The sequence below is a fragment of the Pseudomonas sp. PB103 genome (genome assembly GCF_009764635.1).
Classification (GTDB): domain Bacteria; phylum Pseudomonadota; class Gammaproteobacteria; order Pseudomonadales; family Pseudomonadaceae; genus Aquipseudomonas.
Genome location: NZ_RWIL01000048.1, coordinates 1 through 54,915, shown reverse-complemented (window position 1 = coordinate 54,915; position 54,915 = coordinate 1). Strand labels below are relative to the sequence as shown.

The 54,915-nt window shown below is 58.6% G+C and carries 57 protein-coding genes, 2 tRNA genes and 2 pseudogenes (1 of these 61 only partly in view); 27 read left to right on the top strand and 34 right to left on the bottom strand.

What is annotated here, in order from left to right; all coding sequences use genetic code 11:
• Nucleotides 1–508, bottom strand: the beginning of a protein-coding gene (locus EJA70_RS08750; RefSeq protein ID WP_158830493.1) for a TonB-dependent siderophore receptor. It extends 1,592 nt beyond the left edge of the window; 508 of the gene's 2,100 nt are visible here — the first part of the coding sequence; its start codon is at nt 506–508; its stop codon lies off the left edge, out of view.
• Nucleotides 509–771: 263 nt separating this feature from the next.
• Here EJA70_RS08750 and EJA70_RS08745 point away from each other — a divergent pair, with 263 nt between their 5' ends.
• From EJA70_RS08745 to EJA70_RS08720, 6 genes are all read left to right on the top strand, one after another.
• On the top strand, nt 772–1,440 hold the full coding sequence (locus EJA70_RS08745) for a DsbA family protein (protein ID WP_158830492.1): 669 nt from the start codon (nt 772–774) through the stop codon (nt 1,438–1,440).
• 295 nt (nt 1,441–1,735) lie between these two features.
• Nucleotides 1,736–3,040, top strand: coding sequence for an OprD family porin (locus EJA70_RS08740; RefSeq protein ID WP_158830491.1), 1,305 nt, complete (start codon nt 1,736–1,738; stop codon nt 3,038–3,040).
• A 231-nt stretch (nt 3,041–3,271) separates the two neighbouring features.
• Nucleotides 3,272–4,018, top strand: coding sequence for a 2OG-Fe dioxygenase family protein (locus EJA70_RS08735; protein ID WP_008080516.1), 747 nt, complete (start codon nt 3,272–3,274; stop codon nt 4,016–4,018).
• 79 nt (nt 4,019–4,097) lie between these two features.
• Complete coding sequence (locus tag EJA70_RS08730) at nt 4,098–4,475, top strand: GNAT family N-acetyltransferase (protein ID WP_008080517.1); 378 nt, start codon at nt 4,098–4,100, stop codon at nt 4,473–4,475.
• Nucleotides 4,472–5,188, top strand: a complete 717-nt coding sequence (locus EJA70_RS08725; RefSeq protein WP_008080518.1) for an AzlC family ABC transporter permease — start codon at nt 4,472–4,474, stop codon at nt 5,186–5,188. Before EJA70_RS08730 ends, EJA70_RS08725 begins: the two co-directional genes overlap by 4 nt.
• Entirely contained in the window at nt 5,167–5,484 is a 318-nt protein-coding gene (locus EJA70_RS08720) for an AzlD domain-containing protein (protein ID WP_007952614.1), read from the top strand. Before EJA70_RS08725 ends, EJA70_RS08720 begins: the two co-directional genes overlap by 22 nt.
• Here EJA70_RS08720 and EJA70_RS08715 read toward each other — a convergent pair.
• Entirely contained in the window at nt 5,401–6,327 is a 927-nt protein-coding gene (locus EJA70_RS08715; RefSeq protein ID WP_008080520.1) for a LysR family transcriptional regulator, read from the bottom strand. The genes EJA70_RS08720 and EJA70_RS08715 overlap by 84 nt on opposite strands.
• Nucleotides 6,328–6,691: 364 nt before the next feature.
• On the opposite strand from EJA70_RS08715, the gene EJA70_RS08710 reads away from it, so the two are divergent.
• From EJA70_RS08710 to EJA70_RS08700, 3 genes are all read left to right on the top strand, one after another.
• A complete protein-coding gene (locus EJA70_RS08710; RefSeq protein ID WP_158830490.1) occupies nt 6,692–6,904 on the top strand; it encodes a hypothetical protein in 213 nt (70 codons plus the stop codon).
• 282 nt (nt 6,905–7,186) lie between these two features.
• Nucleotides 7,187–7,594, top strand: a complete 408-nt coding sequence (locus EJA70_RS08705) for an MbcA/ParS/Xre antitoxin family protein (protein WP_158830489.1) — start codon at nt 7,187–7,189, stop codon at nt 7,592–7,594.
• An 11-nt stretch (nt 7,595–7,605) separates the two neighbouring features.
• The gene (locus EJA70_RS08700) at nt 7,606–8,271 is read left to right on the top strand and encodes an RES family NAD+ phosphorylase (protein WP_158830488.1); all 666 of its coding nucleotides are present in this window, start codon (nt 7,606–7,608) and stop codon (nt 8,269–8,271) included.
• Nucleotides 8,272–8,314: 43 nt separating this feature from the next.
• Here the strand turns inward: EJA70_RS08700 and EJA70_RS08695 are convergent, their stop codons facing one another.
• A complete protein-coding gene (locus EJA70_RS08695) occupies nt 8,315–8,596 on the bottom strand; it encodes a DUF3077 domain-containing protein (RefSeq protein ID WP_158830487.1) in 282 nt (93 codons plus the stop codon).
• A 472-nt stretch (nt 8,597–9,068) separates the two neighbouring features.
• Here EJA70_RS08695 and EJA70_RS08690 point away from each other — a divergent pair.
• Nucleotides 9,069–9,179: pseudogene (locus tag EJA70_RS08690) on the top strand (transcriptional regulator); the annotation flags it as partial.
• A gap of 324 nt (nt 9,180–9,503) precedes the next feature.
• On the opposite strand, the gene EJA70_RS08685 reads toward EJA70_RS08690, so the two are convergent.
• The 7 genes from EJA70_RS08685 to EJA70_RS08655 form a co-directional block, all read right to left on the bottom strand.
• Nucleotides 9,504–9,579: transfer RNA gene (locus tag EJA70_RS08685), tRNA-Thr, on the bottom strand.
• Nucleotides 9,580–9,654: 75 nt separating this feature from the next.
• Nucleotides 9,655–10,491 (bottom strand): FkbM family methyltransferase, encoded by an 837-nt coding sequence (locus tag EJA70_RS08680; protein ID WP_158830486.1) that lies wholly within the window; start codon nt 10,489–10,491, stop codon nt 9,655–9,657.
• A 345-nt stretch (nt 10,492–10,836) separates the two neighbouring features.
• Nucleotides 10,837–12,072: a methyltransferase gene (locus tag EJA70_RS08675; RefSeq protein WP_158830485.1), complete on the bottom strand. Its 1,236-nt coding sequence runs from the start codon at nt 12,070–12,072 to the stop codon at nt 10,837–10,839.
• Nucleotides 12,053–12,742 carry an ABC transporter permease gene (locus EJA70_RS08670; RefSeq protein WP_064388941.1) on the bottom strand — a complete coding sequence of 230 codons (690 nt, stop codon included), beginning with the start codon at nt 12,740–12,742 and terminating at the stop codon, nt 12,053–12,055. The genes EJA70_RS08675 and EJA70_RS08670 overlap by 20 nt, the downstream gene beginning before the upstream one ends.
• Entirely contained in the window at nt 12,742–13,434 is a 693-nt protein-coding gene (locus EJA70_RS08665; protein ID WP_007909165.1) for an ABC transporter permease, read from the bottom strand. Before EJA70_RS08665 ends, EJA70_RS08670 begins: the two co-directional genes overlap by 1 nt.
• A gap of 78 nt (nt 13,435–13,512) precedes the next feature.
• A complete protein-coding gene (locus EJA70_RS08660) occupies nt 13,513–14,262 on the bottom strand; it encodes an ABC transporter substrate-binding protein (RefSeq protein WP_008080539.1) in 750 nt (249 codons plus the stop codon).
• 13 nt (nt 14,263–14,275) lie between these two features.
• Nucleotides 14,276–15,049 carry an ABC transporter ATP-binding protein gene (locus EJA70_RS08655; RefSeq protein ID WP_158830484.1) on the bottom strand — a complete coding sequence of 258 codons (774 nt, stop codon included), beginning with the start codon at nt 15,047–15,049 and terminating at the stop codon, nt 14,276–14,278.
• Between the two features lie 554 nt (nt 15,050–15,603).
• On the opposite strand from EJA70_RS08655, the gene gabP reads away from it, so the two are divergent.
• Entirely contained in the window at nt 15,604–16,995 is a 1,392-nt protein-coding gene (gene gabP / locus EJA70_RS08650; RefSeq protein WP_008080541.1) for a GABA permease, read from the top strand.
• Nucleotides 16,996–17,065: 70 nt separating this feature from the next.
• Here gabP and vapC read toward each other — a convergent pair whose 3' ends face one another.
• The 6 genes from vapC to EJA70_RS08620 all read right to left on the bottom strand — a co-directional run bounded on the left by vapC (nt 17,066) and on the right by EJA70_RS08620 (nt 20,868).
• A complete protein-coding gene (vapC, locus tag EJA70_RS08645; protein WP_158830483.1) occupies nt 17,066–17,473 on the bottom strand; it encodes a tRNA(fMet)-specific endonuclease VapC in 408 nt (135 codons plus the stop codon).
• Nucleotides 17,473–17,703, bottom strand: coding sequence for a type II toxin-antitoxin system VapB family antitoxin (gene vapB / locus EJA70_RS08640; protein WP_158830482.1), 231 nt, complete (start codon nt 17,701–17,703; stop codon nt 17,473–17,475). The genes vapC and vapB overlap by 1 nt, the downstream gene beginning before the upstream one ends.
• 163 nt (nt 17,704–17,866) lie before the next feature.
• Nucleotides 17,867–18,319, bottom strand: a complete 453-nt coding sequence (locus tag EJA70_RS08635) for a hypothetical protein (RefSeq protein WP_158830481.1) — start codon at nt 18,317–18,319, stop codon at nt 17,867–17,869.
• 6 nt (nt 18,320–18,325) lie between these two features.
• Entirely contained in the window at nt 18,326–18,739 is a 414-nt protein-coding gene (locus EJA70_RS08630) for a hypothetical protein (RefSeq protein WP_008080543.1), read from the bottom strand.
• Between the two features lie 28 nt (nt 18,740–18,767).
• A complete protein-coding gene (locus EJA70_RS08625; RefSeq protein WP_158830480.1) occupies nt 18,768–19,742 on the bottom strand; it encodes an alpha/beta fold hydrolase in 975 nt (324 codons plus the stop codon).
• A gap of 67 nt (nt 19,743–19,809) precedes the next feature.
• Entirely contained in the window at nt 19,810–20,868 is a 1,059-nt protein-coding gene (locus tag EJA70_RS08620) for a YhcG family protein (protein ID WP_158830479.1), read from the bottom strand.
• 258 nt (nt 20,869–21,126) lie between these two features.
• On the opposite strand from EJA70_RS08620, the gene EJA70_RS08615 reads away from it, so the two are divergent.
• Complete coding sequence (locus tag EJA70_RS08615) at nt 21,127–21,576, top strand: carboxypeptidase regulatory-like domain-containing protein (protein ID WP_158830478.1); 450 nt, start codon at nt 21,127–21,129, stop codon at nt 21,574–21,576.
• 74 nt (nt 21,577–21,650) lie between these two features.
• Nucleotides 21,651–21,941: a YceK/YidQ family lipoprotein gene (locus EJA70_RS08610; RefSeq protein WP_158830477.1), complete on the top strand. Its 291-nt coding sequence runs from the start codon at nt 21,651–21,653 to the stop codon at nt 21,939–21,941.
• Here the strand turns inward: EJA70_RS08610 and EJA70_RS08605 are convergent.
• The 6 genes and pseudogenes from EJA70_RS08605 to EJA70_RS08580 form a co-directional block, all read right to left on the bottom strand.
• Nucleotides 21,938–22,291, bottom strand: a complete 354-nt coding sequence (locus EJA70_RS08605; protein ID WP_008080548.1) for a hypothetical protein — start codon at nt 22,289–22,291, stop codon at nt 21,938–21,940. The genes EJA70_RS08610 and EJA70_RS08605 overlap by 4 nt on opposite strands.
• 112 nt (nt 22,292–22,403) lie before the next feature.
• Nucleotides 22,404–22,479: transfer RNA gene (locus EJA70_RS08600), tRNA-Phe, on the bottom strand.
• A gap of 103 nt (nt 22,480–22,582) precedes the next feature.
• Complete coding sequence (locus EJA70_RS08595; RefSeq protein ID WP_008080549.1) at nt 22,583–22,855, bottom strand: oxidative damage protection protein; 273 nt, start codon at nt 22,853–22,855, stop codon at nt 22,583–22,585.
• A complete protein-coding gene (gene mutY / locus EJA70_RS08590) occupies nt 22,852–23,919 on the bottom strand; it encodes an A/G-specific adenine glycosylase (protein WP_158830476.1) in 1,068 nt (355 codons plus the stop codon). Before mutY ends, EJA70_RS08595 begins: the two co-directional genes overlap by 4 nt.
• A complete protein-coding gene (locus EJA70_RS08585) occupies nt 23,916–26,141 on the bottom strand; it encodes an AsmA family protein (protein WP_158830475.1) in 2,226 nt (741 codons plus the stop codon). Before EJA70_RS08585 ends, mutY begins: the two co-directional genes overlap by 4 nt.
• Before the next feature lie 78 nt (nt 26,142–26,219).
• Nucleotides 26,220–26,360: pseudogene (locus tag EJA70_RS08580) on the bottom strand (aspartate 1-decarboxylase autocleavage activator PanM); the annotation flags it as partial.
• Between the two features lie 307 nt (nt 26,361–26,667).
• Between EJA70_RS08580 and EJA70_RS08575 the strand changes: the two are divergent.
• The 7 genes from EJA70_RS08575 to EJA70_RS08545 all read left to right on the top strand — a co-directional run bounded on the left by EJA70_RS08575 (nt 26,668) and on the right by EJA70_RS08545 (nt 32,640).
• Complete coding sequence (locus EJA70_RS08575) at nt 26,668–28,332, top strand: OFA family MFS transporter (RefSeq protein ID WP_008080552.1); 1,665 nt, start codon at nt 26,668–26,670, stop codon at nt 28,330–28,332.
• A 263-nt stretch (nt 28,333–28,595) separates the two neighbouring features.
• Nucleotides 28,596–29,189, top strand: coding sequence for an imidazoleglycerol-phosphate dehydratase HisB (hisB, locus tag EJA70_RS08570; RefSeq protein WP_007909204.1), 594 nt, complete (start codon nt 28,596–28,598; stop codon nt 29,187–29,189).
• Nucleotides 29,189–29,827 carry an imidazole glycerol phosphate synthase subunit HisH gene (gene hisH, locus EJA70_RS08565; RefSeq protein ID WP_007909206.1) on the top strand — a complete coding sequence of 213 codons (639 nt, stop codon included), beginning with the start codon at nt 29,189–29,191 and terminating at the stop codon, nt 29,825–29,827. The genes hisB and hisH overlap by 1 nt, the downstream gene beginning before the upstream one ends.
• Nucleotides 29,828–30,088, top strand: coding sequence for a DUF2164 domain-containing protein (locus EJA70_RS08560; protein WP_064117035.1), 261 nt, complete (start codon nt 29,828–29,830; stop codon nt 30,086–30,088).
• A gap of 101 nt (nt 30,089–30,189) precedes the next feature.
• Nucleotides 30,190–30,939 (top strand): 1-(5-phosphoribosyl)-5-[(5-phosphoribosylamino)methylideneamino]imidazole-4-carboxamide isomerase, encoded by a 750-nt coding sequence (gene hisA, locus EJA70_RS08555; RefSeq protein ID WP_158830474.1) that lies wholly within the window; start codon nt 30,190–30,192, stop codon nt 30,937–30,939.
• 92 nt (nt 30,940–31,031) lie between these two features.
• Nucleotides 31,032–31,802, top strand: a complete 771-nt coding sequence (gene hisF, locus EJA70_RS08550; protein WP_158830473.1) for an imidazole glycerol phosphate synthase subunit HisF — start codon at nt 31,032–31,034, stop codon at nt 31,800–31,802.
• Between the two features lie 82 nt (nt 31,803–31,884).
• Nucleotides 31,885–32,640, top strand: a complete 756-nt coding sequence (locus EJA70_RS08545) for an ABC transporter substrate-binding protein (protein ID WP_158830472.1) — start codon at nt 31,885–31,887, stop codon at nt 32,638–32,640.
• An 84-nt stretch (nt 32,641–32,724) separates the two neighbouring features.
• Here the strand turns inward: EJA70_RS08545 and EJA70_RS08540 are convergent, their stop codons facing one another.
• The 4 genes from EJA70_RS08540 to gpmI form a co-directional block, all read right to left on the bottom strand.
• On the bottom strand, nt 32,725–33,501 hold the full coding sequence (locus EJA70_RS08540; RefSeq protein WP_158830471.1) for a divergent polysaccharide deacetylase family protein: 777 nt from the start codon (nt 33,499–33,501) through the stop codon (nt 32,725–32,727).
• Nucleotides 33,502–33,503: 2 nt separating this feature from the next.
• Nucleotides 33,504–34,823: a S41 family peptidase gene (locus tag EJA70_RS08535; RefSeq protein WP_008080557.1), complete on the bottom strand. Its 1,320-nt coding sequence runs from the start codon at nt 34,821–34,823 to the stop codon at nt 33,504–33,506.
• 31 nt (nt 34,824–34,854) lie between these two features.
• Nucleotides 34,855–36,141 carry a murein hydrolase activator EnvC gene (locus EJA70_RS08530; protein WP_158830470.1) on the bottom strand — a complete coding sequence of 429 codons (1,287 nt, stop codon included), beginning with the start codon at nt 36,139–36,141 and terminating at the stop codon, nt 34,855–34,857.
• A gap of 253 nt (nt 36,142–36,394) precedes the next feature.
• A complete protein-coding gene (gene gpmI, locus EJA70_RS08525; RefSeq protein ID WP_158830469.1) occupies nt 36,395–37,924 on the bottom strand; it encodes a 2,3-bisphosphoglycerate-independent phosphoglycerate mutase in 1,530 nt (509 codons plus the stop codon).
• Between the two features lie 153 nt (nt 37,925–38,077).
• On the opposite strand from gpmI, the gene EJA70_RS08520 reads away from it, so the two are divergent.
• From EJA70_RS08520 to secB, 3 genes are read left to right on the top strand one after another with little or no spacing between them, the layout of a single operon-like run.
• A complete protein-coding gene (locus EJA70_RS08520) occupies nt 38,078–38,491 on the top strand; it encodes a rhodanese-like domain-containing protein (RefSeq protein ID WP_008080560.1) in 414 nt (137 codons plus the stop codon).
• A 1-nt stretch (nt 38,492) separates the two neighbouring features.
• Nucleotides 38,493–38,747, top strand: a complete 255-nt coding sequence (gene grxC, locus EJA70_RS08515) for a glutaredoxin 3 (RefSeq protein ID WP_008080561.1) — start codon at nt 38,493–38,495, stop codon at nt 38,745–38,747.
• Nucleotides 38,748–38,804: 57 nt separating this feature from the next.
• Nucleotides 38,805–39,290 carry a protein-export chaperone SecB gene (gene secB / locus EJA70_RS08510; RefSeq protein ID WP_008080562.1) on the top strand — a complete coding sequence of 162 codons (486 nt, stop codon included), beginning with the start codon at nt 38,805–38,807 and terminating at the stop codon, nt 39,288–39,290.
• Nucleotides 39,291–39,455: 165 nt separating this feature from the next.
• Here secB and EJA70_RS08505 read toward each other — a convergent pair whose 3' ends face one another.
• The gene (locus EJA70_RS08505; protein WP_008080563.1) at nt 39,456–39,911 is read right to left on the bottom strand and encodes a tRNA (cytidine(34)-2'-O)-methyltransferase; all 456 of its coding nucleotides are present in this window, start codon (nt 39,909–39,911) and stop codon (nt 39,456–39,458) included.
• Here EJA70_RS08505 and EJA70_RS08500 point away from each other — a divergent pair.
• On the top strand, nt 39,910–40,350 hold the full coding sequence (locus EJA70_RS08500) for a hypothetical protein (RefSeq protein WP_158830468.1): 441 nt from the start codon (nt 39,910–39,912) through the stop codon (nt 40,348–40,350). The genes EJA70_RS08505 and EJA70_RS08500 overlap by 2 nt on opposite strands.
• A 505-nt stretch (nt 40,351–40,855) precedes the next feature.
• Here the strand turns inward: EJA70_RS08500 and ntrC are convergent.
• The 6 genes from ntrC to glnA all read right to left on the bottom strand — a co-directional run bounded on the left by ntrC (nt 40,856) and on the right by glnA (nt 47,718).
• Nucleotides 40,856–42,292, bottom strand: a complete 1,437-nt coding sequence (gene ntrC, locus EJA70_RS08495) for a nitrogen regulation protein NR(I) (RefSeq protein ID WP_008080565.1) — start codon at nt 42,290–42,292, stop codon at nt 40,856–40,858.
• A complete protein-coding gene (gene glnL, locus EJA70_RS08490) occupies nt 42,289–43,374 on the bottom strand; it encodes a nitrogen regulation protein NR(II) (RefSeq protein WP_008080566.1) in 1,086 nt (361 codons plus the stop codon). The genes ntrC and glnL overlap by 4 nt, the downstream gene beginning before the upstream one ends.
• Before the next feature lie 231 nt (nt 43,375–43,605).
• Nucleotides 43,606–44,229: a DUF4124 domain-containing protein gene (locus EJA70_RS08485; RefSeq protein WP_158830467.1), complete on the bottom strand. Its 624-nt coding sequence runs from the start codon at nt 44,227–44,229 to the stop codon at nt 43,606–43,608.
• Nucleotides 44,226–44,738: a DUF4124 domain-containing protein gene (locus tag EJA70_RS08480; RefSeq protein ID WP_158830466.1), complete on the bottom strand. Its 513-nt coding sequence runs from the start codon at nt 44,736–44,738 to the stop codon at nt 44,226–44,228. The genes EJA70_RS08485 and EJA70_RS08480 overlap by 4 nt, the downstream gene beginning before the upstream one ends.
• 100 nt (nt 44,739–44,838) lie before the next feature.
• Nucleotides 44,839–46,182 (bottom strand): hypothetical protein, encoded by a 1,344-nt coding sequence (locus tag EJA70_RS08475; protein WP_256677648.1) that lies wholly within the window; start codon nt 46,180–46,182, stop codon nt 44,839–44,841.
• 129 nt (nt 46,183–46,311) lie between these two features.
• Nucleotides 46,312–47,718 (bottom strand): type I glutamate--ammonia ligase, encoded by a 1,407-nt coding sequence (glnA, locus tag EJA70_RS08470; RefSeq protein ID WP_008080570.1) that lies wholly within the window; start codon nt 47,716–47,718, stop codon nt 46,312–46,314.
• 328 nt (nt 47,719–48,046) lie between these two features.
• On the opposite strand from glnA, the gene thiI reads away from it, so the two are divergent.
• Together thiI and typA are read left to right on the top strand one after the other, a co-directional pair.
• Nucleotides 48,047–49,501, top strand: coding sequence for a tRNA uracil 4-sulfurtransferase ThiI (gene thiI / locus EJA70_RS08465; protein WP_008080571.1), 1,455 nt, complete (start codon nt 48,047–48,049; stop codon nt 49,499–49,501).
• A 139-nt stretch (nt 49,502–49,640) separates the two neighbouring features.
• The gene (gene typA, locus EJA70_RS08460; RefSeq protein ID WP_008080572.1) at nt 49,641–51,461 is read left to right on the top strand and encodes a translational GTPase TypA; all 1,821 of its coding nucleotides are present in this window, start codon (nt 49,641–49,643) and stop codon (nt 51,459–51,461) included.
• A gap of 219 nt (nt 51,462–51,680) precedes the next feature.
• On the opposite strand, the gene EJA70_RS08455 is transcribed toward typA, so the two are convergent.
• Entirely contained in the window at nt 51,681–52,118 is a 438-nt protein-coding gene (locus tag EJA70_RS08455) for a YkgJ family cysteine cluster protein (protein WP_038359983.1), read from the bottom strand.
• Nucleotides 52,119–52,378: 260 nt separating this feature from the next.
• On the opposite strand from EJA70_RS08455, the gene EJA70_RS08450 reads away from it, so the two are divergent.
• The gene (locus tag EJA70_RS08450; protein ID WP_158830464.1) at nt 52,379–54,829 is read left to right on the top strand and encodes a glycogen/starch/alpha-glucan phosphorylase; all 2,451 of its coding nucleotides are present in this window, start codon (nt 52,379–52,381) and stop codon (nt 54,827–54,829) included.
• Nucleotides 54,830–54,915: the final 86 nt, after the last annotated feature.

Here is a 54,915-nt window from a genome sequence, read left to right as displayed (position 1 = left end):
TCGAGCGACGGCCGGCTTCCGGCGTCTTGCTGACGCGGTTGACGATCCCGCCCTGACTGCCACGGCCGTACAACACGGCGGCCGGCCCCTTGAGCACTTCGACGCGCTCGATATTGTGCAGGTCGCGCTTGTATTGGCTGTCGTCGCGGATGCCGTCCAGATAGAAGTCGTTGCTGGCGTCGAAGCCACGGATGCGCAGGCTGTCGAAGCGGGTGTCGGCGCTGCTGCTGACGTTGGGCATGCCGCTCAGAGCGTCGGCGATATCGTTGGTGCCGTAGTCGGCGACGTTCGACGTCTTGATCGAGTCAATGGCCTGCGGCACATAACGTACCGGCGTCGAAGTGCGGGTCGCGGTGTTGCTGACTTTTACCCGTGGATCATCGGTTTCGGTTTCGGCAGCGCTGATCGATGTCTCGGGCAATGTTGTAGGAGCAGCGTAGGAAAAACCGGCAGACAGCAGGGCAGAAAGGCCAACGCTGTAGGACGTAAGGCGAAAGGGGGCAGGCATTGAAGAAAACATCCGTAGGATTTTTAGGCTGTAGCGTGTAGGGGTGCGGATGATAATGCTTGCTATTTACTTCCGTTAATTATTCTTGAGAAGTTCCCCTGTGTGATTGTTTCAATTTGTGTCGATGTTGATACAAGCTGGCCGAGCAGACCATTCGCCCGATCCACGAAACAGACTGAAAGTCGTTTCGAGGTTTTTCCGTTTCGGCTGGAGGCATAGTCTCCCGGCATCAATTTTTGCCTGTTGGCTGCCGGAGATGACTGATGATCCTTCACTACATTTACGACCCGTTGTGCGGCTGGTGTTACGGCGCCAAACCGTTGGTGCAGGCTGCGCAAAACGTGCTGCCAGTGGTTGCGCATGCCGGCGGGATGATGAGCGGCGCCAATCGCCAGCGTGTTTCGCCGCAGCTGCGCAATTACGTAATTCCCCACGACCGCCGTATCGCCGAATTCTCCGGGCAGCCATTTGGCGAGACGTATTTCGAAGGTTTGCTGCGAGATCATTCGGCCGTCTTCGACTCGACGCCGCCGATTGCTGCGGTCATGGCGGCCGAATCCATCGACGGTGGCGGTGTGCAGATGCTTGGTCGATTGCAGACTGCGCACTATGTGGAAGGGCGGCGAATTGCCGATTCAACAGTGCTGCTGGAATTGGCGGTCGAGAGGGGTTATGCACAGGAGGACTTCCACATTGCCTTTGAATCCGTCGACACCGAGGCGCACATAAAAGCCAGTCGCCAGTTGCTGGCACAACTGGGCGGCCAGGGTTTTCCTACGTTCGCCCTGGAGCAAGACGGGCAATTCAAACTAGTCGACATCAGTCCCTGGCTGGGAAAGCCGCAACCTTTCGCGGACTGGCTGAAACAATCGATCAGCGTCGATGAGGCCGGTGCGACCGCTGCGCTTTGCGGGCTCGAAGGATGCGCTTGAGGGCACTGTATTCACTGGTTGCAGGCATTTCCGTGCAAGGAGTCAGCGCAAAATTTACGTTTCTTAGACGATTTTCGCCTATTTAAAGACGATTCTTGAAATTGACACATAGTTCAGGGCGCGGCTACGATTCCGCCCAACGCCTGTGGCCAACCGCCATGACTCAAAATAATAAGAAGGCCCGCCACGGTATTGTCGTGGGCGGGTCTTTTTGTTTCGGGATGAAAAAAGAGTGCAATAGCGCCGTTTCAGCCGTTCGACACAGCGCGTTTCAACCCGTAATAAGGAAAACAAAATGTTGAACAAGCGAATCAGCCTGATCGCTCTGGGGATGTTGAGCGCCACACAGGCCATGGCTAACGACCAGGCCGAGTCCAAGGGTTTTCAAGAAGACAGCAGCCTCAAAGTGCTGCTGCGCAACGCCTACATCAACCGTGATTACAAAGACGGTAACGACGACAAAGCCGAGTGGGGCCAAGCGGCCATCGGCACGTTCTCGTCCGGCTTCACCCAGGGCACCATCGGTGTCGGCGTGGATGCCTTCGGTCTGTACGCACTGCGTCTGGATGGCGGCAAAGGCCGCAGCGGCGCCGGTGGTATCGACTTCTTCAAGCAAGACAACGGCAACGTTGCCGGCCAGCACGGCGATGCTGCCAACGATCTGGCCAAGGCTGGCGCAGCGGTCAAATTCCGCTTCTCCAACACCGTGCTGACGTACGGCGACCAGATGCCGGCACTGCCGGTGCTGAACTACGACAACTCGCGTCTGTTGCCGGAAAGCTACACCGGTACTTTGATCACTTCCCGTGAGATCAAGGGCCTGGAACTGAACGCCGGCCGATTCACTGCCGAATCGCGCAAGAGCGATGAAGGCCGTGACAGCGGTGGTCTGAAGTCGATCAACGTGTTGGGCGGTAGCTACCAGTTCACTGAACACTTCAAAGGCGCGTTGTACGCTTCCGACGTTGAAGACGTATTGAAGAAACAATACGTGAACGCCAACTACGTGTTGCCGTTCAACAAGGATCAATCGCTGACCCTGGACTTCAACGGCTACCGCACCAAGCTGGACAACTCCTATGTCCGCGAAAACGGTGTGACCGGCGACGACAACAAGATCTGGAGCCTGGCAGCCACTTTCGCCACTGGCCCGCACTCGTTCACCGTGGCGCACCAGCGCTCCACCGGCGACAGCAACCTGGGCTACGCCTACGGCGGCTACCAGAAAGATCAAAACCGTGTCGGCGATGGCGGCAACACCATCTACCTGGCCAACTCCTACTGGTCGGACTTCAACGCTGAAGACGAACGCAGCTGGCAGTTGGGCTACGGCCTCGACTTCGGCGCATTCGGCGTACCGGGCCTGAGCTACAACTTCGCTTACGTGCGTGGCGACAACATCACCACCTCCACCAGCACCGGTGGCTCCGAGCGCGAGATCTTCAACCAGTTCAAGTACGTCGTGCAAAGTGGCCCGGCCAAAGACCTCAGCGTGAAACTGCGCAGCTCGATCCTGCGCGTGTCGCAGAAATCCAGCGAGTACAACGTGGGCGGCAACGAAGTGCGTGTATTCGTGGATTACCCGATCAACATCTTCTGATGCCCGATCCGGTGTAAGAAACGTGAAAAAACTCCGACTGGTTCGGAGTTTTTTTTCGACGGTTTTTCGATGAAAACCGGAAAAAACCCGAGTTTTTGTCATGTAAAAGTTGTTTTTAAGTCGCTTCAATCACCGTTTCAAACAGGGCTTTAAATGCCTCAAATTCTTTCTCATGGACGCAAATTCTCCACCTAATAGATTAGGCCGCTCAACGCAGCGGAGAATTTGGTAATGATCGTTTTGAACAGAGAAGTGGGCGAATCGCTACGGCGCGACAAATATGTCAACGTCCAGGGTGGTGACTTCAATCTCTACGGTCATTTTGCCGACTTCGTCAGACTGACCAAAAGTTGGGAAAACATGGAGCCTGACAGCTACTACGGTCAGGCCGAAGCCGGCATGCGTTACCGTCGTTACAGCGACTTTGAATACAACCCGAAAACCCGCGAGCTGACGCAACTCGAGCATCGCGCGTACGTGCAATCGAAAGAGAACAACGCCTACGTTGGCGGCCTGGTACGACACTTCCAGGACTTCTCCGATGAAGTGATTTCTTCGCCGGTAATGCGCAGCCTGATCGACACCGATTTCGAAGTGTACAAAAGCGTGTTGCCGGAAGAGCTGCACGATGAAATCTGGCAGTGCCAGATCCATCAGATCCGCATCGAGATCAAACCCGGCAAACAACTGGAAATCACCCCTGAAGGCATTCACTGCGACGGTTACCCGTTCAGCGGCGTGCATTTCTGGGGCCGCAATAACGTAGAGGGTGCGGAGAGTCGTCTGTACGACATCCACGAGCATCAACTGGCGTCGACCACTTACGAGGAAATTCTCGACACCACTTACTTCCTCGACCGCGACATGCGCCACTACGTGACCCCAGCGCGCAACAGCCACACCCATGCCATGGCGTATCGGCAGATTCTGGCGATTTCCTTCTCGCGGCCCGGGACCGCTTTCGACATTGTTCGCTAATCAGATCACCCCAATCGATGGCGTCGAGTGCTCGACGCCGGTGGTGCTGCGACGCGCCACGGCCAAGGATGCGCAGCGCATGGAGCGCTTCTTCCGCCAGTTCGACGAAGTGTCCTTCTGCGAATGGCAGGACGCCAAGTGCCTGCGCGGCGTGTTGATCCAGAAAACCACGACGGCCTATCTCGCCTTCGACGTCGCCGGCGAAATCGTCGGCGCGGTGCTCGGTGGCATGCTCGGCAGTCGCGGCACCATCAATCATCTGGCCGTCAGCCCGCGCTATCGCAGCCAAGGTGTAGGTCAACGTCTGGTTGAAGCAGCGTCGTCCGACATGAAGCGTGTCGGCGTGTTGCGGATGTTTCTGTTCGTCGACGATGCTAACCTCGCGGGCAAGCGTTTTTGGACTGCCCAGGGTTTTTGCGAGCCCCACGGTGAACGGACTTTTGAGAGGGATCTATGAATGAAAGGTCCGGCAGTGCGCCGCTGATGGTCACCCATCAGCCGTCGCGCACGTTTGCCGAAGCCAGCCCGGTGGTCGCCGGCTACTTCACGGTGTCATTCGTGTTCGGGCTGATGGCCGTCAACGCCGGGTTGCCGATGTGGCTGCCGGTAGCGATGTGCTTGTTCGTGTATGCCGGCGCATCACAATTCGCCGCGCTGGCGCTGATCTCCAGCGGTGCATCGCTGACCACCATTGTGCTGACCACGTTTCTGATCAACGCGCGGCACATGCTGATGTCGGTGTACATGGCCAAGGCCCTGCGTGCACTCGGTTTGAGTCGCATGGAACGTTGGGCATACGCCGGTGGCCTGACTGATGAATCCTTCGCCTTCCACAGCGTCAAGCTCGGCACGGGCGCACCAGTCAACGTGCGCTATCTGATCGGCTTCAACCTGTTCTGCCACACCTCGTGGGTGCTCGGCGGATTGCTCGGCGCAGTTTGCGCACAGTACGCGGCGCACCTGATCAAATATCAGCTCGACTACGCACTGACGGCGATGATGCTCTACGTGCTGGTGTCGCTGTGCAACACGCGCAACAAACTCATCGCCGCCGGGGCCGCAGTGATTTGCATGGGCGCACTGAGCCTGGTCGGCAGCTCGCCATTCAACGTTTTCATCGCCACGTTTGTGGGCTGCGGAGTGGGTGTATGCCTGACCAAACGTTCCTGATTCTGGTGGTCGCGCTGATGATGGCCGTGACCTTCCTGCCACGCGCCTTGCCATTGCAAGTGAATACCGAGCACTGGCCGCCGTTTGTTGCGCGGGCGCTGGAATACTTGCCGGTGGCGATCGTCGCTGCGATCAGCCTGACTCCCTTGTTGATCAAGGATCAGCACATACAGCTCGATCGCCCGGAATTCTATGCCGCGATTCCGACGTTGCTATGTGCGTATTTCAGCAAAAACCTCTTTCTCAGTGTGGCGGTTGGGACGGCTGCGTACATTGCGCTCGGCTCGTTCATGTAGCGGTAGATCGACGACGTCACTCAACGCCTGGCTCGACAACTCCGGATTGTTCACCGCCAGGCGTACCTCGAGGAAATCCTCGAAACCGGGGAAAATCGTCAGGCCGTTCTTCTGCGCGGCCTCACGCGAAACCATGCCGACCGCGTCCATTTGCGTGATCAGCGACAGCGTCAACGTTTCACTGCACGAATAGACCATGCGCTGGCCGTTCTCGTGATTGCCCAGCCCAGCGTCGAGAAAACGCAAAAAACTGTGGGAATAAGGACAATCTTCCGCAGGACGCACCTGAAACTTGTTGCCCAGCAACGTCAGCGGATCGTTTTCCTGCCCGCAATGCGCGCCGACCACCTGCACCTGAACATCCGGCAAGACAATGCTCGGCAACCCCGGCCGCTGCGGGCCGATCAGCACCGCAAGGTCAAAGTCTTCGTTCTTCAGCTTACTGAGGTTTTCCATCGACTCGGCATAACTGAACTCCATCTGGTAATCGGGAAACACCTCGATCAGGCGCCCGATCATTCGCCGATTGAAATCAGGCGACAACGTGTTGTTCAACGCCACCTTCAACGTACGTTGGCCCGGCACCTTCAGCGCCTCGACCTTTTCTTCCATCTGTCGCGTGGCAATCAGCACTTTGTCCATATACGGCGTCAGCTCGGTGCCTTGCGGCGTCAGCGTCAGCCCTTTGTTGGAACGACGAAACAAGCGGAAACCGAACTGCTCTTCGACCTTGTTCAACTGCGCGGCCAGCGCCTGCACAGTCAGGCACGAATGCTCGGCTGCGGCCGACAACGAGCCGGTCTGCACGATGCGCATGAGGTTGCGTAAGGTTCTGCTATCCATGGGTAATGCCCTCTAAAGTGGGCTGGGTATTGTTGTTTACGAGACCGCCGGTCCGGCGGCCATATGCTGGGTATATTCCTGCACCTGAGCATAGTTGTCGCGGGTTTAGTAGCGAATTGATGTCCCTGCCGATGGCTGGAGGCTGACACAGGATCGGGGTTTTTGGGGGGATGGGGGTGATGGGGGTCAAAAAAAGTGCGTGGTTTTGGTGCGTGGGGGTGATTTTTCACGGGGAAATGGCTGACAACGTTAGTGGTTTTGGCCTGCGAAATACGTGGATGCGTCCTAGGCGAACTTGCGACCGAGCTGATAGCGGCGACTTGTTAAAGCAGTTGAAGTGGCAGCGTCGAGACATCGAGCCTATGTGGCTGCGGATCTGAATGAGGTGAGCGAAGTGATTGCATCACAAGAAGCGGTTGATCTGGACTGCCCAAATGGCACCCGGCGGCACCAGGTTATTGAGATTCGAGAGCGGCCTTCCGTTGCACGAATCCCTACGGATAAGACAGCTCAAGCGATGTTGGAAGCACTGAATATTCTGCAGCGGTTTGAGTCGGTCGACGGAATGCTCAAATAATTGAGGCAATAAAAAACCGACATCGCTGTCGGTCTTTTTTTACTCCCCAAATAGGGAAAGAGGTCTCACCCGGGCACTGATCCTCAGGTCATCAGTGGGGTTCCTAACGCCGACTATCGCCACCTGATGGCAGTCGGTTTCGCGCTCTTGGGCCGATTCTCGGCATCGCGAGTAAAACTGTCAATCCGGAGCTAGGTCATTGTTACTACGCTTGCGAATCAGATTTATAGATTGGTTCATATCTGTACTAGTATCAAAGCAAGCCAAATCAGGAGAGGCGCAATGACTACCTCATCCCAAGCCCTCACTCCACGCGAACAACTCGACGCCCCCGAAGCTGGTCGCGTTGCGCTGAAGTTCTTCTTCAACCTCATGGAGCGCTGGGGCTGCAGCGCTGAGCAGCAACGCACATTGCTGGGCGGTGTAGGTAACACCACGTTCTATAAATACAAACACCTGCCGAACATACGTCTGCCTAACGATACCCTTGAGCGCATCTCTTATTTGATGGGCATTCACAAGGCGTTGAGCATCATCTTCAGCAACAGCCGTGAGCGCGCGTACACATGGGTCAGTAGTCCGAACACGGCGGCGCCGTTCAATGGGCAAACGGCGCTGGATTACATGCTCGCCGGACGCGTGGTCGATATCGCCGATGTGCGTCGTTACCTCGATGGGGTGCGCGGTTGAAGGCGCCAGAGATGGTTGATGTGGCGTGGCCGAGAGCCTATCGGATCGTCAACAGCAGCTTCCCGCCGATCACGTTGTTCGAAGACGTGCTCGATCCCGAAGATCTGGAAGTTGCCTACGCAATTGAAGCGCTGACCAATGATCGTCTGATCGAGCAGGCCGGGGTTCTCGCCCGCGTGAGACCGGAAGATCGACTCTCTGGCCCCGGTTCGACTCCGGTGATGGCTGCGTTTACCCACATCGGCAAACGCAGTCGTTTCTGCGACGGCACTTTCGGCGTTTACTACGCTGCGAGCAGCCAGGCTGCTGCCATCGCTGAGACCTGTTATCACCAGGAGCGATTTCTTGCGGCGACTCAGGAAGCGGATCTTGAGTTGACCATGCGCACTTACGTTAATCGGGTGGTTAAACCGCTGCACGATATCCGCCACGATCACCCCGAGTTGCACAATCCAGATCCCGAGGCTTATGGGCCGTCTCAGGTTTTCGCCCGACAACTACGCGAAACCGAGTCGTGGGGACTGCTTTACAACAGCGTTCGCCTGCCGGGCCATGAATGCATCGCCGCGTTCCGGCCGCCTGCGGTGTCGATTCCGAAGCAGGGTAAGCATTTGCGCTATGTGTGGAGTGCGACTCAGCAGAAGATTTCGTTTGTGCTTGAAATCAGTCAGGTCTGAAACGCAAAAAGCCCTCGCATCAGCGAGGGCCTTACACCGGTGTTTACATCAACGGCTTGTCCGACGGCGCATCCATCACTTTCACTACATCATCGATCAGCGCTTTGCTTAACTCCTGCAGATACTGCGAGGCATAAGCGTGAAGATCAGGGTCCCGCGAGATTGAAGTGTCCGCAGTGAGCAAACGTGAGATGTGAAGCAAGTGGGATGCGTGGGAAAGGGCGACGATTACCGGCACGCCACGGTTGGTGCGGAACATCGCTTGATTGGATTGAAATGAAAAGTGGGTGAGGCCAAGGGTTTTCAGATCTTGAGAGTGGGTCATTTCGCTTCACCTGCCGTTCGAGATGGGCGGTGTGAAGTGACCGATGTTGTTGACGGATCAATGGCTTTCATTTGTGAACTCCCTGTATCAAATGAGAGCTGCCATTCGTTCTCAGGCGAAAAGGTGGCAGCTATGCGCAGGCTGAGAAACCGGAGATACAGGACCCGGCAGACGCGAAGGTCTCCCACGCACAGCCGCCATTACACGTGAACGCTGACACTGAAAAAGCGTCGGCAATCGTGGTTTGTGGCGCTGGTGCGCCTGCATCTTACGCGGGTTCTCAGGCCCGGTCGCTGAATTGGCAGCGACGGGTTTGACGGTAGCTTGAGGAAGAGCCGATGCACAATCGTGGCCAGTAGTGGCTTTGCTTGGCTTCTCGTTACAACAAATTTCTCAGGATTTCGCGCCATGCGTTTTGTCAGTGACGACATGTCCTTGGCCTTTTCTAAGCAACAAAACGAGGAGATCAGCGATGGTCGTTGAATTGGAGCAATTCCAGCAGGACTTACTGGAGTCTGTACGTCAGATGAAGGCCGGTGAGGCCGCGCGCGTAATGCCGATGCCGTTCTCTGCGGCGGAGGAACAAAGCGTCGAGGCATCAAGCACTCTTGGACTGGGAAACCAGGTTGCCATTGACTCCGCCGGTTCAGTGCGCTGAGAAATGCTACTCATGCAATTACACTTTTTTATGGGCACGCCATAATTATTGCCAGTTCATAATTGGGCATAACATCAGAAATTCGGGCATTTTGGGCAAAAGCTGTGCTTTGGGGGAGAAGGGCTTCTGGCGATTAGATCGACGTGTGGGAGGAGGGGCGCTATTTCTACTGAAGCTGAAATGCAGCTAAAAATATAAACACCCACAAACAACAAAGCCCCTGCATTTCTGCAGGGGCTTCGTTTTGTATGGTGCCGGCACCAGGAGTCGAACCCGGGACCTACTGATTACAAGTCAGTTGCTCTACCAACTGAGCTATACCGGCGTGTGGGCGACGATTATAGCGACTGGATAATTTCTGTAAACCCCTGAATTCAGACTATTTTTGCATCTCTGTAAATCAAGCCTTTCTCAGTACATTTCGCAGCGTTCGCACTGCCTTCACAGTCCGGCTGTTTTGCAGGGCAAACAACTGCGCTTCGGCCTGTTCGGCGCGGTGCAGGGCGGTGGCGAGTTGTTGGGCGGTGTCGAGTTCGCCGGGGCTCGGGGGGTGGGCGAGGGCGTGGCCTTGGCACAGCCGGAAATTGTCGAGATTGCACGGCGGGAGGTCGAAGGCCGGCTTGATGCTCAGGTGTTCTTCAGCCAGGAACCACGTGTTGAGGCCATCGAACAGGACCGACTGGTAGCCAGCGTCGGTGACCAGGTGTTCCCAAGTGTGATCGCGCAGCCATGGGGTTTCGATGACGATGATCCATGGGCGGAAGCGGCTGAAGTCCATGCCGCGCAGGACGGTTTCTTCGTGGCCTTCGACGTCTATCTTCAAAAAATGTATTGGCCGATCGGCAGCATATTGTTCGCAGATGGAGGTCAGTGTGCGGGCTTCGACGGTGAGGCTGCGCACGTTCATGCCGAGGTCTTTGCGTTGCTGGGCGACGGCTGGGTCCGCGGTGGAGAGGCCGGTGCCGGGGATGCCGTAGAAGGTGATTTCGCCAGGTTGGTCGCTGGCGACGCATTGCACGGTGGCATCGCGCGGGCGTTGCTGGCACAGCGCGTCGTAGTAATCCTGCATCGGCTCGACGTTGACGCCGTGCCAGCCGTGATCGTAGAAGGCTTTGGTGACCGAGTCGTGGCTCGGGTCATTGGCGCCGACATCGATGTAGAAACCGTGTTCGAACTGCTTGAGTGCGCGCCACAGGCGGACGTCTTCAAAGTTCTGTGCATAAGAAATGAACGTCACGATCGCTTCCTGTCGGTCAGATTTTTCTTGTTTGAATGTGCGCTGCCGGCGCGCTGCGTACCTGTATAGCAAGGGTTACATGGCGCTGCAATTATTCGCTCGGCGAAGCTGATTTTCGGCGGTTATGTCGTTTTGATTGGCGGCTTATGCACAACTGAGTAGCCCGAATACGCGCTTAGGCCAGTTTTTGTGGACGCGTTCTCATTTTGTTCGCAAATCCCTGTTTTATTGGTTTTTTCTTTATGTGAACAAAAAATGACCAGAGCTGTTTCAGCGCCGAAACAGGCGTGGATATTGGATCCGAGCAAAATCCATCAACAGAGTTATCCACAGGCTGGCGGTGGTTTATTCGCGTTCGGCCAACAATAGGAAATTGCGCGGCGTCAGCGCTGATTCGCAGAAAGTGCCGAGGCGTACGACGTATCCCTGTTCAGCGAGGAAAAGTGCCCGATCGAGGCTCAGCCAAAGCTCTAGCGGTCGTCGGAATAATCCGCGCAGCAATTCCAGATTGCGCACTTCGGCCAATCGTTGCCAACCGGCTGATTCCAATGCTGCCCAATCAGGCGTGCCAACTGTGGATAACTCTTTTAGATCGGCCAGATCGTGGCAGTAATCGTCAAAGGATTTATCCAGCCATGCGCTGGGCAACGATGGCGTGGGCAAATACTCGTCGACGCCGCGCACTTGCCGTTGCAGCAGGTCGAAAGCGAGGCGACGGGCCATCGAGGTGTCGCGCTGACGTCGGACGCGTGCACCGGCGGTAACGGTTTCACTCATCGGCAGCGCTAGATCTTCCAGCGAGAGCTGTAGGAGCGATCCCGAACCGGACGAAGACAAAGCCTGATATTCGCTACGACTGATGCGGTTGTAGCAGCAGGGCGCAATCGCCATTTGCTGGCAACCTGCGGCACTGGCCAATTGCATCAAACGCACATGCAGATCACCGCAGGCGTGAAGAGCGACGGGCGTTTGAGTCGCGCTCAATACGGCAGAGGCGTCCGCCGCCAGTACGTCCTGCTGCACATGCAAAGCGTGCAGATGATGGCGCTGACTCAACGCTTGTCCGCTCGCGACCAATTGAGGATCATATTCAACGCAAGTCAGTTGCTGCTCCGAGCCCAACAAGCGGCGCCCCAAATGCCCCTTGCCCGAACACCAATCCAGCCAGTGCGTCGGCTGCGAAGCGAAGGACAAACGACTGGCAAACGCCTCGATCTGCTGCCACTTGCGCCCCGGCACATCGACATTCAACCGATGCCCCGCAGCGTCCAGCGTATGCCCCGGCAGTTCACCCACCGCGCTCAACTCAGCCGACAACGCGGCCAGTGAAGCAAACGGCTCCGGCGCATCAACAAGATCAGCAGGTTGGTTGTGAGCGTTTTCCGCGTCTTCCAGCGACCGCCCGCGCAGCCACAAGGCCAGTTCCGGGTAGGACGCTTCCCAAGCAAGCGAAAGATGTGTGAACGGTCGAGGTTTCCACAGCGCTTGATGCTCAATCAAAAAAGCATCCAGCGCCGTGAAGCGGGCGAGTAAGTCCTCGCCCGTCAGCACGTAGGAAGAATCAACGCCCTTGGCAGGCATCGACGCGCAGCCAGCGCTCCAGCAGCTTGAAGCCGCGGACCAGCACGTAAGCCATCAGCAGATAGAACACGCCCGCCGCGAAAAAGATTTCCACCGGCAGATAGGTGCGGGCAATGATCGTGCGCGCCATGCCGGTCAGTTCCAGCAAGGTCACGGTACTGGCCAGCGCACTGGCCTTGAGCATCAGGATCACTTCGTTGCTGTAGGCCGGCAGGCCGATACGCGCGGCACGCGGGAGGATGATGTAGAACATCGCTTTCGGCTTGGACATGCCCAAGGCCCGCGCCGCTTCGATCTCGCCCGGCGGAATCGCCTGAATCGCCCCGCGCAGAATCTCGGCGATATACGCCGCGGTGTGCAGGGTCATGGTCACGGTCGCACACCAGAACGGATCGCGCAGGTACGGCCACAATGCGCTTTGACGCACCGCGTCGAACTGCGCCAGGCCGTAATAAACCAGGAACAGCTGAACCAGCAACGGCGTGCCACGGAAAAAGAAGATGTAGGCGTAAGGCAGCGAACGCACGTACCAGAGCTTGGAGGAGCGGGCGATGCCCAGCGGAATTGCCAGCAGCAGGCCCGCGATTACCGCGATGGCTACCAGCTCCAGGGTCAGGGTCGCGCCCTGCGCCAGTTTCGGCAGCCACTTGATGATGACTTCCCAGTTCATTAAGCGCTCCTCGCAAAGCCGCGAGCGGCGCGTTTTTCCAGGAAGTGCATGCCGGTCATCGCCAGCACGGTCAGGCCCAGGTACATGATCGCGGCGACCATATAGAAGGTGAACGGTTGTTTCGACACGGTCACGCCGATTTGCGCGTGACGCATGATTTCTTCCAGGCCAATCACCGAGACCAGCGCGGTGTCTTTCATCAGGATCATGAACAGATTGCCCAGGCCGGGCAGGGCGATACGCCACATTTGCGGCATGATCAGCCGGGTGAAAATCCGCCATTTCGACAGGCCCAGGGCCTGGCCGGCCTCACGGTGGCCTTTGGGAATGGCGAGGATCGCACCACGGAACACTTCCGTGGCGTAGGCGCCAAAGCACAGGCCCAGAGCGATCACACCGGCGGCGAAGGCGTTGAGTTGCAGGTCGGGGTTGCCGAAGAACTCACCGAGGGCGCGCATCAGGTTGACCGTACCGAAGTAGATCAACAGCACCCAGAGCAATTCCGGGACGCCACGCACGAGGGTCGAATAAGTGCCGCCAAGCCATTGCAGCGGCTTGTACGGGGAAGTCTTGGCCAAGGCGCCGAGCAGACCGAGCACCAATCCCAGGCACAGGGCCGTAAGGGCCAGTTGGACGGTCATCAGCGCGCCGGCAGCGAGGGCCGGGCCGAATCCGTAGAGGTCGATAATCATGGAGTTCTGTTCAAATTGCGGCAGGCAAAGTCGGGAGCCGGCGCCGTGCAATCACGGCGCCAGTCCCACAGGTCAGGATCAGTAGATGCTGAACGGGAAGTACTTGTCGTTGATCTTCTTGTAGGTACCGTCGGCGACGATTTCCTTCAGGGCAGCGTTCAACTTCTCACGCAGTGGATCGCCTTTACGCACAGCGATGCCGATCTTGTCGCTTTCTACGACCGGGTCACCTTTGAACTCGTAGTTCTTGCCAGCGTCGCTTTTCAGCCAGTCATAGTTGGCATACTTGTCGGCGAGGATCGCGTCGACACGACCGGAGGTCAGGTCGAGGTAGGCGTTTTCCTGGGTGTCGTAGAGGCTGACTTTGATGTCATCGGCGTAGGTGTCTTCCAGCCAGGTACCGGCCAGGGTTGCACGCTGAGTACCGATGGTCTTGCCTTTCAGCGAGTCCTTGTCGGTTTTGAAGTCGACGTTTTTCGGGGCGATGAACTGCAGCTTGTTCGAGTAGTACGGGTCGGTGAAGTCGACCGCGCCTTTGCGCTCGTCGGTGATCGACAGCGAGGAGATCAGGAAGTCGAACTTCTTCGCGTTCAGTGCCGGGATGATGCCGTCCCAATCGGAAGTGACTACGGTGCACTCGACTTTCATCTTCGCGCACAGGGCGTCGCCGATGTCTTTGTCGAAGCCGACCACGTTGCCGCTGGCGTCTTTGTTGTTGAATGGCGGGTAAGCCGCTTCGATGCCCATCTTCAGGGTTTCAGCCATGGCACCGGCGCTGAACGCGAGGGTGACAGCGGCGGCCAGGAAGACCTTCTTGAAATTCTGCATGCATGTTGCTCCGTTAGCGGTTGCTGGACATGAATTGTTTGCAGCGCGCCGAAAGCGGGTTTTCGAACACCTGCTGAGGCGATCCTTGCTCTTCTATTAGACCTTGGTGAAGGAACACCACTTCGCTGGAGACCTGACGGGCGAAGCCCATTTCGTGGGTCACGAGCAGCATGGTGCGGCCTTCTTCGGCCAATGCGCGGATAACACTAAGTACTTCCTGAACCATTTCCGGGTCAAGCGCCGAGGTGGGTTCGTCGAACAGGATCACCTTCGGTTGCATCGCCAGCGTGCGGGCAATCGCTGCGCGTTGCTGCTGGCCACCGGACAATTGCGCCGGGTAGGCGTGGCGTTTGTCGGCGATGCCGACCTTGGCCAGCAGCGCTTCGGCGACTTCGATCGCCTCGGCCTTGCTCTGGCCGAGCACGCGACGCGGCGCCTCGATGATGTTGTCGAGGATGCTCATGTGCGGCCACAGATTAAAGTTTTGAAACACAAAACCAATCTCGGAGCGCATGCGATTGATCTGCTTGCCGTCAGCGGCAACCAGTTCGCCATTCTTCGCCGGTTTCAGCTTGAGTTCTTCACCGGCCACCAGAATCTGGCCCTGGTGCGGGTTCTCCAGCAGGTTAATGCACCGCAGGAACGTGGACTTGCCGGAACCGGAAGAACCGAGGATCGAGATCACATCGCCGTCGCGGGCGGTCAGCGAGATGCCTTTGAGCACCTCAAGCTGTCCGTAGCGTTTGTGCAAGTTGCGGATTTCAAGCGCGGGCGTGGCCTCAGCCATGTGCGTTCCTCATATATGTTGCGCTCCAGCTGTTGGATGGCCTTCCTGGCGAGGCGGCCAAGCTAGCATAGCGTTTCAATGGCAGCCAACAGCGCTGCGAGCGGTTAACGGGTGGCGTGTGGCAGGTTGTCGCATAGGCACAGCAGACTGTCGCCCCATCAACAACCGAACGGGTGTTTGATCGTGCAAACCCGCGGGTGTCGCGTAAAAAAAGGCGCGATGTTGCCAGCTTTGGCGGGGTGTTGGAAGCGCTATCCGGCCGAACGTTCCTGATTCGCCCTTTTATTGTGCATCCCACACTTTTTCAGTGTGTTTCTGGTGCGCTGATTCGTCTTGAAAGTGAGTCGCAGGGTAACGTTCTGGCGAATAGCCATTAATCTCAATGAGTTGCGATGAATGTCCGGTCGCACGCAAAGCCGCGATCCAGAAGACTTTGAAACATTTTGGCGCATTTATTGCGTGCAGAATCCGGAACGCCCTGTTGGTTTCTTTTTACGAGAAAGAACACGCCAGACAGGACGGACTGAATCGCATTCCTCGCAAAGGTAGTTTCGATGAGCAGTACCCCAAGCTCCAATGGCCTCGAACAGGGGCTCAAACCGCGTCATGTGACCATGTTGTCGATCGCCGGTGTAATCGGCGCCGGTCTGTTCGTTGGCTCCGGCCACGCCATCGCTGCTGCCGGCCCTGCTGTGCTGCTGGCTTATGCCGCCGCCGGTACCCTGGTGGTGTTGGTGATGCGCATGCTCGGCGAAATGGCTGTTGCCTCGCCGGACACCGGTTCGTTCTCGACATACGCCGACCGTGCCATCGGGCACTGGGCCGGTTTCACCATCGGCTGGCTGTACTGGTGGTTCTGGGTATTGGTGATTCCACTGGAAGCCAACGCCGCCGCGACCATCCTCCACGCTTGGTTCCCGGGCGTAGGCATTTGGGCTTTCGCGCTGATCATCACCATGCTGCTGACCGTCACCAACCTGTTCAGCGTGAAGAACTACGGTGAATTCGAATTCTGGTTTGCCCTGATCAAAGTGCTGGCGATCATCGGCTTCATCGCCCTCGGTCTTGCAGCGATCTTCGGCTACCTGCCGAACAGCCAGGTCAGCGGTGTGTCGCACCTGTTCGACAGCGGCGGCTTCCTGCCCAACGGCATGGGCGCGGTACTGGGTGCAATCCTGACTACCATGTTCTCCTTCATGGGTACCGAAATCGTGACCATCGCGGCCGCGGAATCGAAAAACCCGGGCAAGCAAATCTCCAAGGCCACCAACTCGGTGATCTGGCGGATCGGCTTGTTCTACCTTGTATCGATCTTCATCGTTGTAGCGCTGGTGCCTTGGAACGATCCTACGCTGGCCAACCTCGGTTCCTACCAGACCGTGCTTGAGCGCATGGGCATTCCTAACGCGAAAATGATCGTCGACATCGTCGTTCTGGTCGCAGTGACCAGCTGCCTGAACTCGGCGCTGTACACCTCGTCGCGCATGCTCTTCTCCCTCGGCAAGCGTGGCGATGCCCCGGCCATGTCGACCCGCACCAACAAAAGCGGCACGCCTTACTGGGCGGTGATGCTGTCCACCGGCGCAGCGTTCCTCTGCACTTTCGCCAACTACGTGGCCCCGGCCGCGGTGTTCGAATTCCTCCTGGCCAGCTCCGGCGCCATTGCCCTGCTGGTTTACCTGGTAATCGCCTTCTCGCAATTGCGCATGCGCAAACAACGCGTGGCGCGCGGCGAGAAAATCGAATTCAGCATGTGGCTGTTCCCGGGCCTGACCTACGCGGTGATCATCTTCATCGTCGCGGCCCTGACCATCATGTTGTTCCAGGAAGCGCATCGCGTGGAGATCCTCGCGACTGGTTTGCTGAGTCTGATGGTGGTGGCTGCCGGTCTGCTGGTGGCACGCCGTCGCAAGCTGGAAAAACGTGGCGCGGTGGTGTTGAACTGACCCGTAACGCGTAACGCAAAACGGCCGCTGTCAGTGATGACTAGCGGCCGTTTTTGTTTGTGAGCGTTGCTCAGTCGGGATGAACCCAATCCTCAATACGCAATCCGGATACACGTTCGAATTCCCGCACATTGTTCGTGACGACGATAAGTCCAAGTGAACGCGCGTGGCCTGCGATCATCTGGTCGTACGGCCCAATCGGTGTTCTGGCTTTCGCCAGTTCAGATCGAATCATCCCGGTCTGTGCTGCGGCGTCATTGTCGAAAGGCAAGACTTCCAATCGTGCAACGAATCCTTCGATAATTGCCAGATTTTTTTCTGGGGCCGCTGACTTCTCTGCTCCGTAGATGAGCTCCATGAGCGTGATTGCGCTGATGCACAGCTGCCCAGAATGTCGATTGAAAGCTTCCCGGACAAATTGTGGTTTGTTCTTGATAGTGAAGATGCAGATGTTGGTATCCAGCATGTATTTGATCATCAGAACGACTCGCGCTCCTGATCAGCAGGTTGCTCACGGTCAGCCATGAAATCAGCGGTGACATTGTCGCCATCAAACCAGCTGTCCCAGCTTTCTCCAGCAGGCGTAATGACGCGTGCTCTGCCAATCGCAATGACTTCTACTCGTTTAACGTCGCCGGGCATCGCAACTGCCTTTGGCAGTCGAACTGCCTGACTTCTGTTGCTCATGAAAATTGTGGTCTGTTCCATATTTGACCTCCCGGGTCTGATCTGTGATGGCCTCAGGATAGGTTGTGCTTGGGATATGTCAACGGGATATACAATGCTATCGGACAAAGGGTGACCAAACCATCCAAACAAAAACGGCCGCTGTCAGAGATGACTAGCGGCCGTTTTTATTTGTGAGCGATGTTTATTCGCTCTTGTCTTCCTGTGCTTCTACCGACTTGCCATAAGCATCCAGCGCAATCCCGAAATCGGTGATGAACTGTGGCTCGCTCAGCCAGGCCTGGGCTTCTTCGATCGTTACGCCTTCGGCCCACATGCGGTAGTCGATCAACATGTCGGCGGCCAGGTGGGTGGCGGCCATGCCTTCGTTGTCGGCGTTTTCCATGTCCAGCAGCTCTGGATGGTCAACGATGACGAACGCCAGTTCGCGCAGCAGCGTCAGCAGCATTTCGTTGCGGCTGATGGCTTCGGCGTCGCGCATTTTGCTGAACATCGCCAGGACGTATTCCGGTACCGGCTCGGCGAGGTGGTCGAGGTCTTCGTCCTGCTCCAGCGGCTTGCGGCCGACCATACGGATTTGTTTGGCTTTGGCCTTGGCGCGTTTGGCGCGTTTCTGTTGCTTGTTCAGGGATGCCATGGGAGCTCAGTTCTTCTGTTGGGTTTGCGCGGCGATCGCGTCGGACGCCGCCACATAGTCGGCCTGGAAGGCCGGGGATTCGATCCATGCCAAGGCGCCTGCCTCGTCGGTTTCCTGCGACCACTGGCGATACTCGATCAGCGCGGCGAGGATGAAATCCATCGCGCCTTCTTCGCCTTCCTGCTCGTAGACCAGCTCGAGCAGCGGGTCTTCGAGGAACGCGGTGCACAGGGCCTGCTGGCTGATCTTCTCGGCGTCGATCATTTTCTTGAACAGCTCGGTCAGATCCACCGATTCGAAGTCGATGCGGTCGTCGTTCGGATCCAGCTCGACCGGCGCTTCAGCGCGTTTGGTGCGGTTCTGCTTGGCCTTGGCTTTGGCCCGGGTGGCGCGTTTCTGCTGCTTGTTGGCGGAGGCCATGATGTGTTCCGTCGTGCGTTGAGAGGGCTCAGCTGCGCGGGACTTGCCGCCCGGGTGTGTCGGGGGCCAGTGCGCCGGTTTGCAGCCAGGTCAGAGCGATGGGCCATAGTGTGGCTTGGTATGCGCTGCGAAAAAAGGCGAAATGTCCGACTTGTTGTTCGCCGATGTCCTGCGGCTCGATGCGCAGGTGGGTTTTTGTCGCGTTGCTGAAGTAGCCGAGCAGGCGTTCGATGGCCGCAATTGTGCCGTAGGGATCGTCGCTGATGCTGATGGCCAGAGTTTGGGCGCGGACATTGGCGAAGGGCAGGGCGCCGCTTTTTTCCATCAATGCGCGACCGCTTGGGCGTCCTTCGAAACGTGCGGCAGGCGTGCTCCAGTCGCGCACGACGCCCGTTGGCGTGTCTTCCAGCCAGCCGAGGCGTTTGCCAGGGAAGTAGCCGCAGAACAGCGTTATCAGCGGCATCACGACATGCCATTTGCCGAACATGCGCCAGCGCTGCTCGGGTGCGTAATCTCGCCAGTAGGCGAACTGTGCGCCGACGGTGACCAACCGTCGGATAGCTCGCCCTGATTCGGACAAACCCGCCGCGCATCCGCCAAAACTGTGCCCGACCACATCAATGGGCTGGCCGGGAAACTCCCGTTGCGCACGCTTGAGCATCGCTTCGAAATCCAGCGCGCCCCAGTCGGTCCAAGAGGCGTTCAAGCCTTTGATCGAAGCATGTCGCGATTCGCCGATGCCACGGTAGTCGTAGGTCATCACGTCGAAACCATGGGCGAACAGATAAGCCGCGAAGCGCGAGTAATGACGACAGCGCACAGACGTAGCCGCGTTGATGATGACGACAGGGCGCTCGGCGTCGGGCAGGGAGTGGCACCAAGTGAAACCACCCAAAACAAAGCCGTCGGCAGCCGCTTCCTTGAAAGGCTCACCTTGCGTCGCAGCCAAAGTCGGCGACTTTGACTGCGTGTCCTGCATTGCGGGCATGTCTTGACAGCTCATGACAATCGACCTGGGCGGGTAAGCTGCCAACGATAGTCTGCGCGCCGCCCAGTAACAATCCGCAGGTTTATTCAGTGGATTCAGTAAGCATGCGTTCCTCGATCAAGGCCTGTTCGCGATTGAGTTCTGCGCGCAGCTCCTCTTCACTCGGCAGGATCGTCTTGTAACTGCTGGCGAACAATTGCTCATTGCCCTTGAGCATTGAGTAGCGCGCCACCGAATCGTTGCTCTCGGCAGAGAGGATGATCCCGACTGTCGGCTTGTCGCCCTCGCTGCGCATGAGCTCGTCGTACATGCGCACATACATGTCCATCTGCCCGACATCGCGGGCGCTGAGCTTGCCGCGTTTAAGGTCGATGATCACAAAGCATTTGAGCAGGTAGTTGTAGAACACCAGATCGATGTACAGATCGACGCCGTCGGTGCTGATGCGTTGCTGGCGAGCAACGAAGGAAAAGCCTTTGCCCAGTTCGAGCAGAAAGCCCTGCAGGTGGTCGATGAGGGCTTGTTCCAGGCCGCTTTCCCTGACCTTGCCCGCTGACGGCAGCCCGAGAAACTCGAGCATCACCGGATCACGAATGAATTCACGCGGATTGCACTTCATTGCCTCGATGTTGGTGGTGGCTTCTTCGATCACGTCGGCTTTGTCTCGACTCATGAGGAGCCGCTCGTAGTACAGCGTCAGGATCTGGCGATCGAGGGCACGGCTTGACCAGTTCAGGTTGGCGCACTCGTCCATGTACCAGTGGCGCGCCTTTTCATTGTTCACACCCAACAGCCGACGGTAGTGGGTCCAGCTCAATTCGGAACGCACTGCGTTCCAAATTGGAAACAGCTGATAAAAACTGCGCATGTATCGCAGATTACGATCATCAAACCCTTTACCAAACTGCGCCGTCAGATCCTTCGCCAGCAAGGCAAGCAGCTGCTTTCCATAGCCCGCACGCTGGGCACCTTGCTGTTCAAACTCGACGATATGCCGGCCGATCTGCCAGCAGGTCTGCACTTGGATGGTATCAACCGCTCGCAGCACTTTTTGCCGCGCCTGACGAATCAACTCGCCCAGCTCTCCCGGCAATGAATCGATTTTCGGGTCTTGCGTGTCAGCAGGTTTTAGCTGGCTCATCGGTCTTCCGCGTTATTGGGAACAGAGGCAAAAGCATGCCAAGAGTTGCCGTTGCGGTATGTCGGGAGAGGCGACGAAATCCGCAGGAAGAGGCGGTGGGTGTTGCAGGACATTGCCGAGTCAAACGGCTTTAACGGGCAAAGGTCTGTAGTCCATTTCGTACACCCGCCAAGTGCCAATCAATCTGAAACCCACTCTCGCCGGCAAAATCTAAAAGGAGTAACGGTTGGGCTCTGCCAGAGCCCGGGAGTCGTCATCATGAAACGCGTTCTAACCTTCATGCTGCCCGTCGCCGCTGTGATTGCATTGGTGTTTCCGGTGATGTTGCAGGCAGCCAGTCTTGAGCCCATCGACAGTGCCGGGGTGCAAGTTCAGCAGCAACAACAGAACGGCATCAGCTATTTGGCCGGTGGGGTCGGTGAGGATGAGGCGAAGGCCATTCAACAAGCCACCGGTTACAACCTGCACATGACGTTCGCAGTGGGGCCGCAGGATGAGTACACCGCAGATGTCGATGTGACGATTGAACAGTCGCCGGGGCAAACCGTACTGACCCTCAGCCAGACGGGGCCGCTGCTGTACGTGAAATTGCCGCCCGGCAAGTACACGGTGGTGGCCACTCGTAACGGCGAAACACGGCACGATGTCACAGACGTTGGCAGCGGCACTGCGCGCAATCTGGTGTTCCACTGGAATGATGCTGAATAGCGATGGGTGTTTGTCAGGTTGAGGCGCCGGTACAATCCCGCGCCTCTTGTTTTGTGATGTAAGGAAGCGCCGGTTTGAAAGGGATTTTGCGTGTTGGCTGTGTAGCAGGCCTGGTGTTGCAGTTGGTGGGCTGCGGAACGTTCATCGGCCGTTTGAATGACGGTTTGTCCGATGCTCAGTATTACCGAGGGGTTGATGGCAACCTCCACCTGCTGGGTGTGCGCGGAGGCGGCAGCAGTGGCATGCCGGCGGCCGTGATCTGTTACATGATGATTGTCTGTCCGATCATCACCGTTGTATCCCTGCCAGTAGACGCCGCGCTGGACACGGTTCTGCTGCCTGTCGATTACATCAATACACTTTAGGTTTTCTTTGTGCGGCGTTTGCTTTTCGGTGTGTGCACGGGCTCTTGCACTTTGCGGTAGACCCACAAGCAGAACACAGAAAACGCCAGCAGAAACACCGTGCCGATACTCTGCGACACAAACTCAACCCAGAATCGCCGCGGTTGCAGGGCCAGGGTGTAGGTGCTGCGCGGGCCGCGATTGTTGGTGGTGATGGAGCCTGTGAGCCAGCTGTCGACCAGCATCCAGATTGATGCACCGATGCCGAAAACAATCAGCAGGGCAGCGAGGATCGTCAGCCAGTAAGTCGTGCGGCTCGGGCGATACGGCGGCGGATGGGGCAGGGGCACGCGGGTTCGTTTCTGGTTCATCAGCTGGATGACCCTCTTCCGTAAGGGGCGGGCAAAGTAGCGCGGATTCAGTGTTGATCAAATCGCAGGCATAAAAAAACCCTGAATCTTGCGATTCAGGGTTTTCGGTATTTGGTGCCCAGAGACGGAATCGAACCGCCGACACGGGGATTTTCAATCCCCTGCTCTACCGACTGAGCTATCTGGGCAACGGGGCGCATTAAAAGGGTTTTTCGGATTTACGTCAACGACTTTTTTAAAATTTCTTAAATTAATTCCGTCGCTTACGATCCGACCCCCGATTTCCGGGGTTTACTCTGCAGGTGGAACGTAGCCTTCGGCTTGAGCGTATTCCTCGCCGGAGAAGTACTTGTCCATTTCGCCCTGAAGATATTTGCGGTCTTCGGCGTTCATCATGTTCAAACGCTTTTCGTTGATCAGCAGGGTCTGGTGTTTCTGCCAGTCGGCCCAGGCCTTGGCCGAGACGTGGTCAAAAATATCCTGACCTTTGGCGCCCGGGAAAGGGGCGCGTTCCAGGGCGGGCAGTTGTTCTTTGTATTTGCGGCACATTACGGTGCGGGTCATGGCGACTCTCCTGCATTCAAGACGGCGGCCGCGCGTTCGAGCAAGGTTTTGACCGGGGCGGCGAGGCCCAGGCGCGGCGGGGTGGCGAGGTTATACCAGAGCCAGTCGGCCTCGGCCACGTGATGGGCGGCCTCCTGCACCTGAACCAGCCAGGGTTCGATGGACAGCTGGAAATGGCTGAATGTGTGGACAAGGCTCGGCAGTGCCTGCTGCTCGCCCATGGTCAGCGCGTGCTGATCGGCGAGGTGTTGCAGGTCGTCGAGGTCGTCGAGTTCCGGCAGGCTCCACAAGCCGCCCCACAAACCGCTCGAGGGGCGACGGTAGAGCAGAATCGCGCCGTCGCCGTTGGCAAGCATCGGCATCAGCGTGCGCTTCTGCGGGATGGCTTTACGCGGCTTGGGGATCGGGTAGCGGGTTTCGAGGCCAAGCATGTGCGCTTCGCAACCGCGCTCCAGCGGACACAGCAGGCAACTCGGCTTGCTGCGCGTGCAGAGTGTGGCGCCGAGATCCATCATCGCCTGGGTGTAGGCGTTGACCCGATCGTGTGGCGTAAAGCGCTCAGCGTTGGCCCAGAGCTGTTTGGCGACCTTCGGCTCGCCGGGGTAGCCCTCTTGCGCAGTAAAGCGCGCCAGCACGCGTTTGACGTTGCCGTCGAGGATCGGCGCGCGCAGACCCATGCTGATGCTCGCGATCGCGCCGGCAGTGGACAGGCCGATGCCCGGCAGATCGGTAAGCTTTTCAACGTCACGCGGAAACTCGCCGTCGTACTGGCTGACGACGATCTTCGCGGTCTTCTGCAAATTGCGCGCGCGGGTGTAGTAACCCAGCCCCGTCCACAGGTGCAGCACTTCGTCTTCTGGCGCTGCGGCCAGCGCTTCGACCGTCGGCAGCGCGACCATGAAGCGGTCGAAGTAATTCAGCACGGTGCTGACCTGGGTCTGCTGCAACATGATCTCCGACACCCACACCCGATACGGATTGATGTCCTGTTGCCAAGGCAAATCATGGCGGCCATGGCGGTCGAACCACTCCAGCACCGCCGTGGAAAACTGCTCCGCTCTCATCGCTTGAACAGCCCCTTCAATGCGTTTTTCAATTCCGGGCTGACCTTGTCGCCCAGTTTTTCGTCGATCTTCTCGCTGAGCTTGTCGCCGGCAATTTTGGTGGCGACCTGGCCGAGACGCTCATTGTCGATACGGCAGGCCTTGGCGCCGAGTTCCAGCGGGCCACGGCAGCGCAGTGGCCACTCGATGCCGACGAACTTATCGCCGACCTGGCAGGCCGGATCCGGCATGGAGCTGGTGTCGCCTTCGACGATGATGCCGACGCGATAGTCCATGCCGAGCACGCGCAGGTCGATGTCGCCGTCACCGTTGACGGTCATGCCAGGGATGCGCACTTTCAGGTCCGGGTTGCTGGCGATGCCGTTGCGGAAAGTCAGGTTGCCTTTCAGCTCCTGGAATGGCGTGTCTTTGCCGCGTGGCTCGCCGCTGAGGGTTTTGCGGTTGAGCGTGGCGATGCCTTTGCACAGTTGCTGTTCAAGGTTGGCGTTGAGCAGCACGCCGTTGTTGATCACGAAACTGGCGTTGCCGTTGAGGGTGTCGATCAGCGCTTGCTGGCTATTGCCGCTGCTGGTCACGTTGCTGGTGAGGGTCACCAGGCCTTTGACCGGCGGGTTTTTGCCTTGGCTTTCGAGGATTTTTTCCGCAGGCACGCGGTTGAGTCTGGTCTGCAAATTCAGCACCAGTGCGCTTGGGCGCACGTCGAGGGTGCCTTTGGCCTCGAAACCGCCGTTGTACAGCTCACCGCTCAGGTTGGTCAGGGTCAGCAAGCCGCCTTGGCCGGTGGCTTTAAGTGCGGCGTTCTGAATCGGCAGTTTGTCGAGGGTCAACTGGCCGAAGGTCAGGTCGGCATCGACGTCAAGTTTGGCCAGGCGTTCAACCGGCAGCAGGCGCTCGGTGCTCCAGGCGGTTTTGCTCGGCTTGTCCGGCAGCGGTGTGGAGCCGGCGCCGGCCATCGCATCGGCTTCGGTGCTGGCCACTTCGGCCTGGCGTACTTGCGTAGCGTTCGTGGCTTTTTCCGATTTCGGTGGCAGGTAGCGGTCGACGTTGAACGTGTCAGCCTTGAGCACGGCGCGCAGCGATTGTTTGGCGAAGTCTTCGACGGCGATGCGGCCGCTGAAGCTACTGTCGTCGAGTTTCAGATTGATGTTGTCGAAAGCGACGCTGGTTGGCGTGGCCGCCACACGGCTGACCAGTTCGACTTTGCTCAGGCTGCCCTCGGCCATGGCCGGAAGTTTCTGGCCGATGCTGTCGACGAACTTCGCCAGATCGAACTGGGCGATGGAGAGGCCGCCGCTGATCTGTGGGGTTTTGTCGAGGTCGTTGGCTTTCAGTTCACCCAAGGCGCGCAACTGGTTGGCGGAGATCTTGATGCCGGTCCATTCGGCGACGTTCGCCGCTTTATCCAGCAACAGCTGCCCTTGGGCTGCGAAGGTCATGGTCTTGCCTTGCAGCGGGTCGCCAGCCAGTTCGCCGGACAGCTTCATGTCTTCCAACTTGTAGCGTTGCAGGGCGCGCTCGATGCGCAACTCGCCAGTGAGCTCGGTGCGCACGCGCAGCACCGGCTGATTGGTGCCGAGGAACGCGGTGGCTTTCACCGGGATATTGGTCGAATCGTGTACAGGGCCGGTGCTCAACTGAATGCTCTCGGCGCTGAACTGCTTGCCTGTCTTCTCGTCGTTGTATTCAACGCGGGCGTTGTTGACTGTCAGGCTGTCGATGTCGAGGCGGATTGGCTGTGGCGGTTTTTCCACGGCAGCGGTGGTTTCGCTCGCCGGTTGGCCCGCAGGCGCCGCTGGTGGCGTTGCCCCGGCCGGAGCGGGCACCTTGCCGATGTCTTCCCAGTTGCCATGGCCGTCCTTGTCGCGGTTCAGGCGCAGGTTCAGGCCTTCGACACGCACGTCGCTCATCTGCACTTCGCGGCGCAGCAGCGGCAGCACGCGCACGGAAAGGCCGAGCATCTGCAAATCGGCAAACGGTTCGGTCGGCTTGACCAGTGTGGCGACGCTGGCCTCGTGCAATTCCAGGCCGAGCCACGGGAACAGGCTCCAGCCGATATCGCCATTGAGCGTCAGCTCGATGTGGGCCTTGTCGCGGGCTATCTGGCGGATCTCGTCTTTGTAATCGTTGGGATCGAAGAGGTGGGTCAGGGCAAAACCTGCCGCCACAATGATCAGCAACAGCCCGAGAAGTACCAGACCCAGGATTTTGCCGAACGCTTTCATGGGCGAGTCCTTGTAATTAGTCGAATTCGTAATTTAGCCGGGGAGTATAGCGCTGCAAATGCCCGGTTCGGTGTGGCGTCATGTTGCCAGTACCTCGAATGGCACGTGCAACTTCGCGGCGATGGCCGGAGCTGGAAGATGCCCGGCAGGCGCCAGCAGGCGCAGTTCCGCCCCCGCTTGCGACGCCATTTACTGCGCTTGGTTCACCAGCCGCTCGGCAAAAATCGCCCCGTGTAGGAGCTGCGGAACGCTGCGATCTTTTGATTTTGTTTCGAAAAAACCAGATCAATAGATCGCAGCGTTCCGCAGCTCCTACAGGGATGGAGATCAGATGACATGAAAAAGGTGATATCAGTTTGGTTTTTCTGTCACCTGCAAATGGTAACCTTCGCCCGTTCGTCCGCCCTTCTGCGACTTAACGTCGCGCCTTCAAGGAGCTTCACCTTAAAAAACGGTCATGCCTGCGTGCATAAGGCCGAGGGTGAACAGTGGCTGGCGAACCATACTAATAATTGGGGGATACACAATGAGCACGAGCATCACGGCGGACGGCCTCAGCGCCGCCCAGCCTGCGTTCCTGTCCAAGGAACGCATCATCGCCAAGCCCGGTTTCAACCGGTGGCTGGTACCACCGGCCGCTCTGGCCATCCACCTGTGCATCGGCATGGCCTATGGCTTCTCGGTGTTCTGGTTGCCGCTGTCCAAGGCGCTGGGCGTAACCGCTCCGGTGGCTTGCGCGCCGGACATGAGCTTCATCGCACAAGTGTTTTCGTCGCAATGCGACTGGCCGATCTCCATGCTTGGCTGGATCTACACGCTGTTCTTCATCTTCCTCGGCTGCTCGGCAGCGATCTGGGGTGGCTGGCTGGAACACGCAGGGCCACGCAAGGCTGGCGTTGTATCGGCACTGTGCTGGTGCGGCGGTCTGCTGATCTCGGCGCTGGGTATTTATACCCACCAGATCTGGCTGATGTGGATCGGCTCGGGCGTGATCGGCGGTATCGGTCTCGGTCTGGGCTACATTTCGCCGGTGTCGACCCTGATCAAGTGGTTCCCGGACAAGCGCGGCATGGCGACCGGCATGGCGATCATGGGTTTCGGTGGCGGCGCGATGGTCGGTGCACCGTTGGCGACCGCGCTGATGAGCCACTTCGGCTCGGCTGAAGGCGTTGGCGTCTGGCAGAGCTTCGTGGCCATGGCGGCGATCTACTTCGTGTTCATGATCGGTGGCGCCCTCGCTTACCGCGTGCCGCCAACCGGCTGGAAACCTGAAGGCTGGACCGCTCCGGCGAAAAAAGCCTCCAACTCGATGATCACGCACCGTCACGTGCACGTGAATGTGGCGTGGAAAACCCCGCAATTCCGTCTCGTTTGGCTGGTGCTGTGCCTGAACGTTTCTGCCGGTATCGGCATCCTCGGCATGGCTTCGCCACTGCTGCAGGAAGTGTTCGGCGGCAAACTGCTGGGTGTTGATGTGCCGTTTGGTCAGCTTGATGCCGGTCAGTTGGCTTCGATCGCGGCGATCGCTGCCGGTTTCACCGGGTTGCTCAGCCTGTTCAACATCGGTGGGCGATTCTTCTGGGCCTCGTTCTCGGACTACCTGGGCCGCAAAAACACCTACTTCGTGTTCTTCGCCCTGGGTTTTGCCCTGTACGCGCTGATCCCGAACCTCGGTCACTTGGGCAACGTTGCGCTGTTCGTGGCGGCGTTCTGCATCATTCTGTCGATGTACGGCGGCGGTTTCGCCACGGTTCCGGCGTATCTGGCCGACCTGTTCGGTACACAGATGGTTGGCGCGATCCACGGTCGTCTTTTGACTGCCTGGGCGGCGGCGGGCGTGCTCGGTCCGGTGTTGGTGAACTACCTGCGTGAATATCAGTTGAGCATCGGCGTTGAACGCGCGGCGGCTTACGACATCACCTTGTACATCCTCGCCGGCCTGCTGGTGCTGGGCTTCCTGTGCAACCTGCTGGTACGTCCGGTGGCCGACAAATACTTCATGACCGACGCTGAACTGGCGGCCGAACAAGCGCTGGGCCACGACAAAGGTGCTGACGCCAGCACCGTTCTGGAGTGGAAAGCCGCGCCGGGCAGCAAGCCGTTGGCGATTGCTGCGTGGCTGGCGGTGGGTATTCCGTTGGCGTGGGGTGTGTGGGTGACCCTGCAGAAAACGGCGGTACTGTTTCACTAAGTAAAAACGCAGTACCCCTGTAGGAGTGAGCCTGCTCGCGATAGCGGTCTGACAGTCACAGAAATGTTGACTGTGAGGCCCTCATCGCGAGCAGGCTCACTCCTACAGTTGTTTTTGCGCTCCTGTAATGGCTTGTATGGACATGTCTACCCGCGACAGCCGGGGGTTCTATCCGTCAGCCATCTCACCTCTCGTGTTTCTGTTTCGGCCCCGCGTGCCTATAATGGCTGCCTTTTTCGCCCAATGATTTTGCGGAGCTGGTGATGGCCGAACGTAAGGCTTCTGTCGAGCGCGACACTCTGGAAACCCAGATCAAAGCCTCGATCAACCTTGATGGCACCGGAAAGGCCCGATTCGATATCGGTGTTCCTTTTCTTGAGCACATGCTGGATCAGATCGCCCGTCACGGGTTGATCGACCTGGATATTGAATGCAAGGGCGATCTGCATATCGACGACCACCATACGGTGGAAGACGTCGGTATCACCCTCGGCCAGGCATTTGCCAAAGCCATTGGCGATAAAAAAGGCATCCGTCGCTACGGTCATGCCTACGTGCCGCTCGATGAAGCGCTGTCGCGCGTGGTGATCGACTTCTCCGGTCGTCCAGGCCTGCAGATGCACGTGCCGTACACCCGCGCCACCGTTGGCGGTTTCGACGTTGACCTGTTCCAGGAATTCTTCCAGGGCTTCGTCAACCATGCGCTGGTCAGCCTGCACATCGACAACCTGCGCGGCACCAACACGCACCACCAGATCGAAACCGTGTTCAAGGCTTTCGGCCGCGCATTGCGCATGGCCGTCGAGCTGGATGAGCGCATGGCCGGGCAAATGCCATCGACCAAAGGCGTTCTGTAATGCAGACGGTTGCAGTAATCGATTACGGCATGGGCAACCTGCACTCGGTGGCCAAGGCCCTCGAGCACGTCGGCGCCGGTAAAGTGCTGATCACCAGCGATGCGGCGGTGATTCGTGAAGCTGACCGCGTGGTGTTCCCCGGTGTTGGCGCGATTCGCGATTGCATGGCGGAGATCCGTCGCCTCGGTTTCGACTCGCTGGTGCGCGAAGTCAGCCAGGATCGTCCGTTCCTCGGCATCTGTGTCGGCATGCAAGCCTTGCTCGACACCAGCGAAGAGAACGATGGCGTCGACTGCATCGGCCTGTTCCCGGGCGCGGTGAAGTTCTTCGGCAAAGACCTGCATGAAGACGGCGAGCACCTGAAAGTCCCGCACATGGGCTGGAACGAGGTGAAGCAGAAGGTCAGTCACCCGTTGTGGCATGACATTCCGGACATGGCGCGATTCTACTTCGTGCACAGCTACTACATCGCTGCCGCCAATGCGCGGCAGGTGGTCGGTGGCGGTCATTACGGTGTCGATTTCGCTGCGGCGCTGGCCGATGGCTCGCGCTTCGCCGTGCAGTTCCACCCGGAGAAAAGCCATACCCATGGCCTGCAGTTGCTGCAGAACTTCGCCGCGTGGGACGGTCGCTGGTAAATGGCTGCCAAGAAATCCAAACCGCCGATCCTGACCCTCACTGCCGAGCAGGAGAGCGACGCCAATCGCAAGATTCAGCGGTTCATGGAAGATCGTTTCGAATTGGACCTGGGGTCGTTCGAAGCGGCGGAAATTCTTGAGCTGTTTACCCGCGAAATTGCTCCGCACTATTACAACAGGGCGATTTTCGATGTGCAGACCCACCTCAAAGAGCGGTTTGAAAGCATCGAAAGCGACCTGTGGGCGCTCGAAAAAAATTAGGAGCAGCTGCAAGCCGCAAGCTTCAAGCTGCAAGAACTGGTACACCGCATGCTCGCAGCTAGTCGCTTGCAGCTTGCCGCTCTTTTGACGAAGGAAAAAGCATGCTGATTATTCCCGCTATCGATCTTAAAGACGGTGCCTGCGTACGTCTGCGCCAGGGCCGCATGGAAGATTCCACAGTGTTCTCCGATGACCCGGTGAGCATGGCTGCCAAGTGGGTGGAGGGCGGTTGCCGCCGTCTGCATCTGGTCGATCTGAACGGCGCGTTCGAAGGCCAGCCAGTCAACGGCGAAGTGGTCACCGCGATCGCCAAGCGCTACCCGTCCCTGCCGATCCAGATCGGTGGCGGCATCCGTTCGCTGGAAACCATCGAGCATTACGTCAAGGCTGGCGTCAGCTACGTGATCATCGGCACCAAAGCCGTGAAAGATCCTGCATTCGTCGCTGAAGCCTGCCGCGCGTTCCCAGGCAAGATCATTGTTGGTCTGGACGCCAAAGACGGCTTCGTCGCCACCGATGGCTGGGCGGAAATCAGCACCGTGCAGGTCATCGACCTGGCCAAGCAGTTTGAAGCCGACGGCGTCTCCTCGATCGTTTATACGGACATCGCCAAAGACGGCATGATGCAGGGCTGCAACGTGCCCTTCACCGCTGCGTTGGCTGCCGCTACCAAGATCCCGGTGATCGCATCCGGCGGCATCCACAATCTCGGTGACATCAAGTCGCTGCTCGACGCCAAGGCGCCGGGCATCATCGGCGCAATCACGGGTCGCGCGATTTATGAGGGCACGCTGGATGTGGCAGAAGCCCAGGCTTTCTGCGATAGCTACGCGACCAGCTCCAAGCTGTAAGCTGCGAGCTGCAAGTTAGAAGCGCGACCGCGTCCGCTCTTTCTTGCAGCTTGAAGTTTGAAGCTTGCAACTCTTAATCGGAGATTAAGCCCATGGCGTTAGCCAAGCGCATCATCCCTTGCCTGGACGTGGACAACGGTCGGGTCGTCAAAGGTGTGAAGTTCGAGAACATCCGCGACGCCGGTGACCCGGTGGAAATCGCCCGTCGCTATGACGAGCAGGGTGCCGACGAGATTACTTTTCTCGACATCACCGCCAGCGTCGATGGTCGCGACACTACGCTGCATACCGTCGAGCGCATGGCCAGCCAGGTGTTTATTCCGCTGACCGTCGGCGGTGGCGTGCGTACCGTGCAGGACATCCGCAACCTGCTGAATGCCGGCGCGGACAAGGTATCGATCAACACCGCTGCCGTGTTCAATCCGGAATTCGTCGGTGAAGCGGCGCAGCATTTCGGCTCGCAGTGCATTGTCGTCGCCATCGACGCGAAGAAAGTTTCCGGCCCGGGCGAAACCCCGCGCTGGGAAATCTTCACCCACGGCGGACGCAAGCCAACCGGCCTCGATGCGGTCGAGTGGGCGAAGAAAATGGAATGTCTCGGTGCCGGCGAAATCCTGCTGACCAGCATGGATCAGGACGGCATGAAAAACGGCTTCGACCTTGGCGTGACCCGCGCGATCAGCGATGCGCTGGGTATTCCGGTGATCGCTTCCGGTGGCGTTGGCAACTTGCAGCATCTGGCCGACGGCATCCTCGAAGGCCACGCCAGTGCTGTGCTGGCGGCGAGTATTTTCCACTTCGGCGAATACACCGTGCAGGAAGCCAAGGCCTACATGGCCAAACGCGGCATCACGATGCGTTAAGCGTCAAAATCGATACAGGCCAGTGGACACCATGGCGCACCCAAGGCACTCTTGGGCACGCCATGGATTTCGGTAGCCCGACATGATCAAACGCCTGCTTCTAGTTCTCGCCAGCGCCTCGATGTTGCTCGTCAACTCGGCCCGCGCCGAAACCAGTCCCGACACCGATCTGGTGCTCCTCACCGAAAACTTCCCGCCGTACAACATGGCGAAGAACGGCAAAAATTTCGCCCAAGGCGAAAACATCAACGGCATCGCCACCGACATCGTTCGCGAAATGTTCCAGCGTGCCGGCGTCACCTACAGCCTGACCCTGCGTTTCCCTTGGGAGCGCGTGTACAAGCTCGCTCTGGAAAATCCTGGCTACGGTGCCTTTGTGATGGCGCGCCTGCCGGATCGCGAAAAGCTCTTCAAATGGGTCGGCCCGATCGGCCCGGACGACTGGATCCTGTTGGCCAAAGCTGACAGCAAGATCACCCTCGAAACCCTCAATGACGCGCGCAAGTACAAGATCGGCGCCTACAAGGGCGATGCGATTGCCGAGACGCTGACCAAGCAAGGTTTGAAACCTGTGGTGGTGTTGCGCGATCAGGACAACGCCAAGAAGCTGGTCAACGGGCAGATTGATTTGTGGGCCACGGGCGACCCGGCCGGGCGCTATCTGGCACGGCAGGATGGGGTGACGGGGCTGAAGACGGTGCTGCGTTTCAACAGCGCCGAGCTGTATCTGGCGCTGAATAAAGACGTGCCGGAAGAGACGGTGAAGAAGCTCCAGGCTGCGCTGGATCAGATGCGCAAGGATGGTGTGGTGGACGAGATTATGGGGCGGTATTTGTAGCGCTTGTTAAAAGATCGGAGCCTTCGGCAGCTCCTACAGGGGAATGCATTGCCAATGTAGGAGCTGCCGCAGGCTGCGATCTTTTCAGCGGTAAACGCCATCCTTGCCGTGAGCCGCCGTGGCCTTGTTACTGCGCACGCTGATCATCTGCCGAATATCAATCCACTCAACGCCCTGAGCCTTCAGCTTCGGCAATTCGCGCTCCAGCACCGCCAGTGTCTGCGGATACGGATGGCCGATCATCACCGCCGAACCCTGCTTGTGCGCCAGGCTGATCGCCGTCTGCAACTGCGTGGAAATCGCCGCCTCAGTTCGCTCATCATCGAGAAACACGTCGCGCGAAACACTCGCCAGATCGATCTTCTGTGCTTGCTGCGCAGCAACGGTCTGCGCACTGGTGCGGCTGTCGACGAAGAACTTGTGCCGGCGCTGCAACTCGGCCATCAGCCACGCCATCGCCACCGGTTGCGCAGTCATGCGGCTGCCCATGTGGTTATTGATGCCAGCGGTGTAGGGGACCATTTTGAACGCAGCGTCGAGGCGCTTTTCCAGCTCTTCGATCGGCAGTTCCGGGTGCCAGGCGTACGGCCCGGTGGCCGGGTCCATCGGCATGTGCAGGATGACGATCTTGCCGGCGCGGTGAGCCTCGCGGGCAAATTCGGTGGCGTGCGGGGTGTCGGGCATGATCGCCGTGGTAACCGGGCCGGGCAGGGCCAGCACGCGGCGATCCCGGGGCAGGTTCTGCCCCAGGTCGTCGATGATCAGTGTCAGGTAGGCTTTGTGTGGCTTTGAGCTGACGGGCTCTGCGTGAGCAGCACCCGCCAGACAGCACAGCAGAACGAAGACGAAACGCAAAAACATCCTCAACGGCCGGACGTAATGCTCAGGCCTTTGAGCAGGCTCAGGGCCTGGGCCAGTTGGTAATCGTCATCCTGCGGCATCGCTTTGGCCTTGCCGCCGGAACCGGTCGGTTTGTCGGCGCCGCCGTTGCCATTGCCCAAGTGACCTTGCAGGTCGGCTTCCTTGAAGTAGTCGCTGTCGGCCTCGTTGGTGATCTTGGCCTTGCGCACTTCGATGTCCGGAACAATGCCTTGCGCCTGAATCGAGCGGCCATTCGGCGTGAAGTACAGCGCCGTGGTGATCTTCAGCGCGCGGTCGTTGTTCAGCGGCAACACGGTTTGTACCGAGCCTTTGCCGAAGCTGGTGGTGCCCATGACCACGGCGCGTTTCTGATCCTGCAGGGCACCGGCGACGATTTCCGAGGCCGAGGCGCTGCCACCGTTGATCAACACCACCATTGGCACCGCTTCGCTTTCGTCTTTGCCGGTGGCCGAGAAGCGCAGTTCGGAGTTGGCGATCCGGCCCTTGGTGTAGACGATCAGGCCTTTGGTGATGAAGTGGTCGACCACTTCCACCGCCGCCTGCAATACGCCGCCCGGGTTGTTGCGCAGGTCGAGGATCACGCCGTTGAGCTTCTTGCCGTTGTCCTTGCGCAGCTTGGCCAGGGCTTTGGAAACTTCTTCACCGGTCTTGACCTGGAACTGGGTGATACGGATGTAGCCGTAGCCCGATTCCAGCAGTTGCGCCTTGACGCTCTTCACCTGAATCACCGCACGAGCGAGGGTCACGTCGAACGGCGTGCCGCCGTCGCGCACCAGGGTCAGGGTGATTTTCTGGCCGATCTTGCCGCGCATCTTGTCGACGGCTTCGGTCATGGTCTGGCCGCGCGTTGGCGCACCGTTGATCTTGACGATGAAGTCGCCGGCCTGAATACCGGCCTTCGACGCCGGGGTGTCATCGATTGGCGAGACCACTTTGATGAAACCGTCTTCGGCGCCGACTTCAATGCCCAGGCCGCCGAATTCACCGCTGGTGCTTTCCTGCAGTTCGGTGAAGTCTTCCGGGCCGAGGTAGGCCGAGTGCGGATCAAGGTTGCTGAGCATGCCCTTGATGGCGTTTTCCAGCAGGGTCTTGTCGTCCACCGGCTCGACGTAAGCGGCTTTGATCCGGTCCATGACCTCGGCAAAGGTGCGCAACTCTTCCAGCGGCAGCGGCGCCTTGGAGGTCGCGGCTGTACCTGCCGGAGCGACGGCCGGGGCTGGTTGCGCGGCAAACGCCAGAGGCGCGCCGATCACCAGAGCGATCGTCAGGGCCAGCGAGGTAAGGCGGGACAAATGCAGCATGTCGAACGAACTCCTGAATTAGGCGGTGCGCTTATCCTTGCGCACGGCACCATTGCGCCGGATCACTCGGGTGACCCTGCTGACGAATTGCGAAATACAGCGCTGGTGTGTCCTGACCGCCACTGTTACCGACAGTGGAAATCGACTCACCGGCTTTAACCACGTCCCCAGCCGACTTGAGCAGCGTCTGGTTGTGACCGTAAAGACTCAGAAAACCATTGCCGTGATCAAGGATCACCAGCAGTCCGGCGCCGCGCAACCAGTCGGCGAACACCACGCGACCACCATGCACGGCATGTACCTGGCTGCCGGCGGAGGCGCTGATCATCACACCGTCCCACTTGGTCCGGGCGTCGTCGCCACGGCTTTCACCGAAGCGCGCCAATAGTCGACCATCAACCGGCCAAGGAAGTTTTCCCCGGGTTGCAGCAAAAGCGCCACCGAAGGTCTCGCCGCTGCTGGAAACCAGCGCGCCGGGAGTGGATCTGGCGGGTTTTCGTGGGGCGTCGCTGTTTTCAGCTTGCGCCTCACGCAAACGCTTTTTTTCCGCTTCCTGCTGGGCGATCAGCGCTTTCTGCCGCGCTTCTTCTGCCTCACGAGCCTGGCGAGCCAAGGTTTCCTCAATGGTTTTAAGGACTTTAGACAGGTCTGCCTGATCCTGCTCGCGGGCGGCGAGTTTCTGATCGCGGGCCTTCACGTCATCGTTGAGCTTGGCGAGGACTTGCTGGCGTTCCTTGCGAACATTTTCCAGTTCGTCGCGCTGACTATCGAGGGTGCTTTTCTGCACCAGCAATTGCGCTTGCTGGGCGGCGATGTCTTTTTCGACATTGGCCAGTTGGCGCAGGGTTTCGTTGAAGTTCTTCAACTGCTCCAGGCGGGCCTGGCTCAGGTAATCGTAATAGGTGAGGGTGCGGGCGAATTTCTCTGGATTCTGCTGGTTGAGCAGCAGCTTGAGGTATTCCTGCCGACCGTTCTGATAAGCCGCACGGGCCTGAATGGCGATCAGTCGCTGCTGTTCAGTGCGCGCGCTCTGAAGTTTTTTTTTCTCTGCATCGAGTCGCTGCAGCTCGGATTCGCTTTTCTGCAGCTCTTTCTGCAGCGCATCGACCTGTTTCTGCAGCTTGCCCAGCTCGGTTTCAGTGCCCTTGAGCTCTTTCTGCACGCCGGATTTTTCTTCCTGGACCTTGCTCAGCAGTTTTTTCAGCTCGGCAATGTCCTGACGCGTGGCGTCCAACTGTTGTTGGGTTTGCGCGCGCTCGTCAGCGAAGGCCGGTTGGAGCAGGCAGGTCAGAGCGAGGGCGATCAGGACGCGGAGCATAGAGGCGGGCGGCACCAGGGTAAGGGACGGCCTAGTATGCCCGCCCGAGGCTGCAAAAAAAACGCCCAATTGGGGCTGTGTGATAACTGGACCAAGCAATACACCGAATTCCATTTCGAAAACTCCATAAACCACTGTGGGAGCTGGCTTGCCAGCGATGGCGTCTGCACATTCAACATAGATGTTGGCTGTCAGATTGCTATCGCTGGCAAGCCAGCTCCCACAGGGTTTTGCGGTGTTTTGGCGATTGGGGTCAGACCAGGATAGAGGTGCCGGTCATTTCCGCAGGTTTTTCCAGACCCAACAGTTTCAGCATGGTCGGCGCCACATCCGCCAGCACGCCGCCTTCACGGACCTTGAGGTCGCGCTTGCCGACATAAATGAACGGCACCGGCTCAGTAGTGTGCGCGGTGTGTGCCTGGTGGGTTTCTTCATCGGCCATTTTTTCGACGTTGCCGTGGTCAGCGGTGATCAGCGCTTCGCCGCCGACCTTTTCCAGGGCTTCAACGATGCGACCGACGCAGGTGTCGAGGCATTCAACCGCTTTCACTGCCGCGTCGAACACACCGCTGTGACCGACCATGTCGCCGTTGGCGTAATTGACCACGATCACGTCGAAGCGCTGGTTTTCGATGGCCTCGACGATGCGGTCGGTCACCTCAGGCGCGCTCATTTCCGGCTGCAAGTCGTAAGTGGCGACTTTCGGCGACGGGATCAGGATGCGTTCTTCGCCCGGGAACGGTTCTTCACGACCGCCGGAGAAGAAGAAGGTCACGTGCGCGTATTTCTCGGTTTCAGCGATACGCAGTTGGGTTTTGCCGTTTTTCGCCAAGTAATCGCCCAGGACGTTTTCCAGGCTGCCCGCCGCGAACGCCGACGGTGCCGGAATGCTTGCCGCGTATTGGGTCAGCATGACGAACCCGGCCAGTTTCGGCTGGCGCGCGCGCTCGAAATCCTTGAAATCGTCTTCGACGAAGACGCGGGTCAGCTCGCGGGCGCGGTCGGCGCGGAAATTCATGAACACCACAGCGTCGCCGTCTTCGACTTTTACCGGCACACCGATGGTCGTGGCTTTGACGAATTCGTCGCTCTCGCCACGCGCATAAGCAGCGTCCAGACCTTCCTGCGCGGTGGCGGCGTTGAATTCGCTGTTGCCGTCGACGATCAGGTTGTAGGCCTGAGCGACGCGATCCCAGCGGTTGTCACGATCCATTGCGAAGTAACGGCCGATAATGCTGGCGATGCGGCCCTTGCCCAGTGCCTGGAAGGTTGCATCGAGCAATTCGATCGACGAGGCAGCGCTTTTCGGCGGCGTATCGCGGCCATCAAGGAAAGCGTGCAGGTAGATTTTTTCAGCGCCGCGCTTGAAGGCCAGTTCGGCCATGGCGATCAGGTGATCTTGATGGCTGTGCACGCCGCCATCGGAGAGCAGACCCATGAAGTGCACGGCTTTACCGGCGGCCACGGCTTTATCCACAGCGGCGCAGATGGTCGGGTTCTCGAAAAATTCGCCGTCGCGGATCGACTTGGTCACGCGGGTGAAGTCCTGATACACCACGCGGCCGGCGCCGAGGTTCATGTGGCCGACTTCGGAGTTGCCCATCTGGCCGTCCGGCAGACCGACGTCCATGCCGCTGCCCGAGATCAAGCCGTTCGGCACGGTGGCCCACAGGCGATCAAGGACGGGCTTCTTCGCCGCAAAAACGGCGTTGGATTCGGGGCTTTCGCTGTGACCGAAGCCGTCGAGAATCATCAGGACCAAAGGTTTAGGCGTGGTAGTCATGGAATCCACTCGTGGCTAATAAAGAAGAGGGCGATGGAAAAGGGAGTTGGAGTTTAAAGCTAAGTTCCGACCGCGTCACCGCCGGACGGGGTTTGGCCGACCATAGTGGCTGTGTATACTGGCCGACATTTTAACGCCCTGGAACCTCCTTCGATGGTTGCTCACCTGATTGAATTTGCCACTAACCACTACATTCTTGTCGGTATCTTCGTCGTACTGCTGGCTCTGCTGCTGGCGCACACGATGCAGGGCGGCGGTAAAAGCCTGAGCACCGGTGAGCTGACTGCACTGGTCAACAAAGACGCAGGAGTAGTGGTGGACATCCGTCCGGCCAAGGATTTCGCTGCCGGCCACATCGTTGGCGCGATCAACATTCCCCAGGACAAACTGGCTGCGCGCACCGCCGAGCTGGAAAAGCACAAGGCCAAGACCATTATTCTGGTCGACGCCCTGGGCCAGACCGCCGGCACCCACGCCCGCGAGCTGATGAAATCCGGCTTCACCGCCGCCAAGCTGTCCGGCGGGATCTCCAGCTGGAAAGGCGACAACCTGCCGCTGGTGAAGTGATATGAGCGAAGTCATCGTCTACTCCAGCGATTACTGCCCTTATTGCTCGCGAGCCAAGTACCTGCTCGAGAACAAAGGCGTGGCGTTCAAAGAGATCAAGGTCGATGGCAAGCCGCAGGTGCGCGCCGAAATGGCCCAGAAAGCCGGACGCACGTCCGTGCCGCAGATCTGGATCGGCAGCAAGCACATCGGCGGTTGTGACGATTTGTATGCCCTGGAGCGCGCCGGCAAGCTCGACGCGCTGCTCAAGGCCTGAACGGCTGCACCCACGTACAGCACTCCCTAAAAGACCCAAGATCAGAAAGGATCTGAGATGACTGACCAACAGAACACTGCAGCCAGCGAAGAAGAAACCGCACCGCAATTCTCCTTGCAGCGCATCTACGTTCGCGACCTGTCCTTCGAAGCCCCGAAAAGCCCGGCGATCTTCCGTCAGCAGTGGGATCCGACCGTTGGTCTGGATCTGAACACTCGCCAGAAAGAACTCGAAGGCGATTTCTACGAAGTCGTACTGACCCTGTCCGTGACCGTGAAAAACGGTGACGAAGTGGCCTTCATCGCTGAAGTGCAACAGGCCGGTATCTTCCTGATTAAAAACCTCGACGCGGCTTCGATGAGCCACACCCTGGGTGCGTTCTGCCCGAACATCCTGTTCCCGTACGCACGCGAAACCCTGGACAGCCTGGTGACCCGCGGTTCGTTCCCAGCGCTGATGCTGGCGCCGGTGAACTTCGACGCCCTGTACGCGCAAGAATTGCAGCGCATGCAGGAAAGCGGCGAGACGCCAACCGTTCAATAAACGGTCCTGGCTACAACGAAAAAAGCGCCGTAACAGGCGCTTTTTTCTTGGCTGATCGTTCCCACGCTCCGCGTGGGAATGCCTCTGGGGACGCTCCGCGTCCAGTGACGCGGAGCGTCACGGGCTGCATTCCCACGCAGAGCGTGGGAACGATCAGGTGTGTAGTTATTTGAAGTCGTTCTGGCGCCAGGCTTCGTACACGGCGACCGCGACGGTGTTGGACAGGTTCAGGCTGCGGCAGCCTTCACGCATGGGCAGGCGCAGGCGCTGTTCAGCGGGCAGGGCGTCGAGCACTTCCGGCGGCAAGCCACGGCTTTCCGGGCCGAAAATGAACGCATCGCCCGGGACAAACGCCGCATCATGAAACGGTCGCGAGCCCTTGGTGGTGAACGCAAACACCCGAGGGTTACCGATGCTTGCCAGGCAACTGGCGAGATCGGCGTGACGTTGCAGAGTGGCATATTCGTGGTAATCGAGACCGGCACGGCGCAAGCGCTTGTCGTCCATCTCGAAGCCCAGCGGTTCGATCAAATGCAGGTGGCAGCCGCTGTTGGCGCACAGCCTGATAACGTTGCCGGTATTCGGCGGAATTTCTGGTTGAAAAAGGATGACGTGAAACATGCACGGCTCCGAAGGTAAAGATGAGCGGCATTCTACGCCGCCTGTGGACAACCGTTCGAAACTATTCCCGCGTGTGATCGCTTCGCTGGCGATTGTCGGCGTGATGATCGGCTTGATGATTGGCCGCCTGACCACGCCGGATCCGACAGTGTTGCAGCAGATCGAGATGACTGACGGCGGTTTGCTGGTGTGGTTCAACAACGAGCCGAAGCTGCATGGCGAAGTCATCGATGGCACGGTGGCGCTGTTGTTCCAGGCTGAGGGGCCGGCGCAGAAGGGCCAGCTCAAGCTCAACGGCAAAGACGTCAATTGGCGGACGCGAGCGAGTGACGGTGGGTTGTTGCTGACGGTGCTGGCGGCGCGGCCGCTGCAGGGTGACTGGGCCGGCAGTGCGGTCGATGACCGCTGGCGCCTGGAGATTCATCTGAGGGAGCAATAAAAGCGGGAATCCCTGACCTGCCTGTATCAGGGTTCCCAAAACGGGATGGACTTCGCGTGACGCGTCGGTCCGGTGTAAAGAGGGAACCCCCGGCCTGCCTGTACCAAGAGCCCCAAAAGGATGGGCTCGCCGCGTTGCGGTGTGAGCCCGATGTAAAGAGGGGAATCCCCGGCCTGCCTGTACCAAGGTCCCCGAAACGGGTGGTGAAACGAATCACCTGTGAGAGGTATTGCAGGGGGCGTGCCAGGTTTTAATTTGTTGAAACAAAAAAGCTGATGAGAAACGCGAAAGCCCCGGAATTCGGGGCTTTCGTGGTTTTGGGCGGTTGTTTTTCGAGTTCTGTTTGGGTTTTTTTTGATCCGGTTGTTATGCCCGATTGCGGGTCGTCGTGCCTTTTGGCGGTGCACGCAAACAAAAAGATCGCAGCCTGCGGCAGCTCCTACATGGGTTCAATGTAGGAGCTGCCGCAGGCTGCGATCTTTTCGCGGACGACTAGAGTGCCGAGTTAACCCTCATCCCCCTCATCATCATCCGCACCATCAACCTTCATCCCCAACTCCTTGATCTTGCGCGTCAGGGTATTACGCCCCCAACCCAGCAACACCGCCGCATCACGCCGACGTCCGGCCGTGTGCTTCAGCGCCGTCTCGATCATGATCCGCTCAAACGCCGGCACCGCGCTGTCGAGCAAGCTCGACTGGCCACGCGCCAAGGCTTGGTCGGCCCACTGGCGCAGCGCCTGCTCCCAGTTGGTCACCGGTGCCGAGTCCTGCGGCAGGTTGAGCAGCTCTGGCGGCAGGTCGCTGATGTGTACTTCGCGTCCGGACGCCATTACGGTGATCCAGCGGCAGGTATTCTCCAGCTGGCGCACGTTGCCGCCCCACGGCAGGTTCTTCAGGTATTCCTCGGTCTCGCTTTTCAGCAGCTTCGGCTCGACCGCCAGTTCCTGCGCGGCGCGGCTGAGGAAATGCTTGGCCAGGGTCGGAATGTCTTCGCGACGGTCCGACAGGCGCGGGATGTGGATGCGGATCACATTGAGGCGATGGAACAAGTCCTCACGGAATTTGCCGGCGTGCACCAGGGTTTCCAGGTTCTGGTGCGTCGCGGCGATGATGCGCACATCGACCTTGACCGGCACATGCCCGCCAACGCGATAGAACTCGCCATCCGCCAGAACCCGTAGCAAACGGGTTTGCGTATCCGCCGGCATGTCACCGATTTCATCGAGGAACAGCGTGCCGCCGTCAGCCTGCTCAAAACGCCCGCGACGCAGATTCGCCGCGCCGGTGAACGCGCCTTTCTCATGGCCGAACAGCTCGGACTCCATCAGATCCTTGGGGATCGCCGCCATGTTCAGCGCAATAAACGGCGAGGCCGCGCGTGGGCTGTGGCGGTGCAGGGCGTGGGCGACCAGTTCTTTACCAGTACCCGATTCACCGTTGATCAACACGGTGATGTTGGAGTGGCTCAAGCGCCCGATGGCGCGAAACACTTCCTGCATCGCCGGCGCTTCGCCGATGATTTCCGGGGTGCGGGTCAGCGCCGGTACAACTTCCAGGCCTTGCTGTTCTTGCGCGTGCTGGTTGGCACGTTTGACCAGCGACACCGCTTCATCAACGTCGAACGGCTTGGGCAAGTATTCGAAAGCGCCGCCCTGATAGGAGGCGACAGCGCTGTCCAGATCGGAGTGAGCGGTCATGATGATGACCGGCAACCGTGGGTGCTGCTCGCGAATCCGTGCCAACAAGTCCAGGCCGCTGGCACCCGGCATACGAATGTCGGAAATGATCACGTCAGGCTGCTGACGGGCCAGGCGACTCATCACGCCATCAGCGCTGTCGAAGCTCTGCGTGGTCATGCCTTCCTGCTGCAAGGCCTTTTCCAGCACCCAACGGATAGAACGGTCGTCATCGACGATCCACACGGTTTCACTACGGCTCATGTCGATGTGGCTCCTTGTTCCAGTGGCAGAAAGATCGAGAAGGTGGTGTGGCCTGGATGGCTGTCACACTCGATCAGGCCCTGGTGCTGGCTGATGATGTTCTGGGTAATGGCCAGGCCGAGCCCGGTACCGTCCGGGCGTCCGCTGACCATGGGAAAGAAAATGGTTTCCTGAAGTTCCGCGGGGATCCCGGGGCCGTTGTCGATGATCTCGATCTTGGTCACCAGGCGATGGCGGACGTGGCCGATGGTGAACTGGCGCATGGCCCGGGTACGCAGGCTGATGCGGCCCAGGCGCAGCTCGTTCTGGCTGCTGATTGCCTGCATCGCGTTGCGCACGATGTTCAACACGGCCTGAATCATTTGCTCGCGGTCGATCAACACGTCGGGAATGCTTGGGTCGTAATCGCGCACCAAGGTGATGCAGCCCTGACTTTCGGCCTCGACCAGATGGCCGACGCGTTCCAGTACCTCGTGAATGTTGCACATTGCCAACGACGGCAGCTTGTTCGAACCGAGCATGCGATCGACCAGATTGCGCAGGCGATCGGCCTCTTCAATGATTACGTTGGTGTAATCGCGCAGGCTGTCTTCCGGCAGTTCGCGGGCCAGCAATTGCGCGGCGCCACGGATGCCGCCCAGCGGGTTCTTGATCTCGTGGGCGAGGCCGCGCACCAGCATTTTGCTGGTTTCCTGTTTGGAGATTTGCGCCTCTTCCTTGGTGATCCGCAGCAAGCGGTCACGCGGGTGGACTTCCAGCAGGAGCATGGTCGCGCCATTACTGAGGATCGGCGTCACCGCGTAATCCACGGTCAACGTCTGGCCGGTGAGGGCGGTGAGCATCGCTTCGCGTTTGGTGAACGGATGCGCCTGTTCCACGGCTTGGCGCAGGGAATTCAGCGCCTCGGTAGATTCGGTGAACAGCTCGCTGATGAACTGCCCATGGCTGCGCTGCCCGCTGATGGCGAGCAGCATCTCCGCCGCCGGGTTCATGTACTCGAGGCGCAATTCGGCGTCGAGCAGGATGGTGGCGGTGGTCAGGTTGTCGAGCAGCAAACGGTGGATTGCGTCGCTAATGGTCATCGGAGCCTCTTTTGGGGGCGGAGCGTGCGCAACAAGCAAGCGTCGGTATCGGGAAAATGCAAAAACCAAACCAAGGCTCTGAAAAGAAGCGTTCGACGCCTGAAACGGGCGTTTGACGCTCGTTTGCGTGGCATTCGGCCGGCGCGAACGGGAAGTTTCGAACCAAAATGGGTTGGAATATGAGTACGGTGCAGCCTATTGCACCAATATAGTGCGCAAAGCTGAACGGCGTTAGAAGAAACGCAGGAAGGGGTTTTTCGGCTCTTCGGGTTTGTCTTTGAGCGGACATTCCGGGCGAACCCCGTAATCGTCGGCAACGCACGGTTTGACCTGGCGTTTCTGCGCGAGGGAGATGCGCAGCATGTGGAAGGGTTGGTTAGCGGTGCGCTCGACCGTCCGCCCTTCGGCGTCGAGGATTTCCACCGAAAGGTTGTGGCTGCCACGATCGATATTGCTCAGCGGGAAGACTGGCGTCAGGCCGGGCTCGCCAGTGGCCTGACCATCCAGCAACAGCCGATAACGATGCCCTTTTTGCAGGCCCGGTTCGCTGGTGACGCTGACGATGACTTCGCCGGCGCTGCTGCGAATCGTGGCATCGGGTTCGGGCACCAGAATGCGCAGCATGTCGTAGTGGAACGGCGGTTGTTCCGGGGATTTCTTCGCCGTGGTGATCGGCGCGGCGGCCGTTGGATTGGCCGACATGCGATTGCTGGTGGCGATGGGCACACGCTTGGCATTGCCGCGTGGCTGGTCGGTATAAACGCGATTGCCCTGCGCATCGACGTAGGTAAAGACCTCTGCCGAGGCTTGCAACGTCATCATGGCCAAAGCGGCGATCAGCCACGCGCGAATCATGGCTTGTGTACTCGCTGCACAGTGAAGGCCACGGGCGGGCTTTGCTGAACGATTGTTTGCCCGTCGATGACCTGGACGGCCAGTCGATGCTCACCCCGGTCAACATTCACCAACTGCAGGATTGGCACGTTGCTCGGCTGACCGTACGGTTCATCGTCGAGCACCAGCCGTAATTGATGCGGCGCCTGCAGACGCGGTTTGATCAGCACATTGACAGTGAAGGTGCCGTTGTTGGCGCGCAAGGCTTCTTCAGTGGGCAGGCCGGCGAGTTCAAGAATGTCGTAGGCGTTGCGCGCAGGTTCACGAGTGTCGGGCTCAGGCGCGGCCGGTGCGCTCGGCGCTTGCGGCTCGACCCGATTGAGCGGCGGCAATTCCACCGGTTGCGCCTGCACGCCGTCCGGCGAGTGATCGCTGTACACCGTGTGGCCGTTGGCGTCGGTGTACTTGTAGATCTGCGCCGCGACGGGCAGGGCGATCACCAGTAGGAGAAATAGAAAACCACGACCCATGGATGCAACCGATCAGCAGTGAGATTGGCTTGCAGCATAGGCCAGAGGCAGCGGTAAGCCCAACCGCCTCAACATCAGCTCACACAAATGGCCCCGGGCCCTATCGTGAGGCGCCTGCCGCAAGCACGCTCTCGCGACTGCCGGACAGGACGCCCGTCTTGTAATGCTCGATGTAGGTCAACACACCATTGGCGTCGAAATCGCGCAGCTCGCCTTCTTTTTTGCCGGCGACGAAGTTCACGGTTTGAGTGTGTCCGTTGTCAGTCTTGAGTGTCCACGGGCCGCTTTGCAGATCATTCGTGTAGTCGCCGTTTCCTGCTTTGGTTTCCCATGGGCCTTGGCGTTTATCGTCGACATAATTGCCGCGCTCGGTCTTGCCGGCGATGGTCAGTTCGCTCGGGCCGTTGAGTTGACCATGGACATAGGTCTGGAATCCGGTGGCGACCCATTCCATCTCGTCGTAGTTGGAAAGCTGCCAGCGGCCGTCGCGCAAATCATTGTGGTACTCGCCGTCCAGCGTCTGCCCGTCCTGGTAAATGCTCCATTGTCCCTCCCGTTTACCCTCTGCAAAGTGACCGGACGCCGAATATTTCTCGTCTTTGGAAATAGACCACGGGCCGATACGTACGCCCTGCTTGTAGGCACCTTTGGCCGAGATCGATCCGGAGTCATAAGACACCGATTGGCCGTCCTCGCTGCCGGTGAATTTCAGCGGAGCGGTTTCCCAGGCAATACGTCTGACCTGATAGTTGTAGAGCGTGCGGTTACCCTCGACGAGGGTGCCATCGAGCCAACGCCAGAAGGTAACAGTGAGAAACCGACCGTCTTTTTCCTGATAGGTTTTCTTGTAGAAGTACGGTTCGTCGTCCGGTGTGGGATTGCTCAGAGGGTCGTAGTACTGGCCGTAATAGCTCACCAGTGTTCCTTGGCTGAAATCGAGTTGGTCGAACTCCGGTACGCCGGACTCTTCATAGTAGAAGCGATAGTTCAGCGGGGTGTTTCGGCTCAGTGCTTTCTTGATGGTCAGGGCATCGAGGTGTTTCTGGCCTGCGGTAATGCGATCCAGCGCTGGCTGCAGACGCGTGACGCGGCTGTAGAGGTGATCGTTGTCGTTGTACTTGTAGGCGTAGATTCGGTATTGCTCGTTCTGCCGGAACAGCACAAAGCGGGTCGGATCCTCACTGTCGAGCGACATGAGGAAAACCGATTCGATGGTCGCCTGGCCGAAATCGTCAAGCAAACGGGGTTCGGCATTGGGCATATTGCAAATGCAGTAATAACCTTTGACGCCCCCCGCTTCCTTGATGAACGCCAGCGTCGCCGAGCTTTCCTGCAAACCCTCGATCAGCGGATGCGCCAGGGTTTTGTTTTCATAGAACGCTGCCGCTCCGGCCGTTTGGCAGGCGAGGCTGGCCGTCAGGGCGATGGCCCATAACCACTTCATGCGAATCCCTTCGTCAAGGCGCCGGTAACGGGCGCTGAGGCGGCGGATTATCCATGGATGCGCGCGCACAAAAAAGGCCTCCCGAAGGAGGCCTCTTTTTGTCACGCCGCGTAGCGCGGCGCTACCGGATCAGCAGCTGTAGTACAGCTCATATTCCAGTGGGTGTACGAAGGTGCGAACCTTGATTTCTTCTTCCGATTTCAGCGCGATGTAAGCGTCGATGAAGTCGTCGGAGAATACGCCGCCCTTGGTCAGGAACGCGCGGCCCTTGTCCAGCTCTTCCAGGGCTTCTTTCAGGCTGCCGCAAACTTGTGGGATCTCTTTCGCCTCTTCAGGCGGCAAGTCGTACAGGTTTTTGTCAGCAGCGTCGCCTGGGTGGATCTTGTTCTGGATGCCGTCCAGACCGGCCATCAGCAGTGCAGCGAAGGCCAGGTACGGGTTGGCAGCCGGATCCGGGAAACGTGCTTCGATACGGCGGGCTTTCGGGCTCGACACGTAAGGAATACGGATCGAAGCGGAACGGTTGCGAGCCGAGTAGGCCAGCATTACCGGAGCTTCGAAGCCTGGCACCAGACGCTTGTAGGAGTTGGTCGCCGGGTTGGTGAAGCCGTTCAGGGCCTTACCGTGCTTGATGATGCCGCCGATGAAGTACAGAGCGGTATCGGACAGGCCGGCATAGCCTTCACCTGCGAAGGTGTTCTTGCCGTCTTTCCAGATCGACATGTGTACGTGCATGCCCGAACCGTTGTCGCCGTACAGTGGCTTCGGCATGAAGGTCGCGGTGCGGCCGTAGGCGTCAGCAACGTTGTGCACAACGTACTTCAGGGTTTGGGTTTCGTCGGCTTTCTTCACCAGGGTGTTGAACTTGACGCCGATTTCGTTCTGGCCGGCAGTCGCCACTTCGTGGTGGTGAACTTCGACGGTCAGGCCCATTTCTTCCAGTGCGTTGCACATGGAGGTACGGATTTCGTGGTCGTGGTCGAACGGTGGAACCGGGAAGTAGCCGCCTTTGACGCCTGGACGGTGACCCTTGTTGCCGCCTTCGATGTCCTGGTCGGACATCCACGAACCTTGCTCGGAGTAGATCTTGAACATCGAGCCGGAAATGTCCGACTTGAATTTCACCGAGTCAAAGATGAAGAATTCTGGCTCAGGACCGGCGAACACGGTGTCACCGATACCGGTGGCTTTCAGGTGTTCTTCGGCGCGCTTGGCGATCGCACGTGGGTCGCGATCGTAGCCTTGCATGCTCGAAGGTTCGATGATGTCGCACACCAGGATCAGGGTGGCGTCTTCGGTGAACGGGTCGAGAACGGCAGTTTCGTCAACCGGCATCAGGATCATGTCGGAGGCTTCGATGCCTTTCCAGCCAGCAATGGAGGAACCGTCGAACATTTTGCCGACTTCGAAGAAGTCGTCGTCCAAAGCATCGCGGGCCGGCATGGTCACGTGGTGCTGAGTACCTTTGGTGTCCGTGAAGCGCAGATCAATCCACTTGACGTCATGATCTTTGATGAGTTGAACCGTCTTCGACATATGTCCTCCGGGTGGCTTCGGGCTTGGTAGTGGATGCCCTTGAATTTGGTTGATGCCGGCGCGAATACTCTGCCAAGGCAACCTGCCTCACAAGGGAGCAAATTGCATGCCAGTGCCCCAGCATGGGTTTTTTGCCCCAAATTCACGCTTATTAAGGTGCTGCGCGCCTGAAAGTGGAAAATCTCGCCCTCTAATGTAGCGTTATAAATCGAAAATGACCCGTTTTGGTGCATGCTAAACCTTCTGCACATTAACTGGTTAAACCTTGAGCAATTTCCGCTATAATCCGCGCCCCCCTTTTTCGGCTGGCCGTTCGCGCGCTGTTTTCATGAAACTAATCGTAAAAGTCTTCCCCGAGATCACCATCAAAAGCCGACCTGTCCGGACGAAATTCATCCGCCAGTTGGCCAAGAACATCCGCACCGTGCTCCGCGACCTGGACCCGGCCGTGGTGGTGAACGGTGTGTGGGACAATCTCGAGCTGGAAACCCGCATTACCGACGCCAAAGCCTTGAAAGAGATGGGTGAGCGCCTGACCTGCATGCCGGGCATCGCGCACTTTTTGCAGATCGACGAGTACCCGCTGGGCGACTTCGACGACATCACCGAGAAGTGCAAAGAGCACTACGGCGCGGCGCTGGCCGGGAAGATTTTCTCGGTGCGCTGCAAGCGTGCCGGCAAGCACACCTTCAGCTCGATGGACGTCGAAAAATACGTCGGCAGCAAGCTGCGCCGTGAGTGCGGTGCCGCCGGAATCGACCTGAAAGCGCCGGAAATCGAAGTCCGTATCGAAGTTCGCGACAAACGGTTGTTTGTGATTCACAGCCAGCACAACGGCATCGGCGGCTATCCGCTCGGTGCGTTGGAGCAGACGCTGGTATTGATGTCCGGCGGCTTTGACTCGACCGTTGCGGCCTACCAGATCATTCGTCGCGGCCTGATGACCCACTTCTGTTTCTTCAATCTGGGCGGTCGTGCCCATGAATTGGGCGTGATGGAAGTCGCGCATTTCATCTGGAAGAAGTACGGCAGCTCGCAACGCGTGCTATTTGTCAGTGTTCCGTTCGAAGAAGTGTTGGGCGAAATTCTCGGCAAAGTCGATAACAGTCATATGGGCGTCGTATTGAAGCGTATGATGTTGCGCGCGGCCTCCAACATCGCCGACCGCCTGCAGATCGAGGCGCTGGTCACTGGCGAGGCGATCTCCCAGGTGTCGAGCCAGACGCTGCCGAACCTGTCGGTGATCGACTGCGTGACCGACAAACTGGTCCTGCGTCCGCTGATCGTGGCGCACAAGCAGGACATCATCGACACGGCCAACGAGATCGGCACCGCCGATTTTGCCCGGCACATGCCGGAATACTGTGGGGTCATTTCGGTCAACCCGAAGACCGCCGCCAAACGCGGTCGCGTTGAACACGAAGAGAAAGAATTCGACATGGCGGTGCTCGAGCGTGCGCTCGAAAACGCCAAACTGGTGCCGATCGATCGCGTGATCGACGAATTGGGCCAGGACGTACAGATTGAAGAAGTCAGCGAAGCATTGGCCGGCCAGATCGTGATCGACATCCGTCACCCGGATGCCGCCGAGGATGAGCCGCTGGAACTCGCTGGCGTAGAAGTACAGACGATGCCGTTCTACGCAGTGAACGCTCGTTTCAAGGAGCTGGATCCGACTCGCCAGTACCTGCTGTATTGCGACAAAGGCGTGATGAGTCGCCTGCATGCTCACCATTTGCTCAGTGAGGGGCATGCCAATGTGCGCGTTTATCGACCGAGCTAAGTGCCCGGGGCTGTTTGCCTGTGGCCTGCGTCACCGGCCCCCCGACACCGCCGTCAAGCTGTAACGGCCATGCCGGACACTACTGCTAATCGCTGCCAAGACTTGTCAGCAAACCGAATCCTCTGATCGAGATACACAAGTGATCGAAAATCTACGTAACATCGCCATCATTGCCCACGTTGACCATGGTAAAACCACCCTGGTAGACAAACTCCTGCGTCAATCCGGCACTCTGGAGCGCAACGAGCTCAACGACGAGCGCGTGATGGACTCCAACGACCAGGAAAAAGAGCGCGGTATTACCATTCTGGCGAAAAACACCGCCATCAACTGGAACGGCTACCACATCAACATCGTGGACACCCCGGGCCACGCCGACTTCGGCGGCGAAGTTGAACGCGTAATGTCGATGGTTGACTCCGTTCTGCTGCTGGTTGACGCTCAAGACGGCCCTATGCCGCAAACCCGTTTCGTGACCAAGAAGGCTTTCGAAGCCGGCCTGCGTCCGATCGTGGTAATCAACAAGGTTGACCGTCCAGGCGCGCGTCCGGACTGGGTTCTGGACCAGATCTTCGACCTGTTCGACAACCTCGGTGCTACCGAAGAACAACTGGACTTCCAGGTTGTTTACGCTTCGGCCCTGAACGGCATTGCCGGTCTGGATCACACCGCCATGGCGGAAGACATGACCCCGCTGTACCAAGCGGTAGTCGACCACGTTCCGCCTCCGGCCGTTGACCGTGACGGCGCGTTCCAGATGCAGATCTCCGCTCTGGATTACAACAGCTTCCTGGGTGTTATCGGCGTTGGCCGTATCGCTCGTGGTCGCGTCAAGCCGAACACCCCGGTTGTGGCGATCGGTGCCGACGGCAAGCGCCGTAACGGCCGTATCCTGAAACTGATGGGTCACCACGGTCTGCACCGCATCGACGTTGAAGAAGCTGCAGCAGGCGACATCGTGTGCATCAGCGGTATGGACTCGCTGTTCATCTCCGACACCCTGTGCCACCCGGACACCGTCGAGGCGATGAAGCCTCTGACCGTTGACGAGCCAACCGTTTCGATGACCTTCCAGGTAAACGACTCGCCATTCTGCGGTAAAGAAGGCAAGTTCGTGACGTCCCGTAACATCAAGGACCGTCTGGACAAAGAGCTGCTGTACAACGTTGCACTGCGCGTTGAAGAAGGCGACTCCGCTGACAAGTTCAAGGTTTCCGGCCGTGGTGAGCTGCACCTCTCGGTACTGATCGAAACCATGCGTCGCGAAGGCTTCGAGCTGGCCCTGGGCCGTCCTGAAGTGATCATTCGTGAAGTTGACGGCGTCAAGCAAGAGCCGTTCGAAAACGTCACCATCGACATCCCTGAAGAAGCGCAGGGCAAGGTGATGGAAGAGATGGGTCTGCGTAAGGGCGACCTGAGCAACATGGTTCCTGATGGCAAGGGCCGTGTTCGTCTGGAATACAACATCCCTGCTCGCGGTCTGATCGGTTTCCGTAACCAGTTCCTGACCCTGACCAACGGTGCTGGCATCCTGACCTCGATCTTCGATCGCTACGACACTGTCAAGTCGGGCCACATGTCCGGCCGTCAGAACGGCGTTCTGGTTTCGGTTGAAACCGGTAAGGCACTGACCTACTCGCTGGAAACCCTGCAGGCTCGTGGCAAGCTGTTCGTAGAACACGGTCAAGAGATCTACAACGGTCAAATCGTTGGTCAGAACAGCCGCGACAACGACCTGGGCGTTAACCCTACCAAGGGCAAGAAGCTCGACAACATGCGTGCTTCGGGTAAAGACGAAACCATCGCTCTGGTTCCACCAGTGAAGTTCACTCTGGAACAGGCTCTGGAATACATCCAGGAAGACGAGCTGTGCGAAGTTACTCCTAAGTCCATCCGTCTTCGCAAGAAGATCCTGGACGAAAGCGAGCGTACCCGCGCTGCCAAGAAAGCCAAGAACTGAGTCATTAGTTCAGGCTGAATGAAAACGCCCCCGGTCGCGAGACCGGGGGCGTTTTTGTTTGTCTGGGGTTCAGGCGGTATTGGTGCTGGCCCCATCGCTGGCAAGCCAGCTCCCACAGGGTTTTGGGTCGTATATAAAATATGTGTACGACCACAATCATTGTGGGAGCTGGCTTGCCAGCGAAGGCGGCCGATCAGCCGCTGAAAATCTCAGGGCCGATCAAAACTTCTCGATGGCGCGGAAATTCTGCTCGCGCACCACTTCCTTCGGCTTGTACGCGCAATACCCCGGACGCGGCCCGATCTTCGGGTGATTGCGGCAGGTATCCGGGCGCTTGTCATAAATGGTGCACAGGCGGCTCTTACGATCCAGGTAGTAGCAATCGTTGTTGCTCATGCGCTGCAGGGTGAAGATGCCGGACTTCTGGTTGAAGCGCTCGACCAGGCCTTCCTTTTGCAGACGCTTGGCGATGTTCTTCGGCGGGTCACCGAGTTCGAACTCGTCGACCACACCGATGCGCACCAGATCCTTGATCTTCACCTCAACCGGCAGCGTGCAGCAGCTGGACACGCAGGAACCGCACATCGGGGCTGAGTATTTTGCCCACGTATCGAGACGATCGATCTCGGCGGCGGCAATCAGGTTGGGCTTCATCATCGGGAGTTACCAGGCGTGTGTGCATCAGGGCGCGCGATCATACCGGGACTGGTGGATTTTTGAACAACCTTTCGCCAGATTTTTTCTGCGTGCAGGCACATTGCCGGACAATTCGGCACGGCCCCTGCATTCATTAGCTCATCCGCCAGGGTAATGCCGGGCCATCTCACAGTCTCAGGAAATACTGCCGAACCAGAGCCTCGACCGTCGGTCAGACCGTCTAGGCTCAGACAATTCCCCGCTCGCTCGAGGTCCCATTGATGACTCAAGAACCACTAGTTCGCGAAGCAGAGGTGGCCGCATTCCGCGACGCCGTCCTGACCAAACTCACCTACGCGGTGGGCAAAGACCCCGATCACGCCTTCGACCATGACTGGTTCGAAGCCATCGCATTGGCTGCGCGTGATCACATGGTCGAACACTGGATGGACCACACCCGGCAGATCTACCGCAAAGGCCAGAAACGGGTGTACTACCTCTCGCTGGAATTCCTCATCGGCCGTTTGCTCTACGACAGCCTGAGTAACCTCGGCCTGCTCGATGTCGCCCGTGAAGCGTTGACCGAACTCGGCGTTGATCTGGAGCGCATCCGCCTGCTGGAGCCCGATGCGGCGCTCGGCAACGGCGGCCTCGGTCGTCTGGCGGCGTGCTTCATGGAAAGCATGTCGACCCTCGGCATCGCCGGCCACGGTTACGGCATTCGTTATGAGCACGGCTTGTTCCGCCAGGCCATCGTCGATGGCTGGCAACAGGAGCAGACCGAGCACTGGCTGGACTTTGGCAACCCGTGGGAGTTCGAACGGCCAGAGGTCGTCTACTCCATCGGCTTCGGCGGCAGCGTCGAAACCGTCACCGATGCTTCTGGAAAATTCAAACAAGTCTGGTCGCCGGCAGAAACCGTCCGCGCGATCGCTTACGACACGCCGGTGGTTGGCTGGCGCGGGGCAAGCGTCAACACGCTGCGCCTGTGGCGTGCCCGCGCCATGGAAGATTTGCACCTTGAGCGCTTCAACGCCGGTGACCACTTGGGCGCCGTCGCCGAAGTGGCGCGCGCCGAGAGTATCTCCCGCGTGCTTTACCCGGCGGACAGCACCGAAGCGGGGCAAGAGCTGCGCCTGCGTCAGGAATATTTCTTCGTCGCCGCCTCGTTGCAGGATCTGCTGCGCCGTCACCGCAACATGCATACCTCGGTGCTGACCCTCGGCGATCACGCCGCGATCCAGCTCAACGACACCCACCCATCGATTGCCGTTGCCGAACTGATGCGCCAACTGGTCGACGTCTACGACGTCGCGTGGGATGCCGCGTGGCAAGTCACCGTCGACACGTTGTCTTACACCAACCACACGCTGCTGCCGGAAGCACTGGAAACGTGGCCGGTGGGCCTGATGGAGCGAATGCTGCCACGGCACATGCAGATCATTTACCTGATCAACGCCCAGCACATCGATTCGCTGCGCGCCAAAGGCATTCACGATTTCGACGTGCTCCGTGCCGTGTCGCTGATCGAAGAAGACAACGGTCGCCGGGTGCGCATGGGCAACCTCGCGTTCCTCGGTTCGCACAGCGTCAATGGCGTGTCCGGGTTGCACACGCAATTGATGCGTAAAACCGTGTTCGCCGAACTGCACAAACTCTATCCGGAGCGGATCAACAACAAAACCAACGGCATTACTTTCCGCCGCTGGCTGTATCAGGCCAACTCGGAACTGACCTCGATGCTGGTCGACGCATTGGGCCCGGATCTGCTGGATAACGCGGAAGAGCGCTTGCTCGATCTTGAACCGTTCGCCGAGAAGCCCGCGTTCCGCAAAGCCTTCGCCGAACAACGCCTGCACAGCAAAAAAGCGCTGGCTTATCTGATTCATGAACGCTTGGGCATTGCCGTCAATCCGGCGGCGATGTTCGACGTGCAGGTCAAACGGATCCACGAATACAAACGCCAGTTGCTCAACCTGCTGCACACCGTGGCGTTGTATCAGGCGATTCGCGCCGAGCCGGAAGTCGACTGGGTGCCACGGGTGAAAATCTTTGCCGGTAAAGCGGCGGCGAGTTATCACCAAGCGAAACTGATCATCAAGCTGACCAACGATATCGCGCGGGTGGTGAATAACGACCCGACTGTGCGCGGCTTGTTGAAGGTAGTGTTCCTGCCCAACTACAACGTCAGCCTGGCGGAGAGCATTATTCCGGCGGCGGACTTGTCCGAGCAGATCTCCACTGCCGGTTTCGAGGCCTCGGGCACCAGTAACATGAAGTTCGGCCTCAACGGCGCGCTGACCATCGGTACCCTCGACGGCGCCAACGTGGAAATGTGCGAGCGCATTGGTGCCGAGCACATGTTTATCTTCGGCCTCAGCGCTCAACAGGTGGAAGCGCGCAAACAGAACCACGAGTTCAGCGCCTTGCCGGACATCGCTGCGTCGCATCGTCTGAACGATGTGCTGCAAGCGATCCGCAGTGGGGTGTTCTCGCCGGATGACACCTCGCGCTACACCGGGTTGATCGATTCGCTGGTGGATTACGACCGCTTCCTGGTCTGCGCCGACTTCGACTCGTACTGGGAAGCACAGAAACGCGTTGAAGCGCACTGGCATGACGCCAATAACTGGTGGCGTTCGGCGGTGCTGAACACTTCGCGGATGGGCTGGTTCTCGTCGGACCGGACGATTCGTGAGTACGCCACGGAGATCTGGAAAGCACTGGAGTAACTTTCCGCTCGGCTCGATATAATCGCGCGCCAGAAAAGATCGCAGCCTGCGGCAGCTCCTACAGGGATATGTAGGAGCTGCCGCAG

Excerpts from the sequence above, each read along its gene's own strand:
- EJA70_RS08620 (WP_158830479.1), bottom strand. The coding sequence starts at position 20,868 with ATGAGCCAGCTAAAACCTGCTGACACGCAAGACCCGAAAATCGATTCA.
- EJA70_RS08560 (WP_064117035.1), top strand. The coding sequence starts at position 29,828 with ATGGCTGCCAAGAAATCCAAACCGCCGATCCTGACCCTCACTGCCGAG.
- hisB (WP_007909204.1), top strand. The coding sequence starts at position 28,596 with ATGGCCGAACGTAAGGCTTCTGTCGAGCGCGACACTCTGGAAACCCAG.
- EJA70_RS08670 (WP_064388941.1), bottom strand. The coding sequence starts at position 12,742 with ATGAACTGGGAAGTCATCATCAAGTGGCTGCCGAAACTGGCGCAGGGC.
- hisF (WP_158830473.1), top strand. The coding sequence starts at position 31,032 with ATGGCGTTAGCCAAGCGCATCATCCCTTGCCTGGACGTGGACAACGGT.
- EJA70_RS08530 (WP_158830470.1), bottom strand. The coding sequence starts at position 36,141 with ATGCTCCGCGTCCTGATCGCCCTCGCTCTGACCTGCCTGCTCCAACCG.
- vapB (WP_158830482.1), bottom strand. The coding sequence starts at position 17,703 with ATGGAACAGACCACAATTTTCATGAGCAACAGAAGTCAGGCAGTTCGA.
- hisH (WP_007909206.1), top strand. The coding sequence starts at position 29,189 with ATGCAGACGGTTGCAGTAATCGATTACGGCATGGGCAACCTGCACTCG.
- EJA70_RS08740 (WP_158830491.1), top strand. The coding sequence starts at position 1,736 with ATGTTGAACAAGCGAATCAGCCTGATCGCTCTGGGGATGTTGAGCGCC.
- EJA70_RS08655 (WP_158830484.1), bottom strand. The coding sequence starts at position 15,049 with ATGGCTGAGGCCACGCCCGCGCTTGAAATCCGCAACTTGCACAAACGC.
- EJA70_RS08665 (WP_007909165.1), bottom strand. The coding sequence starts at position 13,434 with ATGATTATCGACCTCTACGGATTCGGCCCGGCCCTCGCTGCCGGCGCG.
- EJA70_RS08700 (WP_158830488.1), top strand. The coding sequence starts at position 7,606 with ATGGTTGATGTGGCGTGGCCGAGAGCCTATCGGATCGTCAACAGCAGC.
- EJA70_RS08625 (WP_158830480.1), bottom strand. The coding sequence starts at position 19,742 with ATGAGCTGTCAAGACATGCCCGCAATGCAGGACACGCAGTCAAAGTCG.
- EJA70_RS08735 (WP_008080516.1), top strand. The coding sequence starts at position 3,272 with ATGATCGTTTTGAACAGAGAAGTGGGCGAATCGCTACGGCGCGACAAA.
- mutY (WP_158830476.1), bottom strand. The coding sequence starts at position 23,919 with ATGAGAGCGGAGCAGTTTTCCACGGCGGTGCTGGAGTGGTTCGACCGC.
- EJA70_RS08745 (WP_158830492.1), top strand. The coding sequence starts at position 772 with ATGATCCTTCACTACATTTACGACCCGTTGTGCGGCTGGTGTTACGGC.
- EJA70_RS08720 (WP_007952614.1), top strand. The coding sequence starts at position 5,167 with ATGCCTGACCAAACGTTCCTGATTCTGGTGGTCGCGCTGATGATGGCC.
- secB (WP_008080562.1), top strand. The coding sequence starts at position 38,805 with ATGACTGACCAACAGAACACTGCAGCCAGCGAAGAAGAAACCGCACCG.
- EJA70_RS08635 (WP_158830481.1), bottom strand. The coding sequence starts at position 18,319 with ATGGCATCCCTGAACAAGCAACAGAAACGCGCCAAACGCGCCAAGGCC.
- EJA70_RS08725 (WP_008080518.1), top strand. The coding sequence starts at position 4,472 with ATGAATGAAAGGTCCGGCAGTGCGCCGCTGATGGTCACCCATCAGCCG.
- EJA70_RS08615 (WP_158830478.1), top strand. The coding sequence starts at position 21,127 with ATGAAACGCGTTCTAACCTTCATGCTGCCCGTCGCCGCTGTGATTGCA.
- thiI (WP_008080571.1), top strand. The coding sequence starts at position 48,047 with ATGAAACTAATCGTAAAAGTCTTCCCCGAGATCACCATCAAAAGCCGA.
- hisA (WP_158830474.1), top strand. The coding sequence starts at position 30,190 with ATGCTGATTATTCCCGCTATCGATCTTAAAGACGGTGCCTGCGTACGT.
- EJA70_RS08485 (WP_158830467.1), bottom strand. The coding sequence starts at position 44,229 with ATGATTCGCGCGTGGCTGATCGCCGCTTTGGCCATGATGACGTTGCAA.
- EJA70_RS08595 (WP_008080549.1), bottom strand. The coding sequence starts at position 22,855 with ATGACCCGCACCGTAATGTGCCGCAAATACAAAGAACAACTGCCCGCC.
- EJA70_RS08705 (WP_158830489.1), top strand. The coding sequence starts at position 7,187 with ATGACTACCTCATCCCAAGCCCTCACTCCACGCGAACAACTCGACGCC.
- EJA70_RS08730 (WP_008080517.1), top strand. The coding sequence starts at position 4,098 with ATGGAGCGCTTCTTCCGCCAGTTCGACGAAGTGTCCTTCTGCGAATGG.
- EJA70_RS08520 (WP_008080560.1), top strand. The coding sequence starts at position 38,078 with ATGGTTGCTCACCTGATTGAATTTGCCACTAACCACTACATTCTTGTC.
- ntrC (WP_008080565.1), bottom strand. The coding sequence starts at position 42,292 with ATGAGCCGTAGTGAAACCGTGTGGATCGTCGATGACGACCGTTCTATC.
- EJA70_RS08500 (WP_158830468.1), top strand. The coding sequence starts at position 39,910 with ATGCACGGCTCCGAAGGTAAAGATGAGCGGCATTCTACGCCGCCTGTG.
- EJA70_RS08540 (WP_158830471.1), bottom strand. The coding sequence starts at position 33,501 with ATGTTTTTGCGTTTCGTCTTCGTTCTGCTGTGCTGTCTGGCGGGTGCT.
- glnA (WP_008080570.1), bottom strand. The coding sequence starts at position 47,718 with ATGTCGAAGACGGTTCAACTCATCAAAGATCATGACGTCAAGTGGATT.
- EJA70_RS08475 (WP_256677648.1), bottom strand. The coding sequence starts at position 46,182 with ATGAAGTGGTTATGGGCCATCGCCCTGACGGCCAGCCTCGCCTGCCAA.
- EJA70_RS08575 (WP_008080552.1), top strand. The coding sequence starts at position 26,668 with ATGAGCACGAGCATCACGGCGGACGGCCTCAGCGCCGCCCAGCCTGCG.
- EJA70_RS08605 (WP_008080548.1), bottom strand. The coding sequence starts at position 22,291 with ATGAACCAGAAACGAACCCGCGTGCCCCTGCCCCATCCGCCGCCGTAT.
- EJA70_RS08585 (WP_158830475.1), bottom strand. The coding sequence starts at position 26,141 with ATGAAAGCGTTCGGCAAAATCCTGGGTCTGGTACTTCTCGGGCTGTTG.
- EJA70_RS08450 (WP_158830464.1), top strand. The coding sequence starts at position 52,379 with ATGACTCAAGAACCACTAGTTCGCGAAGCAGAGGTGGCCGCATTCCGC.
- glnL (WP_008080566.1), bottom strand. The coding sequence starts at position 43,374 with ATGACCATTAGCGACGCAATCCACCGTTTGCTGCTCGACAACCTGACC.
- gpmI (WP_158830469.1), bottom strand. The coding sequence starts at position 37,924 with ATGACTACCACGCCTAAACCTTTGGTCCTGATGATTCTCGACGGCTTC.
- EJA70_RS08630 (WP_008080543.1), bottom strand. The coding sequence starts at position 18,739 with ATGGCCTCCGCCAACAAGCAGCAGAAACGCGCCACCCGGGCCAAAGCC.
- EJA70_RS08695 (WP_158830487.1), bottom strand. The coding sequence starts at position 8,596 with ATGACCCACTCTCAAGATCTGAAAACCCTTGGCCTCACCCACTTTTCA.
- vapC (WP_158830483.1), bottom strand. The coding sequence starts at position 17,473 with ATGATCAAATACATGCTGGATACCAACATCTGCATCTTCACTATCAAG.
- EJA70_RS08545 (WP_158830472.1), top strand. The coding sequence starts at position 31,885 with ATGATCAAACGCCTGCTTCTAGTTCTCGCCAGCGCCTCGATGTTGCTC.
- EJA70_RS08660 (WP_008080539.1), bottom strand. The coding sequence starts at position 14,262 with ATGCAGAATTTCAAGAAGGTCTTCCTGGCCGCCGCTGTCACCCTCGCG.
- EJA70_RS08715 (WP_008080520.1), bottom strand. The coding sequence starts at position 6,327 with ATGGATAGCAGAACCTTACGCAACCTCATGCGCATCGTGCAGACCGGC.
- EJA70_RS08675 (WP_158830485.1), bottom strand. The coding sequence starts at position 12,072 with ATGCCTGCCAAGGGCGTTGATTCTTCCTACGTGCTGACGGGCGAGGAC.
- EJA70_RS08455 (WP_038359983.1), bottom strand. The coding sequence starts at position 52,118 with ATGATGAAGCCCAACCTGATTGCCGCCGCCGAGATCGATCGTCTCGAT.
- EJA70_RS08480 (WP_158830466.1), bottom strand. The coding sequence starts at position 44,738 with ATGGGTCGTGGTTTTCTATTTCTCCTACTGGTGATCGCCCTGCCCGTC.
- gabP (WP_008080541.1), top strand. The coding sequence starts at position 15,604 with ATGAGCAGTACCCCAAGCTCCAATGGCCTCGAACAGGGGCTCAAACCG.
- EJA70_RS08505 (WP_008080563.1), bottom strand. The coding sequence starts at position 39,911 with ATGTTTCACGTCATCCTTTTTCAACCAGAAATTCCGCCGAATACCGGC.
- grxC (WP_008080561.1), top strand. The coding sequence starts at position 38,493 with ATGAGCGAAGTCATCGTCTACTCCAGCGATTACTGCCCTTATTGCTCG.
- EJA70_RS08535 (WP_008080557.1), bottom strand. The coding sequence starts at position 34,823 with ATGCTGCATTTGTCCCGCCTTACCTCGCTGGCCCTGACGATCGCTCTG.